This is a genomic window from Mycolicibacterium iranicum (assembly GCF_002101705.1).
GTDB lineage: Bacteria > Actinomycetota > Actinomycetes > Mycobacteriales > Mycobacteriaceae > Mycobacterium > Mycobacterium iranicum.
Map to the genome: position 1 here is coordinate 1 of NZ_LQPC01000007.1, position 50,588 is coordinate 50,588.

Sequence of the window (50,588 nt, forward strand, 5' to 3'; positions counted from 1 at the left end):
TGCGCCGAGCAACGCCGTCGGCCCCGGACCTCACGCCGCACCCATGATCGTGTCGTGAGAGGGCCGGTTAACCGATCGGCTCAACAAGGAGATCCGCCGCCGCACCGACGTCGTCGGCATCTTCCCCGACCGCAACGCCTTGATCCGCCTCGTCGGCGCTGTCCTGGCCGAACAGCACGACGAATGGGCCGAATCCCGGCGCTACCTGGGCCTGGACGTCCTGAGCAAATCACGGGTCGTCAACGACACCCCAACAGAACAGGAGGACGTGCCGGCGGCACTGACCGCCTGAACCAACACCATCGAAGAATCACATGACGACGTCGTACACCACGCCCTTGGACTTGACCCAGCACCAACGACGCAGGCGCTCTAACCGGGCGGGAGATGAGGGAATGGTGACGTCGAATAATCAAACTGAATCGCCGCAGAAGCAGGGGCGTCATCGCAAGAGTGAACGGTCCTCCTCACATTGGCTGCGGGCAGGCGTCGTGACCGCAGGAATGGGTGCAGCAATCGCCTTGGGTTCTGGCGTTGCGAACGCTTCGCCCGGCGACGAATCCGGCAAGAGCACGACGTCGAAAGCCACTCGAGGGCCGGTTGACTCACGGGCAGGTGATTCGAGTTCTGACGCGAGATCCTCAGCCGTTACCGAATCTCGAAGCACCGCAAAGGCTTCCACGTCGGACGATGAAACTGAATCGACCAAAGTTGCGACGGAGTCGCGGAAATCCGACGACGAAGCCGAAGCCGTTGCGGTCGATGAAGCCGAAGCCGCTGACGCTGACACAATCGCGGTAGACGTCGACGAGCCAGAACTCCTCGTCGCAGAGCTCGCCGAATCGTACGGCGATGACACAGAACCAGACGTACCTGCGCCGCCGGTCGAGGCGTTAGGACTGGCTCTTCGCAACCTGCAGGATCGAAGGGAAGTCACGGGTCCAGCGGAAACATCAACGCACGAGGTTCAAGCAGAGACGGTTGTGCCGCCAGCCGCCGACGTTGCTGTTACTGCGGTCGCCGCCGCCGACCCTCCGAACTGGTTCGAAACGGCAATCCATAACGCATGGAATGCAGCGAGGGCCGTAACCAGGACGGTCGCCAACACGGTCAGAAGCGTGGTCGATGGTGTCGTGCGCACCACCATGGCGGTCGTCAATGGCGTCACTCGGTTCCTCTGGGGCGACTACATCCCGAAGCAAAACCCCACGACCACTCCTGGCCACTGGGAGCGTCTCCAGACCGTCACTGGTGGATTCCTCAACGATGGCTTCCACATCGACAAAATACGGTCGGCTTATGACGGAGTTGAGCGACTAGTCGTCTATATCGGCGGGACCACACTAAGCCTTTTCAACCAGCCAATAATTGCGAACGGCCCCAGCTGGCTGGGTGTCCTTAGGTCCGAGCAGATGGACGCACTGAGATTGGCGACACGAGGCAATCCAAATATTGAGATCCTCATGTTTGGGTTCAGCCAGGGAGGCATGGACGCCCAGAACTTGGTGGCGAAAACAGATTTCAATATCAAGATGGTCGTCACGTTTGGCTCCCCTATCGTCCAATATCCGCCAGATCCGAATGACACATGGATGCTTCATCTTCAGGCGCAGAAAGATTCCATCGTGTACGACTGGAGTAAACCTAATTTGCTTCCAGAAGCTGTCAAAGCGGGAATCGTCTATCGCACGCCGACAAGGACAGGGGACAATGACTGGGCCCAGTGGAATCCAATCGGGGTAGTCCACAGCGACCCGGCCACTTATCGCGAAGTGGCTCAGAAGTTGGATTCTGAGTATCTGTCTGATTCCAATATGGACTATTGGGAAGGGCAGTACATCCGCTCCTACTAAAGGCATAGCCTTTTCCCTGTGAGCCGGATCGGAGCCCTCGCCCTGCGCGACGCCGTGCTCGACGAGGGGTCCTTCGTCAGCTGGGACGAACCGCCGCTGGCCGTCCCGACGTCCGCGGACTACCGCAGAGAGCTGGACGCCGCCGCGGCCGCCACCGGGTTCGACGAATCCGTCCTGACCGGCGAAGGAAGGGTGTTCGGCCGCCGCGTCGCGCTGGTGGCCTGCGAGTTCGACTTCCTCGCCGGCTCCATCGGCGTCGCAGCCGCCGAGCGCATCGTCGCCGCCGTGCACAGGGCCACCGCCGAGGGCTTGCCGCTGCTCGCCTCGCCGAGTTCCGGCGGCACCCGCATGCAGGAGGGCACCGTCGCGTTCCTGCAGATGGTCAAGATCGCGGCCGCCGTGGAGCTGCACAAAAAAGCCCACCTTCCCTACCTGGTCTATCTGCGGCACCCGACTACCGGCGGGGTGTTCGCGTCGTGGGGTTCGCTGGGCCACGTCACCGTGGCCGAGCCGGGGGCGCTCATCGGCTTCCTGGGGCCGCGCGTCTACGAGCATCTGTACGGCGAGCCGTTCCCGTCGGGCATCCAGACGGCCGAGAACCTGCAGCGCCACGGTGTCATCGACGCGGTGGTCCCCCTGGAGGTGCTGCGGGCCACCCTCGACCGGGCGCTGAAGGTCGTCGCCGATGTTCCGGCCGCGCCGCCGTCGCCACCTGCGATACCGGCGCCCGAGCCGCTACCCGACATCCCCGCGTGGGACTCCGTCGAGATCTCGCGTCGCCCCGACCGTCCCGGCGTGAGTTCGCTGCTGCGTTACGGCTCCACCGAACGGGTGCTGCTGTCGGGTACCGGACTGGGTGAGGACGCGACCACCCTGCTTGCGCTCGCGCGATTCGGCGGCCAACCCGCCGTGGTGCTGGGGCAGCAACGAGTGCCCGGCGGCCTCGTGGGCCCGGCGGCGCTGCGCGAGGCACGCCGCGGTATGGCGTTGGCGGCGAGCCTGCGGCTTCCACTGGTCCTGGTCATCGACACCGCAGGTCCTGCGCTTTCTGGCGAGGCTGAGGAGGGAGGGCTGGCGGGCGAGATCGCTCGCTGCCTGGCCGAGCTCGTCACCGTGGACACCCCGACCGTGTCGGTTCTTCTGGGCCAGGGCAGCGGCGGACCCGCGCTGGCCATGGTGCCCGCCGACCGCGTGCTCGCCGCATTGCACGGCTGGCTGGCACCCCTGCCACCGGAAGGTGCCAGCGCCATCGTCTTCCGTGACGTCGACCACGCTCCGGAACTGGCTGCCGCACAAGGAATCCGGTCGGTGGACCTGCTGCGCAACGGGATCGTCGACACCGTCGTGCCCGAGTACCCCGATGCCGCCGACGAGCCGGAGGCGTTCATCGAACGTCTGTCGGCGACCATCGCGGGCGAGCTGCACCGGCTACGGTCGACACCCGACGAGCAGCGGCTGGCTGCCCGCTTCGAGCGCTATCGTCGCATCGGCTTGACCTGAGCGGCGGTGCCTAGACCTCGATGGGCGGGCGCAGCCGGTCCATTGTGTACTGGCGGTTGCGCCTCGCGGCCCAGGCGCTGGCGGCCAGGGACGCCGCCAGCAGACCGGTGAGCACCGCGACCGCCGTCCACAGCCGTGAGTCGATGCCGCCCACCGTGAGCTCCCGAAGCCCGTTGACCGCGTAGGTCATCGGGTCGAACGGGTGGATCACCTGGAACGGTTTCGCCGTCGTCTCCACCGGATAGATGCCACCGGCCGACACCAGCTGCAACATCAGGAATGCCAGCGTCACAACGCGGCCGACGGGCACTCCGAACACCGCGTTGAACGCCTGGATGAGCGCCAGGAACGCCCCCGCGATGAGCACGAGGAAGCCTATGGTCGCCAGCGGGTACTTGGCCTGCAGGCCGACGCCGAAGTGCACGACGAGGTACATCACGACCACCTGACACACCGCGATCAGCAGCGCCGGCCAATAGGAGGCGAGCACTACCCGCAGCGCGCCAAGGCCGTTGACGATGGGCCGGGACTGCAACGGCTTGAGCAACATCCAGATGATCAGCGTGCCGATGAACAACGCGAGCGGCATGAAGAACGGAGCGAAGCCGGTGCCGAACGTCGCCGCGGGATTGTTGTTGACCAGCTCCGCGCCCACCGGCGCCGCCAGCGTCTGGGCCACCTCGGAGCGCTGTTGCGGCGTCCACGACGGGATCTGGTTTGCGCCTTGGCGGAGTTTGTCGGCCAACTCGTGCCCGCCGGCTCGCAGCCTGTCCGTGCCGTCCGCCAGTTGGCTTGCACCACCGGAGAGTTGGCGCCCACCGCCGGCCAGCTGTATCAGGCCGGCATTGAGCCGCTGCGCCCCGGAATTCAGTTGATCGACGCCGTCTCTGAGCTCGGCGACGTCTGAACGTAACCCGCCGTTGAACACACGGGTCAGGAACACGCGCAGCTTGCTGTGGGGATCGCCGAGCTCGTTCTCCAAGCGGGCGGCGCCCTCACGCAGGCGGAGCAGCCCGTCATCGGTAGCCGGGTCGATTCCCTGCGCACGCAGAAGGCGTTGCGCGCCGGCGAGCGCATGCCCGGCATCGCGCACCGCAGGGTCCGGGTTGGTTTGCAGAAATGTGACAGCCTGGTCGACGATCGCGGCGGCCTGGGTGCTGTTGACGTTCAGCGCTGCGATGCGCTCGGTGGTCGAGCGGACCGCGGCGGACAAGTGCTGCGCAGCGACCGCGACCTCGTCGGGGTTGAAACCGAGACCCCCCACGCGCTCGAGCATCTCCACCAGCGGACCTGTCGCGGCGTCGATTGCTCCCGCCAATTGCCTTGTGCCTGCTGCCAGTTCAGCAGACCCGGCCTGGGCGCTGTCAAGACCCGACGACAACGTAGCCGCCCCCTCGGAAAGCCGATCGGCTCCGTCGTCGGCGGTGTCCAAACCTGTTGCGAGCTGCTGCGCGCCATCGGCCGCCTGATCCAGCCCTGTGCCCGCATCGGTGAGGCCCGTCAGAACGGTGCCGATGGTCTGCTCTCCGACCTTGGCGTTGATCTGGTTGACGACTTCGCGGGAGGCGTTCTGCCCGATGATCGACGCCAGATAGTTGTTGGCGTCGTTGAAGGTGAACTCGATCTGCGCCTGCTCTGGATGCTCGCCCGACGGCGAAGCGATACGCTCACTGAAGTTCTGCGGCAACGTGATCGAGAAGTAGTAGTCACCGTCGCCGACCCCGGCGGCAGCCTCCTCGGCCGACATCTCGGTCAGGTTGAGTTGACCCGAACCGATGAGTGCCTGAGCGACCTCGTCTCCGGCGCGCAACTCCTGTCCTTGTGCCGACGCGCCACGATCCTCGTTGACCAACGCCACCGGCACCTTGTTCACCTCGGCGAACGGATTCCAGAACGCCCACAGGTACATCGCTCCGTACAGCAGCGGCATCAGGATGATGGTGATCAGCGCGATCCGCGGCAGGACACCGCGGGTGTACCGCTTGAGGTCGGTGCCCAATGACATTCCGGCGAGCGCCATCAGGCACCACCTTTCTGCTGACCCGACTGCCAGGCGCGGGACGTGTTCTCGACCGGAATCAGACGAACGGCGTGACCGTAGAGACTGTTCGCACTCGCGGTGACCACCGTCTGGTCCCGCCCCAGTTCGACCAGCCGCTCGACGAGTAGTTCCCGGCTGCTGTCGTGGGTGACCTGGTCGATGTCGCCGACGATCAGCAGCGGTGGCTTTCCGGTATTGGCCAAGGCGATGCGCAGCAGCACGCCGTCGAGTTCGCTGAGTTCCTCGACGTACTCCGACAGTGGCGGCAACGGCAGCTCTCCGAACACCGGCGCGCAGATCTTCGCCGCAGCGGCGTTGTCCGCGCGGCGAATCAGCTTGTACCAAGGCGCGTCCCAGCGCAGTTGCTCGGTGATCACGTCTTCGACGGTCACAGATTCGGAGACGCCGTCGAGGTCCTCGACGGCGGCGAGCGCGGCGCGCCCGAAGATGTCGGTCGCCCGGGTCTTCCCGAACACCGACAGACTTCCCGCTGCCGGCCGCATGCGCCCGGCGAGCGTCATCAGCAGGGCCGTACGCCCCGAACCGGGCGGGCACACCAGCACCGTGACCCCACCGGCGTCGATTTCGAGGTCGATGGGACCGTAGACGGGCCCCCACGGGCCACGCATCGCGATCGCCCGGGCCGCGATCGCCGGGTCGCGATCTGCCGAATCCGTCACCGGACAATCCCACCACACCGACCGGTGTGAATCTCGGTTTTGATCCCGTCTAGGCCAACGCCAGCGCGGCGAGCATCGCGCAGGAGGTCACCGCCAGAAGCGGGACGCGCATCATGTTGCGGCGGGTCCACTTCGCGGCCGCCACCTCGTCGACGTCGGCGGGGTCCTTGCGCTCGAACTCTGCGCCCTTGGGGATCAGGTCGAACAACGCCCACAACCGCATCGCGGCGTGGCTGACGAGGGCGACCAGCAGCGCGACGCCGACGCCGCTGTCACCCCAGGTGACGATCAGGGTGACGAGGAGCAGCACCTCGAAGATGACCGGGGCGGGCAGCCAGAATCGGACCCGTGAGATGCCTCCGTTCTGTGTCTGGATGATTCCGGGCCGCTTCGGCCAGAACGGATCGACGACGAGCACCTCGTAGATCGCCCCGCCCAGCGCTGTGCAAGCCGCAAGTGTCGTCGCGGCGATCAGGACGAGCGTCGGGGTACCCACGGCATCCGATTATCCAAGTGCCAGGATGTGTCATGGCCGCGATCCAGCCATTCACCATCGCCGTCCCCGACGACGTCCTCGATGACCTCGCGCAACGCTTGAAGCGGACCCGATGGCCCGACGCGGAGTGCGTCGACGACTGGAGTCAGGGCGTCCCGCTGGCTTACACCCGGGAACTCGCCGAGTACTGGGCCGACGGATACGACTGGCGCGCGCGGGAATCGGCCCTGAACCGCTTCGACCAGTTCACCACCGACATCGACGGTCTCGACATCCACTTCGTGCATCAACGCTCCGGCCGCGACGACGCGTTTCCGCTGATCATCACCCACGGCTGGCCCGGATCCATCGTCGAGTTCGGAAAGGTCATCGCACCGCTGTGCGACGCGGGCTTCGACGTGGTCTGCCCGTCGCTGCCCGGGTACGGCTTCTCGGGCAAGCCGACGGCCACCGGCTGGGGGGTCGAGCGCATCGCCCAGGCGTGGGATGCGCTGATGGGGCGTCTGGGCTATCAGCGCTACGGCGCGCAGGGCGGCGACTGGGGCGCGGCCGTCACCACCCAGATCGGGCGCGACGTCGGGGGCTGCGTGGCGATCCACACCAACATGCCGCTGGGCCGTCCGCCGAAAAACCTCGGCGATCCCAGCCCCGATGAGCTCGCGGCGCTCGAGCGTCTCGGCTACTACCGGCGATGGGATTCGGGGTATGCCAAGCAGCAGTCGACCCGCCCGCAGACCCTCGGCTACGGGTTGGTCGATTCGCCGGTGGCACAGATGGGTTGGATCGTCGAGAAATTCTGGTCGTGGATGGACTGCGACGGCCACCCAGAGAACGTGCTGACCAAGGACGAACTGCTCGACAACGTGATGCTCTACTGGGCCACCGCCAGCGGCGCGTCGTCGGCCAGGCTGTACTGGGAGAGCTTCGGCAGCTTCACCGGCGGTGAACCCGTCACGCTGCCCACCGGGGTGGCGTCCTTCCCGATGGAGATCCTGCGCTCACCCCGCCACTGGTGCGAAGCCAACTACAACATCACCCGGTGGACGACGATGCCGCGCGGCGGGCACTTCGCCGCGTTCGAGCAGCCCGAACTCTACGTCGCCGACGTCACAGAGTTCTTCTCCGACTTCCGTTGACTGCTTCGTAGCCGGTGACGGCGCCCCACAGTGATATTGAGAGGGATGTCAGCGGGGCGAACGTGCGCTCGCGCACACATGTCCCCGGCGTGTTGCCGGGCAGACACGCGCGCTCGCGGTGCGAGGGGGGGACGTCAGGCCAGCGACTGCACCCACGACCGGTGCAGCGCCGCGTAATGCCCACCGTCGCGCGCGGTCAGTTCGTCGGGTGGTCCGTCTTCCACGATGCGACCGTGCTCGAGCACCAGCACCCGATCGGCGATCTGCACGGTCGAAAGCCGGTGCGCGATCACCACAGCCGTCCGGTCGGCCAGCACCGTCTCCAGCGCACGCTGCACCAGCCGCTCGCTGGGGATGTCCAGTGACGACGTCGCCTCGTCCAGAATCAGCACCGCGGGGTCGGCCAGGAACGCCCGGGCGAACGCGACCAGCTGCCGCTGCCCTGCCGACAGACGTCCGCCCCTCTTGGCGACGTCGGTGTCGTAACCCTCCGGCAGTGCCTCGATGAAAGTGTGCGCACCAACGGCTTTCGCGGCTTCCAGCACTTGCTCGTCGGTGGCCTCGGGCCTGCCGAAGCGAATGTTGTCGGCGATCGTGCCGCCGAACATGAAGTTCTCCTGGGTCACCATCACGACGTGGCGGCGCAGGTCCGCCTGGGCGACGTCTCGCAGGTCGATCCCGTCGAGCGTCACCACACCTGAGATCGGGTCGTAGAACCGGGTGAGCAGTTTGGCGATGGTGGTCTTTCCGGCACCGGTCGTACCGACCAGCGCGACCGTCTGCCCCGCCGGGATCACCAGGTCCAATCCCGGCAGAACGGGACGGCCGGGCACATACTCGAATTCCACGTCGCGCAAGGCGATCTCCCCGCGGACGTCACCGAGGTCCGCGGGCTGCGCCGGATCGCTGATCGCGGGCTTCTCCGCCAGCACGCCCGCGAGCTTCTCCAGCGCCGACGCCGCGGACTGAAAGGTGTTGAAGAACTGCGAGATCTCCTGCATGGGCTCGAAGAACATCCGCAGATAGAGCAGGAACGCCGCGAGCGTGCCGATCGTCATCTCGCCGTGCAGCACGCGGTATCCGCCGTAGAGCAGCACCACGCCTGTGGTCAGGTTGCCGACCAGCTTCACGCCGGGCATGAAGATCGCGAGCAGCTTGAAGGTGCGTTCGTTGATCACCCGGTACCGGTCGGCGACCTCCTCGAAGATCTGCTGGTTGCGTGGTTCGCGCCGATAGGCCTGCACCGCCTTGATACCCGTCATCGTCTCGACGAACTGCACGATGACGAGCGCTGAGATCTCGCGAACATCACGGTAGGTCTTCGACGATTCGCGCCGGAACCACCAAACCAGCAGCACCAGAACAGGAAACGCGGCCAGACACATCAGGCCGAGCTTGACGTCGAGCACCACCAGCAGCACCGCCGTGCCCACCAGCGTCAGTACGGCGGTGATCAGGCTGTCGAAACCGGTCTCCAGCATGTCCTGGATCGCCTCGACGTCATTGGTGGACCTGCTCACCACCCGGCCGGAGGTGTAGCGGTCGTGAAAGGCAACGTCGAGTCGGCCGAAATGGCGGAAGACACGCCTGCGCAGTTCGAGGAGCACCTTCTGCCCGGTGCGGCCGGACCGTCGCAGGAAGTACATCCGGCTGACTGCCTGCACGACCACCACGCCGCAGAGCGTCGCGACGATCGTCAGCAGCGCCGTGGCGGGGCCACCCGCAAGCAACGGAGGTATCCCGTCATCGATCCCTTTCTGCACCAGGATCGGAACCGAAAGTCGCGCAGCATTTTCCACGACGACGACAACCGCGAGGGCGGCCACGACCCAGCGGTACGGCCGCAACAGCGAGAACAGCAGTGCCCGCGCCTCCCGCCGCCGCGGCACCGACTCGTCGATCGGCAGGTCGGCGCTCTCATCGAACTTGCCGCGCCAATCGGTGCTGTTCATCGCTGCTCTTTGTTCTTCGCGCAAGCGCTCATCGGCCCCTCCCCAGGACTTCGTGATCCAGCCGGTCGCGCTGTCCGTCGTGCTCGAGGCGCGTGCGCTCCTCGTGTTCCTCCCAATCGCATTCGCGTTCACGGCCGTCATCGAGCTCGTCATCGGCCGCCAGCAGATAGCGGTATTCGGGCACGTCCGCCAACAGCTCGGCGTGGGTGCCGACGTGGGTGATCGTGCCGTTCTGCAACAGCGCGACCCGGTCGGCCAGGAGCACAGTCGACGCGCGGTGGGCCACCACGACGCCGGTGACGGAGTGCAGCACTCGCCTCAGCGCCTCTTCCACCACCGCCTCGGTGTGTACGTCCAGCGCGGACAACGTGTCATCGAGCACCAGAATCTTCGGGTGCGCCAGGATCGCCCGCGCCAGCGAAAGCCGTTGCCGCTGACCGCCGGACAGACTCATCCCCTGCTCGCCGATCCGGGTGTCCAGACCGAAGGGCAGGTCGTACACGAACTGTGCGGCCGCCACCTCGACGGCCTGCCGCAGCTCTTCGTCGGTCGCGTCGGCGTTGCCGAGCCGCAAGTTCTCGGCGACCGACATCGAGAACAGGGTCGGATCCTCGAACGCGGTCGCCACGGCCTCGCGCAACGCCTGCAGGGACAGCTCGCGGATGTCCTGGGCGTCGATGCGGATCTCGCCTTCGGTGACGTCGTAGAGCCGGGAGAGCAGGCCCACGAGCACCGACTTGCCCGAGCCCGTGGCACCGACCAGCGCCAGCGTCTCCCCCGGCTCGACGGTCACCGTGACGTGCCGCAGGGCCCACTCGTCGGGTGGCGAGTCGGGAAATCTGAACCCGACGTTCACCAGCTCGAGCCGGCCACCGCGCGGCGTCTGCTCGCGCGGTCCGTCGGTGATCTCCTTGGGCGCGTCGAAGATCTCGGCGATGCGATTGGCGGCAGTGAACGATTCCTGGGTCATCGACAGCAGGAAGCCCAGCGACGCGATCGGCCACACCAGCGAGAGCATCATCGTGATGAACGCGACCAGCGTGCCCATCGTGACGTATCCCTGTCCGGCGGCGTAGGCGCCGAAACCGAGCACGACGATCAGCGTGAGGTTGGGGATGATCTCCAGCAGCGTCCAGAACTTCGCCGACACCGAGACCCGGCCGACCTGGGTGTCGTAGAGGTCGGTCAGCTGGTCGTCGAAGCGTTCGTAGACGTAGTCCTCACGGCCGAACGACTTCACGACGCGCAACCCGAGTGCGGCCTCTTCGACGTGGGTGGCGACGTGCCCGGCCTGGTCCTGGGCGAGCCGCGAGAGCCGCGTGTACTCCTGCTGGAAGTGCAGCACCGTCAACGTGATCGGCACGATCGAGACGAGTACGACGACGCCCAGCGGCCAGTACATCGCCAGCAGGATGATCGTGACCACGGTGATCTGCAGGACGTTGAGGATGAGAAACGTGAGCCCGAAAGACATGAAGCGACGAATCGTGCTCAGGTCGTTCATGATTCGCGACAGCAGCTGGCCGGATTGCCAGCGGCCGTGGAAGGACATCGGCAGGATCTGCAACCGCGCGTAGAGCTGCTTTCGGATATCTGCTTCCACGCCCATGGTCGCGCGGGCGACCAGCCAGCGGCGGATGAACCACAGCACCGCCTCGGTGATGCCGACCGCCAGCGCCGCGGACCCGACCAGCCACAGACCCTGCTGGTCCTGGTGGCGGACGGGTCCATCGATGACGGCCTTGGTCATCAGCGGAATCGAGATCGTCGCGACCAAACTGATCAGCGCGACCGTGATCATCACGATCCATCGGCCGCGGTACGGCAGCAGATAGGGCATCATCCGCCACAGGTCCGAACTGGGTCTGACCTTCTTCGGCGGCGACCCGATGGAGGGCGCCGCGCGCAGGGAGTCAGGTCGGAAGTCAGCCACTTAGAACATCTTCCCATTGTGGGCAAGTGGATAACGCGTTCTCCGACTCCGCACCGAACTGGGTGCGGTACAGCTCGGCGTAGCGCCCCTGTTCTGCGAGCAGCTGGGCATGGGTGCCGCGCTCCACGATGCGCCCGCCTTCCACGACCAGGATCACGTCGGCGGCTCGCACGGTCGACAACCGGTGGGCGATGACGATCGAGGTGCGGCCCGCCAGCGCTTCGGCCAGCGCCTGCTGTACCGCGGCTTCGGACTCCGAGTCCAGCGCGGCCGTCGCCTCGTCGAGGATCACCACCTGCGGCGAGGCCAGCAGGACACGGGCGATGGTCAGGCGCTGCCGCTGCCCGCCGGAGAGCCGGTATCCCCGTTCGCCGACGACGGTGTCCAGCCCGTCGGGCATGTCCGCGACGACATCGGCCAGCCGGGCGCGTTCCAGTGCCTCCCACAGGTCCCCGTCGGTGGCGTTCGGCGCGCCCAGCAACAGGTTGGACCGGATCGACTCGTGGAACAGGTGCCCGTCCTGAGTGACCATCCCGACGGTCTCCTTGAGCGACGCGAATGTCACGTCGCGCACGTCGGCGCCGTTGAGTCGGACGGCACCCGAATCGGCGTCGTAGAGCCGCGCCACCAGCGCCGCGATCGTGGACTTACCCGCTCCTGACGACCCGACGAGGGCCACCATCTGTCCGGCCTGGGCGGTGAACGAAACACCGTGCAGCACTTCGTCGCCGCCACGCTCATCGAGTTCGGCGACATCCTCCAGCGAGGCGAGCGAGACCTGGTCGGCCGACGGATAGGAGAAATGCACGTCGTCGAATTCGACGGTGACGGGGCCGCGCGGGACAGCGACGGCGCCTGGTCGCTGCCGGATCAGCGGAACCAGGTCGAGCACCTCGAAGACCCGCTCGAAACTGACCAGAGCACTGGCGATCTCGACCCGCGCATTGGCCAGCGCGGTAAGCGGCGCGTAGAGCCGGGTCAGCAGAAGCGCCAGAGACACCACGGCGCCGGCCTGCAGATGCCCGTCAATCGCGAGCACGCCTCCCAACCCGTACACCAGCGCCAGTGCCAGCGCCGACATCAGCGTCAGCGAGTTCATAAAGGTGGCCTGCAGCATCGACTTGCGGACGCCGATGTCGCGAACACGGCCGGCGCGCGTCTCGAACTCGCCAGATTCCGACCGCGGGTCGCCGAACAGCTTCACCAGCGTCGCGCCCGGGGCCGAAAACCGTTCCGTCATCTGGATGTTCATCGTCGCGTTGTGGTCGGCAGCCTCACGCGCGAGCGCGGCCATCGCCGCGCCGATCCGGCGGGCCGGGAACAGGAACACGGGCATCAACGCCAGGGACAGGACCGTGATCTGCCAGGAGATGCCGAGCATCACGATGATCGTCAGGGTCAGTGTGACGACATTGGACACGACCCCGGACAGCGTGTCGGAGAACGCCCGCTGGGCGCCGATCACGTCGGAGCCGAGACGGCTGACGAGCGCGCCGGTGCGGGTGCGGGTGAAGAAGGCGACGGGCATGCGCTGGACGTGGTCGAACACGGCGGTCCGCAGGTCGAGGATCAAGCCCTCCCCGATCGTCGACGAGAGCCACCGCGTCAGCAGGGACACCGCCGCTTCGGCGAGGGCGACCGCGGCGATGACCAACGCCAGCGCGACAACGGCGCGAACCGATCCGCCTCCGGTGATCTCGTCGACCACCCGGCCCGCCAGCAGCGGCGTCGCCACCGTGAGGATCGCGCCCAGGACGCTGACCGCAAGGAACACCGCGAGGCGGCGATGGTGGCGCTCCGAGAAGCGCCAGATTCTGCGCAGCAGGCGGCGGTCGGCCACGGAGCGCACCGTGCCGCCCCGCACCCGCAGCTGCCCGTACAGGGATTGCCTCGCCGCTGCTTCCAAACTCACGTAATCACCGTAGGACCTCAACATTCGTTGAGGTCAAACGATTCCTGGCTCGCGAGTCCGGCGTGTTGCTCGCCGCCGATCGGCGAAATCACAGCTCAGACGACGCCGACGTACCCGAGCACGGCCGCCATCGCGACCAGCCACAACGGATTGATCTTGGTGAACACGAACACCAGCGTGCACAGTGCGGTCAGCAGGTAGGACCGCCAATCGTGGTCGGCGGCTCGGCTCATCACCAGCGCCGTCGCCATGATGAGGCCGACCGCCATCGGCGCCAGGCCCCTCTCCACGGCGGCGTGCCACGGCGCGTCGTGTGCGCGGTGCCAGACGCGGGTGACGAAGAACGTCACGCCCGCCGCCGGCACCACCATGGCGACGATCGCGACCAATCCTCCGGCGATGGCCCCGGGAATGCCGCCGACTTCATGCCCCGCGCCGTAGCCGACCAATGTCACGATCAACACGCTGCTCGGGCCCGGCATGGTCTGCGAGATGGAGAAGATCTCGGCGAACTGCATGTTGGACAGCCAATGGTGATCGTTGACCGACCGCAGGTGCATTTCGGGAAGCACGACGTTGCCGCCCCCGATCGACATCAGCGACAAACCGCCGAACAGCAGAGCCAGCTGCAGATAGGTGTTCACGCCGTCACTGCGCGGTCTGCTCGGAGTCCGTCCGGGTTCCGCGGGGCCACGCCCACCACAGGCACAGTGGGACCAGGATCAGCAGCGTCACGAGCAGCGGCCAGCGCACGACGCCGTTGAGCAGGAACGCCGCCGCGAACAGCGCCACCGGGATCCAACCGGTCAGACACTGCCGCCCGGTCTTGACCACCATCGCAACCGTCAGCGCGACGGCCGCCGACGAGGCACCCTGCAGCGCACCGTGGACACCCGGCACCTCCTTGAAGGTGAAGTAAGCCCAGCCGGCGACAAGCGTCAGCGCCACAGGAACCACCATGAGTCCCAGCACCGCGGCGAGGGCACCGGTAGCGCCGCGCAGCTTGGCACCGACGAAGACCGCGATGTTGACCTGGTTGGCTCCGGGCAGGATCCGGCACATGGTCAGCGCCGACAGGAACTCCCTGTCGTCGAGCCACCGTTTCCGTTCGACGATGATCTCGCGCGACCACGCCGACAGGCCACCGCCGAAAGAGGCCAGCGCCACGTGGTTGAACGCCGTCGCGATCGACAGATGCGAGACGCGCGGCGCGGGTTCACTCATGGATGAGCTCAGGGTCGTACGGAAAGTCCGTCTCGTCGTGTTCCTGCGGCGCCAGCGGGTCGGGGGCGTAGTAGCGGCGCGAGGACTCCCAGTCCTGGGTGAACGTCTCGATGAGGCGGTCGACGATCACCGGGTCGTCGACGGTGACGCCGAGTTCGCGGCGCAGGTCGAAAGCGCTGCGGTCGATGTTCATCGAGCCCACCAGCGCACGCTCACGATCGACCATGACGAGCTTGGCGTGTGCGCGCAGATTCTTCTGCTTGTGCACCTTGATGCCGAAGTAGTTCAGCGTCCGCAGGGACGAGAACGTGTCGAGCACATCGCTGTCGCTGATGCCGTGCCGCCCACCGCAGAGGACCTTGACCTTCACGCCGCGATCCGCCGCCGCCACGATGCGGTCGAGAATCACGGCGTCGACGAACTTCGGATGCTGGATGTCGAGGTGCGTCCTGGCAGTGTCGATGAACTGCGCCATCACGACGCGCGAGTTCGAATTGCTCCACAGGAGTCCCGAGTTGTCGGCCGGCACCCAGTTCCCGTGCGCCCAGTCGGCCTCGAAGACCTCGATGATCTGAGCGACCTGACTCGGGTCGGTGGTCACCACACCGAAATCCCGGGTGCGGGTGAAATATTTCGTGCAGAGATTGAAGGTCGCGATCATGGCCGCGCCGGTGTCGACGACCATCGACTTTTCGTGCGTCACATAGAACGCGGGGTTGGTCCATGCGACCGACACTCCGGCGTCTTCGAGCCGGGCGAACGTGTCGTCGTTGGCGCGTTCGCCGCCCGACTTTGCGGCGTTCAGCATGACCTTGACGTCGACGCCGGCCCGGCTGCGCTCGATCACCGCATCGATGAGCGACTCTTCGGTGAACGTGAACTGTTTGATTCGCAGGCTGTCCCGCGCCGAGGCGATGAAATCCAGCACGGGACCGATACCGTCGTCGGGCTCGACGATCAGGTGCGGCTCCACTCGCCGGACGCTAGCAGCCCCAGGTCACCCGGTCACCTGTCGTCGCGGTGCGTTTCCTCGGCCTCCTGCGCCCCCACGTTCCAGCAAACGTCGACAACAAAAAAGCGCATTCGTCAATTAGCGCGCCGGAATCCTCGGGCACCGCCTCCCACTGAGGTGCGGGTTCATCGTGCAAGATTGCGTGCATGGACAGTGGTCTGGGCTCACCCCGGGTGCTCGTGGTCGACGACGATCCCGACGTCCTCGCCTCGCTCGAACGCGGCCTGAGACTGTCCGGATTCGAAGTCTTCACCGCCGTCGACGGCGCCGAAGCTCTGCGCAGCGCCACCGAGACGCGACCCGACGCCATCGTCCTCGACATCAACATGCCCGTCCTGGACGGGGTGTCGGTGGTGACGGCGCTGCGAGCGATGGACAACGACGTGCCCGTCTGCGTCCTGTCGGCGCGCTCGTCGGTCGACGACCGGGTGTCTGGCCTGGAAGCCGGCGCCGACGACTATCTCGTCAAGCCGTTCGTGCTGGCCGAACTCGTCGCGCGGGTGAAGGCCCTTCTGCGCCGACGTGGTTCGACGGCGACGTTCTCGTCGGAGACCATCACCGTCGGTCCGCTGGAAGTCGACATCCCCGGCAGGCGCGCCCGGGTCGACGGCGTCGACGTGGACCTGACCAAGCGTGAGTTCGACCTGCTGGCCGTGCTGGCCGAGCACAAGACCGCGGTGCTTTCCCGGGCTCAGCTGCTCGAATTGGTGTGGGGGTACGACTTCGCCGCCGACACCAACGTCGTCGACGTCTTCATCGGCTATCTGCGGCGCAAGCTCGAGGCCAACGGCGCCCCCCGGCTGCTTCACACGGTTCGCGGCGTGGGGTTTGTTCTCAGGCAGCAGTAGAGGACAGCCGTCTTGATCGCGCTGTCCCGGATCTTCCGCAGAACTCCGTCGCTTCGGCAGCGGGTGGCGTTCACCAGCGCCATCGCGGGCGCGATCATCGTCGTCGTCGCCGGCACCGTGGTGTGGTTCGGCATCACCGACGCCTGGAACGAACGTCTGGATCGACGACTCGACGAGGCGGCGGGGTTCGTGATCCCGTTCCTGCCGCGCGGGCTCGACGAGATTCCGCCGTCCCCCAACGACCAGGACGTGGTGATCACCGTGCGCCGCGCAGACGGCCAGGTGGCGTCGAATTCGAATGTGGTTCTGCCCGAACTGGAACCGGGTTACGCCGACACCCAGGTCGACGGTGTGCGCTACCGCGTCCGCACGGTGGCGCTGTCCAACCCTCAGCCGATGTCTGTGGCCGTCGGCGCCACCTACGACGCGACGATCGCCGACATCAACAATCTGCACCGGCGCGTCCTCATCATCTGCGCGCTGGCGATCGGGGCGGCGACGGTCGGCGGCTGGGTGCTGGCCGCGTTCGCGGTCCGTCCGTTCAAGAAACTCGCGCAGCAGACCAGGGCGATCGATGCCGGTGACGAGGATCCCGACATCGACGTCCGCGGAGCCACCGAGGCCGTCGAGATCGCCGACGCCATCAAGGGACTCGTCGAGCGGGTGTGGGAGGAGCAGGACCGCACCAAGGCGGCACTGGCATCGGCCCGCGACTTCGCGTCGGTGTCCGCGCACGAACTGCGTACCCCGCTGACCGCCATGCGCACCAACCTGGAGGTGCTCGCCACGCTGGACATGCCCGAGGAGAGCCGCGCCGAGATCGTCAACGATGTGATTCGCACACAGTCGCGGATCGAGGCGACCCTCGGTGCGCTGGAGCGTCTCGCCCAGGGCGAGCTGTCCACCGAGGACGACCATGTGCCGGTGGACATCACCGAACTACTCGACCGGGCCGCGCACGACGCGATGCGCGTCTACCCCGAGCTCGACGTATCGCTGGTGCCCGCACCGACGGTGATCATCGTCGGTCTGCCCGCCGGACTGCGCCTGGCCGTCGACAACGCGATCGCCAACGCCGTCAAGCACGGCGGCGCGTCGCGGGTGCAGTTGTCGGCGGTCAGCTCCCGCGATGGTGTCGAGATCGCGATCGACGACGACGGCGTCGGGGTTCCCGAAGAGGAACGAAAGGTTGTGTTCGACCGGTTCTCGCGGGGCTCGACGGCGTCACATTCAGGGTCCGGCCTCGGGCTCGCGCTCGTCGCCCAGCAGGCCGAATTGCACGGCGGAACTGCGTCTTTGGAGTCCAGCCCGTTAGGCGGAGCGCGCCTACTACTGCGCCTGCCCGGCCCGCGCTGAGCTTCGCCGAAACTGCATTCCGCGCGCGTGAATCGGCGTTTGCGCCGCGTGGAATGCAGTTTCGCGGTCTAGCGGGTGGCGAGCAGATCGATGACGAAGATGAGCGTCTTGCCCGACAGGCGGTGTCCGCCGCCGGCGGGACCGTAGGCCTGCTCGGGCGGGATCGTCAGCTTGCGCCTGCCGCCGACCTTCATGCCGGGGATTCCGTCCTGCCAGCCCTGGATCAGGCCGCGCAGCGGGAACTCGATCGATTCACCGCGATTCCACGAGCTGTCGAACTCCTCGCCGGTGTCGTACTCGACGCCGACGTAGTGCACCTCGACGTTGGCGCCGGGCACGGCCTCCGCGCCGTCGCCGACCACGATGTCGTCGATCACCAACTCGGTCGGAGCTGGGCCGTCGGGGAACTCGATCTCGGGTTTGGTAGCCATCCGCCCACCCTAGACGCGGCCATCACCGGCACGGCACTGCACACTGGTAGTCGTGGCTACAGATGACGACATTTTGCAGACAGTCAACGACCTCGTCGCCGAGGAGCGCGATCTGCGCGACAAGCTGCAGCATCGCGAGATCGAGGAATCCGAGGAACATCAGCGGCTGAAGGCACTCGAGGTGCAGCTCGACCAATGCTGGGATCTGCTGCGGCAGCGCCGCGCTCTGCGGGCCAGCGGCGGCGATCCGGACAGCGCGTCGGTGCGGCCCGAGGGCGAGGTCGAGGGCTACCTCGGCTGAGCATCTGGACACTGACGGGGGTGCTGCCCTGCGGGCATGCTGGGGCCCCAGAGTCCTTCTGGCACAACGACTAGGTGATCACCTGGGAGGGAGCGGCGGCAACGGCGCCGGGCCCGGCGGAAGGTTGACCCCGGGAGGCGGGGCGGTACCGGGCAGCGGCTGACCGAGTTGCTCCTGCGGTCGCTGACCAAGCATTCCGCCCTCCAACTGACCGGCGCGGTACATGTCGATCCACCGCCCGAACCACTCACGACGGCTCACGTCGGCGTTCTCCGACCCGGGCGCCACGTCGAAGATGACGCCCTCGCCAGGCGCCGACGGGACGAGATACTGCGGGATTCCGTAGGCGTTGTTGAAGATGTTCAGGTTCGGGGGCGCACCCGGGCCGACGCCGGGCGCAGAAGGAACTTCGTTCTGTCCAAGCACCGTGGCCGGATCCAATCCGGTAATCGACGGGATTCCGAAGGAGCCCGCGGCCGGTTGTCCTGTCTGCCCCAACACCGCGAGTCCATTCGGTCCCAGCGGTCCGAGCAACGGCAGCGACGGCCCCGCGGGGGGTGCGGGAATCGGGGCGGGGGGAGGCGTAAGCGGTTGTGCGGCAACGGTTCCGGAGGTGGCGAACGCAGCGGCGGCGAGCACCGACCCTATCGATACGGAAGAATGGCGCATCACGCCTCAGACCGCCTTCGTCACGCCGTAATAGGCAACGATATCGTCGTTGTCGGTGCTCGAACTCGTCATCGTCGCGTACGACCGGATGAACGATTGCCCGAGACACCCGTCGATCTTGACGTGAATGTCCTTCAGCGTGACCCGCACCGGGGCCTTCTTGAAGGACTTCTTGTTGACCGTGACGGTTTGGACGGTTCCCGGCCGCGGATGGAACTCCAGCACCCCCGTGACCGGGAACGAAATGCCGTCGATGAGCGGACTCACAAGTGTCGACCCTGTGGTCGAAGCACCCACACTTCCAATCAGCCGCATCTGTTTGAGTTCGATGCCACACCCGATCTGGTACCCGACCTCCAAAGTGCCCCCGGTCAATTCGGTGCTGCCGTCGCCGGTGACGTCACCACCGAACGTTCCCCCGACGAGATACTCGCGCGACGAGACAGCGGTGGTCAGCGGCGCGACGGGAAGCTGAGTCTCCTCCCCCGCCATCACCGACAACGTCCAGCCGTCCGGCGTGACGACGACGCTGGGCGGCGACGAGGCCACGATTCCGTTGTCGAGAGGCGGCGGCGTCACGCCGGGCGGCGGTGCACCGGCGGGCACAGCAGGCGGCGGCAACACCGGTCCGGGCGGCGCGGGCTGCGCCGAGGCTTGGTGCGGTGCAGCTAAGGCGAAGAGACACAGTCCGGCCAATGCCGCGAGGCGGGTCAACATCGGTCCGGCGGTACCTCTCGTCTTAGGGTGCTTGGTAGAAGCGGCGTCAGACAACCTTGGTGACACCGAGGTAGGTGATGACGTCGTCGGCGTTGTCCGACGAACTGGTCAAGGTCGCATACGACCGGATGAACGACTGGCCTGCACACTGGTCCGTCTTGATCCGGACCCCGTCGATCGACACGCGGGTCGACTTGCCTTTGAACGTCTTCTTGTTGATCGGCACCGTCGTGACGGTGCCCGGCGACAGATACACCTTGCCCTGCAGGGTCACCGACAAGGCGAGCGTCGGGTCGTCCCCGAACGGCAGCGCGGGCGTGAAGCCGCCGCCCGGGTTGACTTCCTGTTCGTCGGAGATGATGCCGCAACCGATCTGCGCGCCGACCTCCAACGTCCCACCGGTCAACGTCGTGGTTCCGTCACCGGTGATCGTCCCGGTGTAGGTGCCGCCGAACAGGTACTCCCGAGAGGACACGGCCGTCGTCAGCGGCGCAACCGCCTGCTGGGATTCGTTGCTCCCCACCACCTCGATGCGCCACCCGTCCGGCGTCTCGAGGACACCGGGGGGACCCGACAGCACCGCGGCGTCGGGCGGGGGTGGCGACGGAAGGGGTACCGCAGGCGGCTGTGCCACAGCCAGCGGCGTCGCGGCCGCGGGAAGCGCCACGAGGGCGAGCGCCAAAGCGACGAAGCGGTTCTTCATGAAGGTGCAGGTACCTCTCTCGGCCGTCCCTCGACGTCCGTAACCAGGTGATCGCGAGCAGTATCAAGCAGATTGTTTGCCGACCAATGAATGCTCCCCAAACTTTCATTCCGCCGGCTGACTCCGGTCCGTTCCCCGCGATTCCGGTGCAGGTAATGGGCTACCTTACGTTGCATGTCCCGCGAGCACAGCCGAGACGAGTCGATTCACAGGTCGTCGGCGTTCGCGCGTTCCGCCGGGCGCGCAAGTGCGACTGTGGCTTGCGCCCTCGGGGTTGTCGTTGCGTTCGGCCCGGCGGTCGCGTTTGCTCAGCCCGTTGACGGCACAGCCTTCGATCCCTTCGCCACGGCGGCGGGGCAGACGCCGGCGCTGCCGTCGGACCATGCGGATCCAGCCGCCGTTGCCGCGTGCCAGCAGTTCGCCGCGGTGCTACAGGGCACTTCGCTGTACTACGGGCAGTTCGCCGACGCGCTCGAAACCTATGAGGATCCCGACTACTCCACCCCGTCGATCAGCAGTGCCAATGTGCTGGGACGCACGGCGCTTCGGCAGGGCGCCGGTCTGACACTCAGCGCGGCCAATACACCGGGCCTCGCGCCCGACATCGCGGGCCCTATGCGGTCGTGGTCGCTGGGTGCCACCAAACTCCTGCTGAAGATGGGCCTGCGGACCTCTGGTGAAACTCTGAACCTCTCCGTGGCGGACCTCAACGCGGACGCCACGGCGGTCCAGACCGCTTGTGCCGCAGCCGGAACCCATGCGTGAACCTTTTCTCGACGCCGTCATAGTCGGGGGCGGGCACAACGGCCTCGTCGCAGCCGCGTACCTGGCGCGCGCGGGCCGGCGAGTTCGACTCCTCGAGCGTCTCGAACACGTCGGCGGCGCGGCGGTTTCGGCGCACCCTTTCGACGGGGTCGACGCCCGACTGTCGCGATACTCGTATCTGGTCAGCCTTCTACCGCGGCGGATCGTCGACGACCTGGGAGCACGGGTACGGCTGGTACCGCGCCGCTTCTCCTCTTACACCCCCGACCCGACCTGCGGCGGCCGGACAGGTCTGTTGATCGGGCCGGAGTCGACCTTCGGCGCGATCGGTGCTGCCGCTGACCAACGCGGCTTCGAGGACTTCTACCGCCGTAGTGCCCTGGTGACCTCCCGACTGTGGCCGACATTGGTCGAACCCCTGCGTTCTCGCTCGGAGCTTCGCGCCGCGGTGATCGCCGACGGCGGTATCGACACCGCACGGGCGTGGCAGGCGATGATTGAGCACCCCATCGCTGAAGCGATCACCACGGCGGTGACCGACGACCTCGTGCGTGGCGTCATGGCGACCGATGCGCTGATAGGCACGTTCGCCGCACTCGACGACGAATCCCTGCTTCAGAATCGATGTTTCCTCTACCACCTGATCGGCGGAGGCACCGGGGCGTGGGACGTGCCGATCGGCGGCATGGGGGCGGTCAGCGGCGCACTGGCCGCCGCCGCAACCGGATTCGGCGCCGAAATCGTTACCGGCGCTGATGTTTACGCGATCCATCCCGACGGCGAGGTGCACTACCGTCACGGCGACACCGACCACAAGGTGGCCGCAGAGCATGTGCTCGCCAACGTCACACCTGCGGTCCTGGCACATCTGCTCGGAGAAACCGAGCCCGAGACCGCACCAGGCGCCCAGGTCAAGGTCAACCTGATGCTTCGGCGTCTGCCACGGCTTCGCGACCAAACCATCACACCGGAGCAGGCTTTCGGCGGAACCTTCCATATCAACGAGAGCTACCGCCAGCTCGACGCCGCCTACACCCGGGCTGCGTCCGGCTCGGTACCCAATCCCCTGCCGTGTGAGATCTACTGCCACACCCTGGCCGATCCCACGATCCTGTCGGAATCGCTTCGCGCCGCCGGCGCGCACACATTGACCGTTTTCGGCCTGCACACTCCACACAGCCTGGCGACGTCGGACACACCCGATCGCTTCCGCGACACCCTGACCTCCGCGGCGCTGACATCGCTGAACTCCGTTCTCGCCGAACCGATTCAGGACGTCCTGTGGCAGGACGCCGCCGGCCGTCTCTGCATCGAGACCAAGACGACCTCAGACCTCGAGGGTGCGCTCGGGATGACGAACGGCAACATCTTCCACGGCGCCCTGGCATGGCCTTTCGCCGAAGACGACGAGCCACTCGACACTCCGGCCCGTCGCTGGGGTGTGGCCACAGACCACGACCGAATCTTGTTGTGCGGTTCGGGTTCGCGGCGGGGCGGGGCGGTCTCCGGGATCGGCGGGCACAACGCGGCGATGGCTGTGCTGGGGGTGTGAGTTCCGTTGCGGGAACGACGCTCAGGAGCGGTTGAGCTTGTCCAGCAGCGCCCGCAGCATCGTGAGGTCGTCGCCGGACAGCGCGGCCAGCGCTTCCGGAGCCGGGTCGTGCACGGTGTCGATCGCGGCGACGGCATCGCGGCCGGCGTCGGTCAGCGACACCACCTTGCACCGGCGGTTCGTCGGATCGACCTGCCGCACCACCAGGCCGCGATCCTCCAGATCGTTGACCGCGACGGTGGCGGCCGGTGCGTCCACGGTGGCGGCGTCGGCGATCTGCTTGACGGTCATCGGACGTCTACTCAGACGCATGAGGATGCGAATTCTGCTGAACGGCAATCCCGTTCGATCCACGACGGCCTTCTTCCACCCGTCGCGGTTATCGTGGACGAACGCAGCCAAGTCGGCCCAGACCTCGTCGGCGCGCGCGTCACGGGACATGGGCAGCCAATTTCGGGGTGCCGGCCACCAGCGGGGCGAGTCGTTCGGCTGATCGCATCGCCGTGGGTGAGGTCGAGTAGAAGCCGAGAATGACGATCGCCACACCCAGGGCTGCACACACGAACCACAGCGGACGTGCGGCCGTCGCGAATTCCGCCCCCGCGGGACCCATCGCCCCGCCGGCGATCGAACCGCACAGAGCCACGCCGATACTCACGCCGACCTGCCGACTGGTCGACGTGACCGCCGACGCGGCTCCGGCGCGGTCGAGAGGCATTCCACTCACGGCGGCGTTGGTGACGGGCGCGTTGACCATCGCAAAGCCGATCCCGAACACCGCGAAGACGATCAGCAGCTCCCACACCGGGGTGGTGTCGGTGAGGAGGGTCAGCATCGTCGCCGCCAGGGCGATCAGCACACCGGAGCTCACCATCGACGGCCGTGCGCCGAACCGTCCCACCAGCCGTCCCGACAGCGGCGAGAAGACCAGGGCGCCAAGGGCAATCGGTAGGTAGATCAGGCCCGTGTGCATCGCGGAGAAACCGCGCTCGACCTGGAGGTACAGCGACATCATGAACAGGAAGGCACTCCACGCGGCGAAGGCACTGACGGCGGTCACCGTTGCCGTGGCAAACGGGATACTGCGGAAGAAGCGAAGGTCCACGAACGGGTCCACACGGCGGGACTCGTAACGCAGGAACAGGGCGAAGGCCAGCACCGCGGCCGTCCCGAAACCAACGACACGGGCGTCGGTCCAGCCCAGCACGGGACCTTCGATGAGCGCGTAGACGACGCCGAACAGGAACAGCACAGCCAGCGCCTGCCCGACCGGATCGATGGAGCGCATCGTCGACGACCTGGACTCCGGCACGAAGACCTGGGTGAGCACGATGGCCAGCGCACAGATCGGCAGGTTGATCCAGAACACCGCCCGCCACCCGATGGATTCGATGAGCAGCCCACCGACGATGGGGCCGAGTGACATCGAGATGCCGACAACGCCGCCCCAGACGCCGAGCGCCCTGGCACGCTCTACCTTGCCGGTGAAGATCTGCGAAATAATGGACAATGCAACGGGATTGAGCATCGAGCCGCCGATACCCTGCAGCAGCCGCGCCCCGATCAATACGTCGATGGTCGGAGCGAGGCTGCACGCCAACGACCCTAGGGCGAAGACGGCGAGCCCTATGTGGAACACCCGCCTGCGTCCGAACCGGTCACCGGTGGCGCCCGAGAGCATGAGCAGTGAGGCCAGCACCAAGGTGTAGATGTCGACCACCCACTGCAGTTGCGCCGGGGTCGCCGACAGGTCGTCCCGGATCGAGGGGAGGGCGACGTTGACGATGGTCGCGTCCATCGAGACGATGAGCAGGCTCAGGCAGCAGGAGGCCAGGATGATGGCCTTGCGCCTGGGCGTCATCTCGGTGGTTGAGTTCACCTGACTATTGTGAAACTACAACTGTTGCGAGGGCAAGTGACACTGGTGTGACGTTCGTCAGAGACGAGCGTGCGCGAAGTGACGGAATTCGCGGCGCGTCGCCGTGCAGACGCGCGCGCTCGCGGTGCCGACGGGTGCGCTCGCGGTGCCGAGGGGTGCGCTCGCGGTGCCGGAGCTACTGGCTGGTGCCGGAGCTACCGGCCGTCGATCTCCGTGTAGTCGCGCTCGGTGTAGCCGGTGTAGATCTGGCGAGGCCGCCCGATCTTGTTCGGCTCGCCGTGCATCTCGCGCCAGTGCGCGATCCACCCGGGCAGCCGGCCGAGCGCGAACAGCACCGTGAACATCCGGGTCGGGAAGCCCATCGCCCGGTAGATCACGCCGGTGTAGTAGTCCACGTTCGGATAGAGCTTGCGCTCGACGAAGAAGTCGTCGGTCAGCGCGATCTCCTCAAGCTCCTTGGCGATGTCGAGCAGGGGATCCTTGATGCCGATCTTGCCGAGGATCTTGTCGGCCTGCTCCTTGACGATGCGCGCCCGCGGATCGTAGTTCTTGTAGACCCGGTGTCCGAAGCCCATGAGCTTGACGCCGTCCTCGCGGTTCTTGACCTTCTTGACGAACGTCGCGACGTCGTCGTCGCCCTTCTCGATCTTGGTCAACATCTCCAGCACCGCCTGGTTGGCGCCGCCGTGCAGCGGGCCCCACAGCGCGTTGATGCCACCGGAGATCGAGGTGAACAGGTTGGCCTGCGAGCTGCCGACGAGGCGCACCGTCGACGTCGAGCAGTTCTGTTCGTGGTCGGCGTGCAGGATGAACAGCATGTCCAGCGCCCGCACGATCTCAGGGTCGACCTCGTAGGGCTCGGCCGGGAAGCCGAACGTCATCCTCAGGAAATTCTCGACCAGGGTCAGCGAGTTGTCCGGATACAGGAACGGCTGCCCCTCGGACTTCTTGTACGCGTACGCAGCGATGGTCGGCAGCTTGGCCAGCAAGCGGATCGTCGACAATTCCACCTGCTGCGGATTGAACGGGTCGAGCGAATCCTGGTAGTAGGCGCTGAGCGCATTGACCGTGCTCGACAGCACCGGCATCGGGTGCGCGTCGCGAGGGAAGCCGTCGAAGAACCGCTTGAGGTCCTCGTGCAGCAGCGTGTGCCGCTGGATCTGGGTGGTGAACTTCTCCAACTGCTCGGCGGTGGGCAGCTCACCGTAGATCAGCAAGTAACTGACCTCGATGAAGGTCGACTTCTCGGCCAGCTGCTCGATCGGGTAGCCGCGGTACCGCAGGATGCCGGCATCGCCGTCGATGTAGGTGATGGCGCTCTTCGTCGAGGCCGTGTTGACGAAACCGCCATCGAAGGTCGTGTAACCGGTCTTGGCCAGCAACGACCCCAGAGCGATGCCGTCCGAGCCCTCGGTGGCTTGGACGATGTCAAGGTCAAGCTCGCCGCCTGGGTACTTCAGCGTGGCGTGCTGCCCGGCTTCGGCGTTATCGGCCACTGGGTTCCCTTCGGGTTCGTCGCGGGTCACGGTGTCTGGCTACAAACAGAGTCTGCCTACAAAAGGTAGTCCCATTCCCGCAGCGACGCCCGCGGGGGGCGGGTACAGCGTCAGACGGGCTGGCCAAGACCGGCAATCTCGCCCGCGAACTCGGCGAAAGTGTCCTCGAACGCGGTGATGACGTCGTTGACGTCGATGCCCGACACGCTTCGGTCGGCGAGGTCGCTCATCGCGGTGATCAGCACCGCGCCCCATACCGCCGACATCAGCTTGACCCTGCGGTCACCGACCTGAGCGCCCATTCGGTCGGCGATGATGGCGTCGACCTTGCTGGCCCGGTATTCGACCGCCGCCTGCCGCAACGTCGCCGACGACATGACGATGCGCAGGATCTGCAGTAAGCGCTCCGAGGTCAGGGCACCCGCGGACGCAAGCCTGGTGTTGCGGGCCATCGCGATGAACGCTCGGCGCAGCGCTTCGAGATTGCTGAGATCGCGGGGCTGGCACATCAGCTCGGATGCGGCACTGTCGAGCACCTCGTCGATGAGCGCCATCGCGATGGCGTCCTTGGTCGCGAAGTAGCGGCTGAACGTCCGGGGCGACACCTCGGCGATGGCGGCGATCTGGTCGACGGTGGTGGCATCGAATCCCTGACGGTCGCAGAGCCCGACCGCAGCATCGATCAGAGTGGCGCGGGTGCGTCGCTTCTTGCGTTCGCGCAAACCGAGGACCGGCTCCCCCCTGAAATCAGCCACGCCTCGAATGCTAACGCCTCAGCACGCGCTCCGAGGGCGAAAATGGCACGTCGAGACAACTGTCGGCACTGGCGAATTGGCAGAAATGGCTCCCAATTCGGCGCCCATTTCGTGCGTCTCCGGTAAACGCAAGCAACCGACCGGCTAGGGCTGAAGGCGCTCGACGGTGCCGTTCCGCAGCCGAATCCTGTTGTGTAGCCGGTTCTCCCGGCCCTGCCAGAACTCGACCACCTCGGGCGCGATCAGATAGCCACCCCAGTGCGGCGGAACCGGCACGGCCTCGACCCCGGCGAACCGTTCGGTGACCTCGGCGAGCTGGCGCAGCAACGCGGCCCGCGAGGTGATCGGCTTGCTCTGCTGGGACGCCCACGCCCCCAACTGCGAGCCGCGCGGACGGTGTTTCCAGTAGTCGGCTGTCGCTTCCGGCGCCACCTTGGACACGGCACCGCGCACATGAACCTGGCGCCCGAGCGGAAACCACGCGAACGTCGCCGAAGCGTAAGGACGAGCCGCCAACTGCTCACCTTTGTCGGATTCGTAATTGGTGTAGAACGAGATCCCCGACTCGTCGACGCTCTTGCAGAGCACGGTTCGGGTGACCGGTCTGCCCTCTGCGTCGACGGTGCCGACCACCATCGCGTTCGGCTCCGCGACACCCGCATGGAGGGCCTCGGCCATCCACTGGTTGAGCAGCGTCACCCAGCCGACGTCCAGCCAATCAGCGTCAAGATCACTGCTGCCGTCCTTCTCCGCCGAGCCGTACTCCACACGCATCCGCGCGAGGTGATCAGAAGTGCCCACGCGCCAAACGCTACGCCCAGGGTGGGTGCGACAATCGGCGCATGACGACTGCGGTGCCGAAGGATTTCGCCCCAGGGCTGGCAGGGGTTGTGGCGTTCGAGACCGAGATCGCCGAACCGGACAAGGACGGCGGCGCACTGCGCTATCGCGGCGTCGACATCGAAGATCTGGTCGCGCACGGCATCACCTTCGGCGACGTGTGGGGCCTGTTGGTGGACGGGCGGTTCGGCCGCGGCCTACCTCCCGCTGAACCCTTTCCCCTGCCCATCCACAGCGGTGACGTCCGCGTCGACGTCCAGGCCGGCCTGGCGATGCTGGCGCCGATCTGGGGTTACCCGCCGCTGCTGGACATCGACGACGAGACCGCCCGCGACCAGCTGGCCCGCGCCTCGGTGATGGCCCTGTCCTACGTCGCCCAATCCGCACGCGGGATCTATCAGCCGGCCGTGCCTCAGCGCACCGTCGACGAATGCGACACCGTCACCGCCCGCTTCATGACCCGCTGGCAGGGCGAGCCGGACCCGCGCCACATCGAGGCGATCGATGCCTACTGGGTCAGCGCCGCCGAGCACGGCATGAATGCGTCGACCTTCACCGCCCGTGTGATCGCCTCGACCGGCGCCGACGTCGCCGCGGCGCTGTCGGGAGCGATCGGTGCGATGAGCGGGCCGCTTCACGGTGGTGCGCCGGCACGCGTCATCCCGATGATCGAAGAGGCCGAGCAGACCGGCGACGCGCGCGCCGTGGTCAAGGGAATCCTGGACCGCAACGAGAAATTGATGGGCTTCGGGCATCGCGTCTACCGGGCCGAGGACCCGCGCGCACGTGTGCTTCGCGCGACCGCCAAACGTCTGCAAGCACCCCGCTACGAAGTGGCCGCGGCACTGGAGCAGGCCGCGCTGGCCGAACTACGCGAGCGCAGACCCGACCGCGCGATCGAGACCAACGTCGAGTTCTGGGCGGCCGTCATCCTCGATTTCGCGAAGGTGCCGCCGAAGATGATGCCCGCCATGTTCACCTGCGGCCGCACCGCCGGATGGTGTGCGCACATTCTGGAGCAGAAGCGGCTCGGCAAGCTCGTCCGGCCGTCGGCGATCTACGTCGGCCCGGAGCCCCGCAGCCCGGAGTCGGTCGACGGCTGGGACCTGTTGAGCCGGAAATAGACCGGAAATGACCGCCTCCCGCACCGTATTCCTCTCTGCCGCAGAGAGTTTCGCCGATCTGGTGCGGCGCATCCCGACCACGGCGTGGGAGGGGCCGGGCCTCGGCGCATGGAGTGTGCGCGACCTCGTCGGGCACACCTCACGCTCACTGATCACCGTCAGCACGTACCTCAAGGCCCCGGCGCAGCGCGAGACCGTCACCACCGCCGCCGACTACTACGCCGCCATTCGCGAGATATCGGCGGGTATGGGTGAGGACGCCATCGTCGAACGCGGCCGTCAGGCCGGACGCGACCTCGGGGCCGATCCCGCGTCCGCGGTCGACGCTCTGGTGACGAAAGTGCGCGCCGACCTTGCCGACGTCGATGACCCGCTGATCGAGGTGATCGGCGGCCTCGGAATGCGGTTGAACACGTATCTGCCGACGCGAACCTTCGAGATGGCGGTGCATGGCGTCGACATCGCGCACGCAGTCGGAATCGACTACACCCCACCGGCCGACGTTCTCGCCGATGCCGCGGCGCTGGCCGCACGGATAGCCGTCGCGCTCGGACAGGGCACACCGGTGCTGCTGGCGCTGACCGGGCGCCAGAACCTGCCGCCCGGCTTCTCGGTCGTCTAACCCCTCCCCTACATCACCCAGCCGGGTTGAGAGGCTCCAGCGAACCGGTGGCTGCGTTGACTGGTTCGACGTCGATGCGCTCCACCAATATCGGCTTGCAGCCTGATCCTGTGTGGATCGACGGTGCACGTCGGCGGGGCAGTCGCGTGACGGCCTGTCGGAGAAGCGCGATGCCGCGCACCCGCCTTCCCACGACCGTCTGCGGAAGTGGAATGTTCGAAGCCATCGGCACCGGCGGCCGGAGTTTCTCACTCGGGCGCAGCACGGCGGGCACTGTCATGAGAAGTGTCTGAAGGTCGAGGCCCAACGACCAGTTCTCAACATAGAAGTTGTCCCACTCGGCGCGGTCGGCGATGGAGGTCTGGCCCCGCAGACCGTGTACCTGGGCCCAGCCGGTCATGCCCGCCTTCACCCGGTGCCGTTCTCCGTAACGTCGGATCTGGCTGTTGAAGATTTCAACGAATTCCGGGCGCTCGGGTCGAGGCCCGACCAAGCTCATCTCGCCCTTGATGACATTCAGCAGCTGCGGCAGTTCATCGAGAGAAGTGGTTCGCAGCAGCTTGCCGATCCAAGTACGGCGGTCGATACCCTCCACGCCGCCGGGGGCCACGCCGTCGCCCAGGACGAAACCGGAATCAGAATCGCTGGGAGGGCGCATCGAGCGAAACTTCAAGCAGTCGAACACAATTCCATCGCGGCCGATCCTTGGTTGACGAAAGAACACCGATCCCGGCGAGGAAGCTTTGACGGCCACCATGAGAAAGACGAAGAGAGGGGAAATGGCCGTCAGGATGGCGGCGGCGAGCAAACGATCGAGGATGTGCTTGGCCTCGAACTGCCAACTGGTGGGGCTGATGTTCGACAGCGTCATCACCGGCATACCGCCCACGCAGTCCATTCGCGCGCGCAGGCCCACCGTGTCGAACATCCTCGGAACGACCCAGACCGTGAGACCGGCCAACCGTGCGGCCCTGATGGCAGGAATCAGATCTTCGTCGCGCGCTTGCGAGAACGCCACCACGACGGCCTCGGCCCGGGTGTTCTGGATCGCCTCGGCCATGGTGGCGGGCGTACCTACCGCCGGAATGGGCCAATCGTGGCCGCCCGCGCCGGTCCACGGCGAATCACTGTCGACCAGGCCGACCGGCAGAATTCCGAACTGCGGGTTGTCGAGGAATCTCTTGGCCAGGTGATACGCGATTGCGCCATTGCCGAGGATGAGCGTGGGCGATTGCAGGTGGGAGTGCCGCCGCAGAGACCGCGTGACCAGAATCGCGGCGATTCGGCCGGCGGGGAGGAAGAACGCGGTGGTGAGCCACACCTTGGTGATGGTGTCGCTCAGGTCGCCCGGAACTCCGGTCAGCACCATTCCGGCGAGCAACAACATCGCCGCGAGGGCCGCCGTCGTCTGAACCGCCATGAATTCGCCGACGAGGGTGTTGTGCAGTTTGCGACGGTACGTCGACCGAGCGGCGAAGATGACCAATACCATCGGCGCGTAGCACGCCATCATCCATATCGGCGGCATGGGGAAACCGCGCTCGTGTGCCCAGAACAAGCCCACGACGGACGCAGCGCACGCCGATGCCAGATCCGCCGAGAATTTGATCAGCAGGCCCAGCGATCCCCTGGCCACCGAACGCGGGGCGACCGCATCGCGAACAGCCGTAGCCAGCGACGTCGTTGGCCATTCGTTGCCAGCGCTGCGCACTGCCATCTAATTCCGCCTCTACCGCTTCGTCGATGATGGGAAACCGCTGGTCAACAGTTGGGTCGACCGAAGAATTTAACGTCGTTTTCAATTAGTCGGCAGCGTTTACCCATCGTCGCCACAGCTAAAACATCGCGGCCGGCGGAACCCCAGCGGACCGTCCAATTCACACCGGACCTGCACCCGTCCGCCGCACCGCGATGAGTTTCCGGCCCACAGTGGGTCAGAACCGACGTCACACCCCTACCTCGTAAGGAACTGCGATGGCGATCGACAACACCCCCATGCTCGTCCCCCACCTCGTCGTGGACGACGCCGCGGCAGCGCTCGACTTCTACGCCAAGGCGTTCGGCGCCGAGGAGATGGTTCGCCTGCCTGGACCCGATGGAAAACTCATGCACGCCTGCATGACCATCAACGGCGCCATGGTGTTCCTCAACGATGACTTCCCCGAGTACAACGACGGCAAATCGAGCACCCCGACCGCGCTGGGCGGGGCGTCGGTGACCATCCACCTGCACGGCCCGGATGTCGAGGGACGGTTCCAACGCGCACTCGACGCCGGAGCGACCGTGGTGAATCCGCTCGAGGACCAGTTCTGGGGCGACCGCTACGGCGTCGTTCGGGACCCGTTCGGCCACCAGTGGTCGCTGGCCGAGACGGTCAAAGAGGTCGACATGGAACAGGTGCTCGCCGAGATGGGAAGCCAGGGGTAGCCGCGCGGTCGAACGTGGGCCCTATGTACGCCGATCGTCGAATTTGTGTGCAGGAGGCCCACGCTCGGTCGCTACGGCACGTAGCTCTGCAGCAGTGACACGGGCAACCCGTTCGCGAACGTAATGCCGCTGAGCGCAGCGATGCTCGCCGGCTTGGGGATCCGTTCGAGTTCGGGCGTGCTCGGGTCGCTGCCGTACAGCCCGAACTGCAGGTCGTAGCCGCCCGCCCACTCGAGGTTGTCGACGAATGACCAGTAGGTGTAGCCGCGGATGTCGGCGCCGTGCGCGACCAGGTCCTGCACCACCGCGACATGGTTCACGATGTAGGACGGCCGCTTCGAGTCGTCATCATCGGCGATGCCGTTCTCGGTGATCCACAACGGTTTTCCGTAGGACGCGGCGAGCTCGAGGACCTCGCGGAGGCCGCCGGGATCGGTCGGCTGGTTGAAGTCGCTGCAGGTGGGCTCGTCGGCCGAGCACCGGACCGGGAAACCGCGCAGGAACGGAAAACCCGGCAGCGGTGCGACACCGAAACCGAACATGGGCTGCGACCCGTAGTACTGCACGCCGAGGAAATCGACCTTGTCCGCGAAGTCGGGATGAACCTCGTCGGCGGTCTTGATCCCGTCGAAGTTGACGTCCACCCATCCGTCGACCACGGCGTTCGGGAACCACCCGTTGTAGTAGTGATTCCACGCGTCGGCGGCCTGCACGTCGAGCTCGTTGACCGGGTTGGCGGGCCGCGCCGGAATCATGTTGAGGGTCACGCCGACGAACGCCGCCGGCCCGTTCTCGCCGGCGGTGGTGGTGTCCCACGTGCGGATGGCATCAAATGCGGCGACGTGTCCGATCGCCTGGTTCACCAAGAAGGTCGACGCCAGATCGGGTCGGATGACGCCCGGTGGCCAGTTCGGCACCACCCACGGGATCGCCAGAAACTCGGTCAGCACCGGCGAGAACGGCTCGTTGAGCGTCGCCCAGTTGTCCACCTGGTCGCCGTACTTCCACGCCAGGTATGCCGCGTACTTTTCGAACTCGCCGGCGGTGCCGTCCGATAACCAACCGGCCTTGGGCGCGGGTAGCCCCAACTGGATCAGTGGCCGCGAGGCGATCGGATCGTGCACCCACACCGGAAGCGTGAAGTGGTTGATCGTGACGAACGGGTCGAGTCCATGCCGACGCAGAGCGGCGAAGACGGCCCGATAGTGGGCTACCTCGTCCTGGTCGGCCAACGCGTCGAGGGCCTGCAGGTCGGCCTCACTGAGCGCCCCGCCCTCATCGGAGATATCGACCTCGGCGGTGGAGTTCGGAAAGATCCGGCTCCATTCGATGGACATCCGGAAGGTGTCCATCCCGAGCTCGTCGCGGGCCAGCACAGCGTCGTCCTCGTAGGAGACGTAGGCACCCGGCCCGTCTTCGGGGACCCCTTTGACCAAACCGAGAAGCCGGTTGAGCGGGTCGTGCACCCAGCGGTACCAGTCCGACCGGGTATCGACCGGCGCTCCGGGTCCGCCCTCGGCCTGGAAGCCGGAATGGGCCACACCCCAACGGAAATCGTCCGGCAGCGACAGATCGACGCCTGCCACCGGAGTGATGTTGACCGTGATGGTCTTGCTGATTCCATGCCCGCCACCCGGATTGAGAAAGCTGCCGATGATGGGGACGAATCGCAGCAAACCCAGCAGCCCGTGCACGTGCAGGCCGTCCTGCTCGTCACTGACCGCGACGGTGAAGGTATCTGTGCCACCGACCGCGGCCATCGCGTTCATCGGCCGGTAGACGAAGTTGCCGGCCGCGTCAACAACGACGGTGCCGCCGTTGTGCGGCCTGCCGATCACTGTGTAGGTCAGCACGTCCCCGTCGGGGTCCTCGACGCCGACGTTTCCCGTGACGACGACATCGCCGTCGACTGTGAGGCTCTGCGTCTGCGGCAGCGGATTCTCCACGTCCGTCGGCGACCCGTTGAACAGTTCCCGCCGCACCCACGCCAGCAGACCCCACAGGGAAGGATCGGTGGGCGGCTTCGGAGCACCGGCGGCGAACGGCTGCAGGAACGACCGGACGACGCTGCCCGCCAGGTCGACGACGTAGGTCACCGCCGAACGCAGGTCGAACGCGGTCGGATAGGGCCGCCAAGAGGGGACCTGCGGCGGCGCGACCGATGTCGCCGCCGTGGCGCGCGCCGGTGCCGAGCTGGGAGCCTCAGACTGTGCCTTGCGGGTGACGACGTGGTCGGGCTCTTCAGGTTCGACGGAGGCCTCGATGTCCGGCTCGGCGGACTCGTCGTCCTGGGTGACGGCCGCTTCGTCGTCAGCCGAGGGCACCTCGTCGGGTTCCGATTCGGATTCGTCGTCCTCGATCACGTCGTCCGGTTCGTCGACCTCGTCCGGCTCGTCGACCGCGTCCGGCTCGTCGACCACGAGTTCGGGCTGCGCTTCGGGTTCGAGCTCAGCCTCCTCGGCGGGCGCGTTCTCACCGCTCGCCTCATTCGGGCCGTCGGCCTTCGACGACGTCTCGGCAGTATCGGCTTTGGTCGCGGCGGCGGAATCCTCCGTCGCCCAGGCGACCCCGGACCCGGTGAACACCGCGGCACCTACCCCCAGCGCCACGGCGAGACCCCCGACGCGTCCTACGAAGCTCCCACAGCTCATGACCTTCTGCATACGCCCGTCGCGCGGCCGGGATCGGAAGTTTGGCCAAACTTGGCCAGATAGCGAATTGCCGGTGTGTTCATAGCGGCGTGGCTTTCCCCGATGGCGATAATGCCGGAATGCGCCCCGACCGCGGGCACCAGATGCGAGGTGTGATCTGTGCTCTGGCTACTCCAGATGCCTGCGCCGATCCTCGGCGTCCTCTGGGTCGCGCTCTTCGTCGGCCTGTCTGTGGGCGGCCTTGTCCTCTTCCGCAAGGTGGTGTCACACAAAAGGTTTGAAGGCTCTAATGCGGTGTCCGGCTCGGTGTTCCAACTTGCCGGTGTGCTCTACGCCGTTCTCGTCGCCTTCCTGGTCGTCGTCGTGTGGGAGCAGTTCGGCGACGCAGAGGATGCCAGCGGGCTGGAGGCGGCCGCGATCGGCGACCTGCTGCGGGACTCGGAGGCGCTGCCGGTCGAGTCGCGGGACCTGATTCAGCAGAGTCTGATTGCCTACACCAGAAACGTCATCGACGTGGAATTCCCGCGCATGCGGGAGGGAGAGCGGATCGAGGATCAAAGCGACGAGCTGTACGCCGTCTGGGAAAGCTACAAGATGGTCCAGCCCGAGACCCGCAACGAGATCGCGTTCTTCGATCATGCGATCGGGCGGCTCAACGACCTGAGCGCCGACCGCAAGCTTCGAGTGTCGACGGCGGACGCATCGGTGCCCACTCCCCTGTGGATCCTGCTACTCGGCGGCGGTGGCGTGGTCATGGGCTTCACGTTCCTGTTCGGAACCCGCGATCTGTTCGTGCACGCTCTCGCAGTTGGCCTGACGTCGGCGCTGCTGGCGTTCGTGATGTATCTGATCTTTCTCCTCGAGCACCCCTACGTCGGCGAGTTGTCCGTGCAGCCCACCCCGTACGTCGACGTGCTCGAAGTGTGGGATCAGTAGCGTCAGCGGCGCAGGCCGGCCAGCAGCCGCTGGTGAAGCGGCGGTGCGGGAGCAGTCGCCGCCGCGGCGCACATCTCGGTGACCGACGTGAACTTGTCACGCGGGCGCAACCCGCCGCCGCGTGCTACCTCGGCGTCGTCGATCGCCTTCCATCCCGCCGCATCGATGACGGCAGGCTGCCGGCCCCGGACGAACCGTTCGAGAGCGGAGGATTTGTGCCTGGGCTCGGTCAGCAGACCGTTGTTGTAGTCGGCAACCAGGTTGTGTACCGTTTCGGCGGCGCACGATTTGTTGGTACCGATGAAGCCGGTCGGCCCACGCTTGATCCACCCGGCGACATAGCTTCCGGGGGTGTCCGCCACCCTCCCGCCCTCGTTGGGCACGACCGCCGCGGCGTCGTCGAACGGGAGGCCCCGAATGGGCTTGCCGCGGTAGCCGATCGAGGTCAGAACGAGCCCTGATGACATCTGGACGCGGTCGTCGGTTCCGGTGACCGTGAATTCCACCCCGGCGGCCGTGGTATCGCCGAGAATCCGCGCCGGCGTCAGACCGTAGGCGAGCCGGATACGGGGCCGGGTGATCGGCGTGCTCGCGTCCCCGAGCTTCGACAGGATCTCCAGCTTGTTGCGGGTGAGGGCGTCGGTCTCCTCGGCGAGGTCGGCAAGCACCCGCTGATGGTCTGTGGGATCGAGGACGACCTCGCAGGCTGCCGTCAGTCCGATCAGTTCAGGCAGAGTGAACGCCGACGCGGCCGGCCCGCGCCGAGCGGCGATCACCACTTCCTGCACGCGCGACGTGCGCAGCGCGTCGAGGGCCTGGTCGGCGATGTCGGTGCGCGCCAGGACATCCGGGTCGGTCGTCAGAATGCGGGCGACATCGAGTGCGACGTTGCCGTTGCCGATGATGACGACACGTTCGCCGGAGAGATCGACGGGCAGATCGGTGAAGTCGGGGTGGCCGTTGTACCACGCGACGAACTCGGTCGCGGTGCCCGTACCGGGCAGTTCGATTCCGTCGACCTCGAGGCGACGATCGGTGGGCGCACCCACCGCATAGATCACCGCGTGGTGATGGGCGAGCAGTTCGTCGTGCGTGAGATCAGAACCCACGTCGACGTTCAGATAAAACGTGAAGCCTGGTCGCGCAGCGATCTTGTCGAAGAGTGCGGTGACCCTCTTGGTGGTCTGATGATCCGGCGCGACACCCGCGCGCACCAAACCGTATGGGGTGGGCAGTTTTTCGAAGACGTTCACGCGCACGCCCTGCTGGGTCAACAGTTCGTCGGCGGCATACATGGCCGCCGGGCCCGATCCGACGATCGCGACAGTCAATGGACCGCCGCGCTGGGCATGCACGACCGGGGCCTCCAGGACTGGCGCCAGCTTCGACGTCGGCGGCAACTTGCCTTCGCGCTTCGGGTAGAACGCGGCGTTGAGCTCGACGAAGGGCAGCTGCTCGGGTGTCAGCTTCGAGTCGGGTGCAATGGCTCCGACCGGGCACGCCGACACGCAGGCGCCGCAGTCGACGCACGCGACCGGGTCGATGTAGAGCATCTCGGCAGTCGCGAAACCGGGCTCATCCGGGGACGGGTGGATGCAGTTGACGGGGCATGCGTAGACACATGACCCGTCGCTGCAACACGACTGGGTGACAACGTGTGGCACGGGGTCTCCTACGCGGCGCTGACCACGTGCTGGCGGGCCGGTTCGCTGCGGTAGCGGCTGGGCTTGCCGTCGATCTTGCAGATCCGCCACATGAGCTTGGCGAGCGGATTCATCAAACCGGTCTCGTGGCAGAGCATGCGTACGTCGCCGAACATGTCGCGGAGGAACTGCCGAGCGTCGGGGGTGCCGAAGAAGACTTCCTTCTTCACCGAGCGCGGGATGTCGAATTCCTTCCAGAACGCCTTCGGCGGGACCACGATCGCCTGACACAGCACACGCATGACGATCGGCACATGCAGCGACAGCCACAACCGCTTGGCGCGACTCATGGGGGGCACACGCTTGCGCAGGTACTCGTGCGCAAACGAGATGTGCCGGGCCTCTTCGGCCACGTGAATGGCCATCACGCGCTCCATGATCGGATGCAGTGCTTTACCTTCGCGCAACACGTTCTTCTGGGTGTGGTCGATGGGTTCCTCGCCGGCGAGGACCCCGAAGAAGAACAAGACCGGCATGGGGCCCGCCGCGAGCGGGATGAACTGCGACAGCCACTTCAGCATGCGGGGCATGCCGGGCACGTCGGCGCCGATCCGATTCACCATCTCCTGAAACATCAGGGTGTGGTTGCACTCCTCGACGGACTCGTGCAGGCAGTATCGGTACTCCGGGGAACCGTTGGGCACCCAGAATGCGTAGTTCATCAGGCCGCGGATGAGGATCGACTCGAAGTGCAGCCCGACCTTGGCGACATTGGCCTGGCGCCACATTCCGATCTCGATCTGACGTTCCCTGGACTGGGCCTGGTACCAGGGGTGCTTACCCAGCGGGTCTGTGCCGGGAAGGATCCAGCGCTCATCGTCGGGCGTCACCGCAAATTCGGCCGAGTCCCAGTCGATGTCGGTGTAGGGATTGAAGTTCCTGCGCACCGACCCTTCGGAAAGTGTGGTCAGCGTGTCGACGTACTGGGCGTCGTCGAGGACATCCATGTTCTTGCGCCAGCGCCGGATGACGCGCGTCTTCGCTTCTTTGACAGCCATTCGAAGCCTCCCGTGAGGTTTACATACATTGGCCAGTTGTCCAGTAACAGTACCCACGGTCCCAGGAATTAACCAGGGCGAATTCCGAGTTGTGGGTCAGCAGGGTTATTCACGTCACATGTGATCCACGCCACTTCAGCGACGGCGCCGGGCCCTCGCCCGACACCCCCCATCTGCGGAACTACGCTGAAGCCATGGCCGAGAAGCTGACCATCCCCTCTGACCTCAAGCCCGCCGACGGACGATTCGGCTGCGGGCCGTCCAAGGTCCGGCCCGAACAACTGCAGGCATTGACCGCGGCTGGCGACCTGTTCGGCACATCGCACCGCCAGGCGCCGGTGAAGAACCTCGTCGGGCGGGTGCGCGACGGACTGCGGCAGCTGTTCTCCCTGCCCGACGGGTACGAGGTCGTCCTCGGCAACGGCGGCTCGACCGCCTTCTGGGACGCCGCCGCGTTCGGCCTGATCGACAAGCGATCGCTGCACCTGACCTACGGCGAGTTCAGCGCGAAATTCGCCTCGGCGGTGGCGAAGAACCCGTTCGTCGGCGACCCGATCGTCATCAAGGCCGACCCCGGGAGCGCACCGAAGCCGCAGTCCGATCCGTCGGTGGACCTGATCGCGTGGGCGCACAACGAGACGTCGACGGGCGTCGCGGTGCCGGTTGTGCGCCCCGAGGGATCCGGCGATGCGCTCATCGCCATCGATGCCACCTCGGCCGCGGGCGGGCTGCCCGTCGACATCACCGAGGTCGACGCCTACTACTTCGCACCGCAGAAGAATTTCGCCGGAGACGGCGGACTGTGGATCGCGATCCTGTCACCCGCCGCCCTGACGCGCGTCGAGGCGATTGCCGCCGCCGGCCGGTGGGTGCCGGAGTTCCTGTCCCTGCCGATCGCGATCGAGAACAGCGTCAAGAACCAGACGTACAACACCCCGGCGATCGCCACGCTGATCCTGCTGGCCGAGCAGCTCGACTGGCTCAACGGCAACGGCGGCCTGGACTGGGCGGTCAAGCGCACCGCCGATTCGTCGCAGCGCCTCTACTCGTGGGCCGAAGCGGCGTCGTTCGCCACCCCGTTCGTCGGCGACCCGCAGCTACGCTCGCAGGTCGTCGGCACCGTCGACTTCTCCGACGACGTCGACGCCGCGGCGGTCGCGTCGATTCTGCGCGCGAACGGCATCGTCGACACCGAGCCCTACCGCAAGCTGGGCCGCAACCAGCTGCGCGTCGGCATGTTCCCCGCGGTGGACCCCGAGGACGTGAGCGCGCTGACGGAGTGCGTCGATTTTGTGGTGCAACGGCTCTGAGGGCCTGCCGCGTGTCACTCCGGTTACGGACTGATAACGCAGTAGGGTGACCTGATTATCGGGCATGGCGTCAGCCCGGAGGAGGTCGTATGAGGGAGCTCAGGGTCGTCGGACTGGACATCGACGGCAAACGCATCATCTGCGAAACCGGCGACTCCGGCGAGAAGTTCGCCCTCCGGTCAGACGACCGGCTCAAGGCCGCCGTCCGCGGTGACAGGGCCGGATCCAACCAAACCGCGATCGATGTCGAGGTCCCAAACATGCTGCGCCCGAGAGAGATTCAGTCAAAGATTCGCGCCGGCGCCTCAGTCGAGCAGGTCGCGTCGGCCGCGGGCGTCGACATCGGGCGCGTCGAACGCTTCGCCCATCCCGTATTGCTGGAGCGGGCCCGTGCCGCCGAGCTGGCGACTGCGGCTCACCCGGTGCTGGCCGACGGCCCGTCGGTGCTCACCCTGCTGGAGACCGTGACCTCGGCACTGATCGCGCGTGGCCTCGACCCCGAGGGCACCAACTGGGACGCATGGCGCAACGAGGATGGCCGCTGGACGGTTCAGCTCGCCTGGAAGGCCGGCTTGTCGGACAACGCCGCGCACTTCCGTTATGCGCCCGGGGCACACGGCGGCACCGTCACCGCCTTCGACGAGGCCGCGGCGGAACTGATCGACCCGAACTACTCGCGGCCACCGCTGCGGCCGTTGGCTCCTGTCGCGCAACTGGCACTCGAAGAGCCCGAGCCCGCACCGACGCCCGAGCCGGAACCTGTCGCCGAGACGCCTAAACCTGCACCAGCGCCCGCGGCGCCGAAGTCGCGCAAGGGCCGTCCCGCCGTGCCGGCGTGGGAGGATGTGCTGCTGGGCGTGCGCTCCAGCGGCCAACGCTGACCTTCGCCCTCTGAGGCTCCGAACTGCTGAGTCACACGGTGCCCGTGCCGGCCAGTGCCAGCAGCGCAACCCAGGCCGCAGCCACCCCGACGCCCGACCCCAGCACGAACCACCGCCATACCGGCACTTTGCGCCACCCCCACACCGTCGGCGCGAGTCCGCCGACGGCCACGAGATTGAGCCCCGCGGCGAGCAGCGGATGCACCCGGATGAGCCCGATGGTGAGCACGATGATGGCAGCTGCGATGACCGCGGCGACGAACGCCGCCACCGTGAGGCCGGTGGCCCAGGGCGTCTCGTCGTTCACCCGCGGAGCCTATCCCGCTCGTAGAACGCCAGCGCTGCAGCGGTGGCGACGTTGAGAGAGTCGGTGCCGCGCGACATCGGGATCCGCACCCGCACGTCGCTTGACCGCATGGTGTGCTCTTTCAGACCCGGCCCCTCGGCACCGACCAGGATGGCCACCCGGTGATCCGACAGCTGCGCCATCGCCTCGGCGAGCGTCTGGGCCGCAGGATCAGGAGTCATCGCCAGGATATGAAAGCCGCTGTCCTTCAACAGTTTCAAATCTTGCGGCCACTCCTGCGCTCTGGCGAACGGAACGAGCAGCGCGTGGCCCATCGACACCCGCACGGCGCGGCGGTACAGCGGATCGGCACAGCCGCTGCCGAACACCACAGCGTCGACGCCGAGCCCGGCAGCGTTGCGGAACACCGACCCCAGGTTTTCGTGGTCGTTCACGCCCTCCAATACCGCCACGGTGCGAGCACGGTGAAGGACCTCCGAAACTGAAAGATCGGGCGCGCGCGATGCAGATGCCAGCACACCCCGGTTCAGGTGGAACCCCACGGCCTCGGCCATGACCTCGGCACTCACCCGGTAGAACGGCGCCGCCAGCCCGCGGAGGTCATCACCGAGCTCGGCCAGGCGTCGGTCGGTGCCCAGGAGGGCGCGCGGCGCGAACCTCGACGCGATCATGCGCTGCACCACCAGCACACCTTCGGCGATGACCAAACCCTTACCGCTCGGCAGGTCAGGCCTGCGGTCCACGCTGTTCAGATCGCGGAAGTCGTCGAGCCGAGGGTCGGCCGGATCGTCCACGTCGATGACGTCGACATCGCCCGCGAAGCCGTTGCCCATCACGCGAATTCGGAGCGATCGGCGACGTGCACAGCGCTAGACACTACCCACGACCCCGTCGCGGTCGTTTAAGTTGGCAGGCAATGGACTCTGATGCAACGAACACCGAACCACAGCCGCCCCCGCTGCCCGCGGCGCTGCTCGCGCCGGTTCCGGTCATCGTGGCGATCACGTGTGCCTGGGTGATTGCCGCAGTGTTGGCCTTCACCGTGCCCGCGCTGCACGACTGGCGGCCCATCTCCGTCGCGGGGCTCGGCGTCGGCGTTCTTGGCACATCGATCTTTCTGTGGCAACGTCACTCCGCGCGCCGCGGAGACCGCGGCGCCCAACGCGGACTGACTTAGGGAGAAGCCATGGCAGCGCCGATTTTGCAGGCCGAAGTCGACATCAACGCCCCCGTGTCGAAAGTCTGGGAACTGGTGTCCGATTTGAGCAAAATGCCGCAGTGGAGCCCGCAGTGCCGGCTGATGAAGCCGGTCGGGCAGCTCCGTCAGGGCGCACGCACCGTGAATTTCAACCGCCGCGGTCTGCTCGTCTGGCCGACGACGTGCCGCATCACCGAACTCGTTCCCGAGAAAAAGTTGGCGTTCCGCGTCAACGAGAACCACACCGTCTGGAGCTACGAACTGGAGCCGACGGAGGCCGGCACTCGCCTCGTCGAGACGCGGCGCGCCGAGAACGGCACCACCGCGGTGTCGAACTTTCTCGTCGGAAAGTTCATGGGCGGTGTGCCGGGCTTCGAGGAAGAGCTCATCGCAGGCATGAACATGTCGCTGAGGCGGATCAAGGCCGCTGCCGAGAACTAGTTGTCCGCGCGCTCGACCAGATCGAGAACTCCGTCGTCGTACGGATCGAACAACGGAGAGCCTGCGCCCGGCGCCGCCGGAGTGTCCGAATGTGCGCCGCAACCGAACTCGGCGTCGACGACATGCCCGTCGGCGGCGTACTCGTTGGCGCACACCCCGAACATCACGCCGAGCGAACCGCCGAGCGGCACGTAATAGCCGCAGTCACGGCACATCCGCCGGGTGGCCCGCGCCATCGCAGAACCGGGACCGTAGTCACCGTCGTGCCAGCGCTGTGCGGCGTCGTTGCGTCCCCACAAGCTCAGCACCTGACGGCGGCCGAGTCCGACCTCGACGGCAACCTCGTCGATCTGCGGATCGCCGGTCGCCATGAATCCGGGCACCAGGCGGGGATCATCCTGCGGCGGGGCGAGTAGGTCACCTGGACTGAGGTCCCCGGGGCGCACCCGCTCGTCCCACGGAATCCACTTCGGCGCCAGCAGCGCCGTCGGACCGGGAACGAGGACGACCTCGCTGATGGTGGCGTGCGCGGCGCCTGGGCAGGCGGCAACGACCACGGCCCACTGCCAGCCCTTGTAACCGGGCATGTCGGCCAGAAAACGGTGGGTGGCAGCAGTCGGATCCTCAAAACCCGCACCGAGATATTCGCCGACGCTGTCCTCGCCGCTGAATTCGACGATCGCCGCACGGGCTGCGTCCACGGCGCCCAGCAACACAGCTTCCAGGTCGGGTGCGGGGGCGACGGACTCCGCCTCAGGCGTCGCCTCGTCAGGCGTTACACCCGCCGCCGCGTCGTTCTGATCAGGTTCGGTCATGCTGTCCATCGCCTCCAATCTTGCCTGAACCACGGAAGGGCTAGCCACACCGGTCACCTGCACGGCCGCAGTCGGGCCCATGGGGGAGAATCGAGCCGTGACCGGACCGCGGCGTGACCCCCGGGACCCTGACGGTCAGCAGGGTGGACGCTACTACCCGCCACGCCCACCTGCGGGAGAACACCCGGGGATGGCCAACTACCCGAGCGACCCGACGATGCGCCCCGGCAATCGCCGCCCGGGACGGCCGTACTCGCCGAACGACACCGGCAACCGCTGGTTGCCTCCGCTCGACGACAACGTACGTCGGAGCCACTCCTTCGACTCGCCCCCGAGCCGCGAGCCGGGCGGCGAGAAGGTGACGGTGACGCGCGCCGCCGCGCAGCGCAGCCGTGAGATGGGGTCGAAGGTCTACGGCATGGTGCACCGTGCCGCCACCGCCGACGGTGCCGACAAGTCGGGGCTGACGGCGCTGACGTGGCCTGTGGTCGCGAACTTCGCCGTGGACGCCGCCATGGCGGTGGCGCTGGCCAACACGTTGTTCTTCGCGGCGGCTTCCGGCGAGAGCAAGGGCAAGGTCGCGCTGTACCTGCTCATCACCATCGCGCCGTTCGCGGTCATCGCGCCGCTGATCGGGCCGGCGCTGGACCGGTTGCAACACGGCAGGCGCGTCGCCCTGGCCGCGTCGTTCGCGTTCCGCACGGTGCTCGCCCTCGTGCTCATCGCCAACTTCGACAGCGCCACCGGCAGCTTCCCGTCGTGGGTGCTGTATCCGTGCGCGCTCGGAATGATGGTGCTGTCCAAGTCTTTCTCGGTGCTCCGCAGCGCCGTCACGCCACGAGTGTTACCGCCGACGATCGACCTGGTGCGCGTGAACTCGCGTTTGACCACGTTCGGATTGCTGGGCGGAACCATGATCGGCGGAGGTATCGCAGCAGCTGCCGAGTACGGCTTCCAGCTGTTCCAGATGCCGGGGGCGCTGTATGTCGTGGTGGCCGTGACCGTGGCGGGCGCCGTTCTCGCGATGCGCATCCCGAAGTGGGTCGAGGTCACCGAGGGCGAGGTGCCCGCCACACTGAGCTACCACGGCCAGAGCGACGAGCTGCGCCGCGAACCGCACCGCGGCAACGACAAGGCGAGGCAGCCGTTGGGCCGCAACATCATCACGTCACTGTGGGGCAACTGCACGGTCAAGGTGATGGTGGGATTCCTGTTCCTGTACCCGGCGTTCGTCGCGAAGGCTCACGACGCCAGCGGCTGGGAACAGCTTCGGATCCTCGGAATCATCGGTGCCGCCGCGGCCGTCGGCAACTTCGGGGGCAACATGATCGCGGCCCGCCTCAAACTCGGCCACCCGGCGCGGCTGGTGGTGCGGTGCGCGCTGGCGGTCACGGTCATGGCGCTGGCCGCGGCGTTGACGGGCAATCTGATGGTGGCCGCAGCTGCCACGCTGGTGACCTCGGGCGCCGCCGCGATCGCCAAGGCATCGCTGGATGCGTCCCTACAGGACGACCTCCCCGAAGAGTCGCGGGCCTCGGCCTTCGGCCGCTCCGAGTCGCTGCTGCAGCTGGCGTGGGTCGCCGGCGGGGCCACCGGGGTGCTCATCTACACCGAGCTGTACGCGGGCTTCACCACGATCACCGCCATTCTGATCCTCGGGCTGGCCCAGACGGTTCTGAGCTATCGTGGCGAGTCGCTGGTACCGGGGCTCGGTGGAAACCGTCCCGTGCTGGCCGAACAGGAAGGCGTACGGACGGATGCGACGGTGACCCGCGAGTGAAACGTGTTGTCGCTGTTCTGGTGACGGTGGCGCTGCTCTCGATGGTCGGTGCGGGTGTACTGGTGTGGCGGCTGACCCGCGACCGATCACCTGAGCTGCCCGAGATCTCGGCGTTCTCTCACGGCCACCTCACCAGGGTCGGGCCGTACCGGTTCTGCCAGGTCTTCAACCCGACCGACTGCGTCGTCCCGGCGTCTCAGGGCGAGCTGCCGGTGACCGGGCGACACCCCGTGCAGTTGTCGATTCCCGAGAGCATCGCGCGAGCGCCGTGGGTGCTGTTGCGGGCCTACGAGGACGAAGACCTCATCGAGGAATTCCGCCCGGGCACCAGGCTGGCGGTGACGATCCCCACCGTCGACGCGCAGCGCGGTCGGCTCACCGGCATCGCGGTGCAGCTGCCGACGCTGGTGCGCGATGAGGCGGGCAACGAGTTCCCCGTGCCCCATGCAGAATGGTCGGTCCGCACGGTGTGGGACGAATCCGAGGAGTACCCGGAATCTTCAGCCGGCTGAGTGGGCGTCGGGCACGCGCTCGCCCTCGGGCGTCGGCCCGGGCGGCGTTCCGTCTCCGAAAGGTCTTCCGCCCAGCGCTTCTCGGCCATGGGGCGTCATCCAGTTCCGCAGGTCAGGGCCTTTCGGTACGACACCGGTGGGGTTGATGTCGGAATGCACGACGTAGTAGTGCTGCTTGATCTGCACGAAATCGGTGGTGTCGCCGAAGCCGGGCGTCTGAAACAGATCGCGCGCATAAGCCCAGAGCACGGGCATCTCGGAGAGCTTGCTGCGGTTGCACTTGAAGTGGCCGTGATAGACCGGGTCGAACCGCGCCAGCGTCGTGAACAATCGCACGTCGGCCTCGGTGATGGTGTCCCCTACGAGATATCGCTGGTTCTCCAGTCGATCCGTCAGCCAGTCCAGGGCGGTGAAGAGCCGGTCGTAGGCCTTTTCGTAGGCGCCTTGCGAGCCTGCGAAGCCGCAGCGGTAGACCCCGTTGTTGACCTCGGTGTAAATGCGCTGCGCGACCTCGTCGATCTCGTCGCGTAGCGGTTCGGGATAGAGCTGCGGCGCGCCGTCACGTTGGTAGGCGGTCCACTCCAGGGAGAAGTCGAGCGTGATCTGAGGGAAGTCATTGGTGACCACCTCGCCCGTGGGGATGTCGACGATCGCGGGAACCGTCACTCCCTTCTCGTAGTCAGGGATGCGCTTGTTGTACGCGTCGCGCAGGAAGTGGATGCCAAGCACGGGATCGACGCCGTCGGGATCGAGGTCGAAGGTCCAGCTGCGCTCGTCGTGAGTGGGACCGCAAAAGCCAATGGAGAGAACGTCTTCCAGCCCGAGGAGGCGCCTGACGATGATGGTGCGGTTGGCCCACGGACACGCCCTGGCCACCACCAGGCGATAGCGACCCGGCTCGACGGGGTAGCCGTCACGGCCGTCAGCGGTGATGCGGGTGTTGATGTAGTTGGTGTCCCGGTTGAACTCTCCGCCGGAGGTCTCGCTCGCCACGTAGCTCATGGGTCTGTTGATACCCCGCCGAATCTGAACATATAGCCGAGTTTTTGCGCTCAGACTCGGCGCTCGACGCTGCCGCGTACGAAAACTACGCGTCGAGTTCGCGGGCGACGGCCTTGACCACCTCGGATACTCGGCGTGCGACCTTGCGATCGGGGTACTTGCCCTTGCGCAACTCGGGCTGCACCGCGCCTTCCAACAGCGTGATCATGTCCTCGACCATGCCGTGCAGTTCGTCAGGGGTGTGCTTGTGCTCGACGGTCGCCGCTTCCCTGCGATTGCGGCTGACGCTCGGCGGCGGGTCGATCAGCTTCACCTGCAGCGCCTGGGGTCCCCGCCGGCCGGCGGCCACGCCGAACTCGACGCGCTGCCCCGCCTTGAGACCTTCGACACCCGCAGGCAACGCCGAGGACCGCACGTAGACGTCTTCGCCCTCCTCCTGAGAGAGGAACCCGAAGCCCTTCTCGGCGTCGTACCACTTCACCCGCCCGGTCGGCACTGGTCTCACCTGCTGTCTGTCTGTCTTACGTCGGCGTACATAAAGTAAGCGCCCCCGCCGGGACGCGTCCTGGGAGATCCTACTCGGACGGCGCTACGCCCAGCATCCCCTTATGTCGGTAGGCTGCAGGTCACCGCTGGAGGAAGAAAATGCGACTGATCCTGAACGTCATCTGGCTGATCTTCGGCGGCCTCTGGTTGGCGCTCGGCTATGTTCTGGCAGCCCTGATCTGCTTCGTCCTGATCATCACGATCCCGTTCGGATTCGCGTCGCTGCGCATCGCGGCGTACGCGCTGTGGCCGTTCGGCCGCACCATCGTCGAAAAGCCCGGGCCGCGCCCCGGCGCGCTCGTCGGCAATGTGATCTGGGTGATCGTCGCGGGCGTGTGGTTGGCGATCGGACACATCACCACGGCCATCGCGATGGCGATCACCATCATCGGCATCCCGTTGGCGCTCGCGAACCTCAAACTGATCCCTGTGTCGCTAATGCCCCTCGGTAAAGAAATCGTCCCGGTGGGCGAGGCCCACGGTCGCGTCGTCGGAACCGTGCCGTGACTGTGGCCCTCGGCGTGCCGTCAGTTCGGCGACCGCCGACTCCCGCACCTGCGGAGGGTCCGCTGATCGACACGTTCGGCCGCGTGGCGACGGACCTGCGGGTGTCGCTGACCGACCTGTGCAATCTCCGCTGCACCTATTGCATGCCCGCCGAAGGACTCGACTGGCTGCCGCGCGACGAGAAGCTGAGTTCCGACGAGCTCATCCGTCTGCTGCGCATCGCGGTCACCCGGCTGGGCATCACGAGCGTGCGTTTCACCGGAGGCGAACCGCTGGTAGTTCCTCATCTCGAGGACGTCATCGCAGCGACGTCGGCCCTGACGCCGCGTCCCGAGATCACATTGACGACCAACGGCATCGGCCTCGCCGGAAAGGCGGCCGGCCTCAAGCGCGCGGGATTGGATCGCATCAACGTCTCGCTCGACACCGTCGACCCTGCCCGGTTCGCCGCCATCACCCGGCGCGACCGCATCGACGACGTCCTCGCCGGTCTCCGTGCAGCCAAGGACGCCGGCCTCAAGCCGGTGAAGGTCAACGCGGTGCTGGATCCGGTCTCCGGGCTGGAGGACGCGGTCGCGTTGCTGAGGTTCTGCCTGGACCACGGCTACCAATTGCGCATCATCGAGCAGATGCCACTCGACGCCGGCCACTCCTGGCAGCGGGACCGCGCGCTGAGCGCCGACGACATCCTCGGTGCTCTGCAACGCCACTTCACGCTGTCGCCCGACCCCACGCCGCGCGGTTCCGCGCCCGCAGAGCTGTGGCGGGTCCACGACGGCGCCCGCGTCGCCGGTCTGGTCGGGATCATCGCGTCCGTGTCGCACGCGTTCTGCGCCACCTGCGACCGCAGCAGGCTCACCGCCGACGGGCAGATCCGTAACTGCCTGTTCGCGCGCGAGGAGACCGACCTGCGCGGGCTCCTGCGGTCCGGCGCCGACGATCAGGCTCTCGAGGCCGCCTGGCGTGGTGCGATGTGGGCCAAGGCTGCGGGGCACGGCATCAACGATCCCGACTTCGTCCAACCCGATCGTCCGATGAGCGCCATCGGGGGCTGATCGATGGCTGCTGACATTCGAGTGCGCATCACGGTGCGCTTCTTCGCCGCGGCGCGGGCGGCGGCAGGTGTGGAGTCCGAGACGGTCGACCTGCCTGCGGGTGCGACCGTCGACGACCTCGTGCGCGCATTGAAGGCGCGTGGTGAGGCTCTGGCCTCGGTGCTGGCCCGGTGTTCATATTTGCGTGACGGATTTGCGGTGAGGGATTCGACCGTTGAGCTCGGCGACGCGCAGACAATCGATGTTTTGCCCCCGTTCGCGGGCGGGTAGTCACGCTGTCGACTCAACCTATTCCGTGATTTACATCACATCACGGAATGGTCACGGGATGGCTACGACGAGGTTGAGGCGCTGGGCACCTGCAGGAACAACAGTCCCTCCTGGCCTTTTAGAGATTTTTTAGTATTTGCCGCCGCCGTAGACACGTCCGAGAGCAAAAGGTGACGGCACCCAAACGAGCCGTTACGGTTTTGAACCAGGCCAATCGATCCCCACATTCCGATCGGCCCGCCGCACCGCCAATCGCGCCGAGCTCCATCCATTGGTGTGCGGGGACAACGAGACATACCTGGATGGAGGCGGGGGACCCACTGGTCCACCGAAATTGGGAGACCTGGAACCGATTCGGTTCCTTGGGGTGAAGCCGTCGTCGTTACGACGAGGACGGCCGGGCAACCTCTCCAGCCCGAACCCGACAGCTGACCTCGCGGGCGCTTTCAGAGAGGAACCACGCGCACCTATGAGTGGACGGCACCGTAAGCCCGCTTCATCTGCCAAGAACGTCGCCAAGATTGCGTTCACCGGCGCAGTCATCGGAGGCGGAAGCCTCGCCCTTGCCGGCCAGGCCGGCGCAGCCACCGACAATGAGTGGGACCAGGTAGCCAGCTGCGAATCAGGCGGCAACTGGGCAATCAACACCGGCAACGGCTATCACGGCGGACTGCAGTTCTCACCCAGCACGTGGTCGGGCCATGGTGGCGGCGAATTCGCACCTGCCGCCTACCTCGCCACGAAGGAAGAGCAGATCGCGGTCGCCGAACGCGTCTTGGCGTCGCAGGGCAAGGGGGCCTGGCCGTCGTGCGGCGGGCCGCTCTCCGCCGCAACGCCGCGCAACGTCGTCGACGAGCCTCCTGCCCCTGCGCCGTTCGATCCGCTCGGCCTCAACGCCCTGCTTCCGCCGCCTCCCCCGGCTCCCTTCGCGCCTCCGCCGCCCCCGCCTGCTCCCGCGCCGTTCGACGCGATGGCCGCCCCCGCACCGCTGCCGCCGGCACCGCTGCCTCCACCGCCGGCGCCTGCCCCGCCGGCCCCGGTCGACATGCTCGCTGCCCCGGCCCCGCTGCCGCCTGCTCCCGAGGCGCCGCCTCCGGCTCCGGCCGACATGCTCTCGGCCCCGGCACCCGCACCGCTGCCGCCGTCCATTGGCCCGCTCAAGCTTCCGCCGCAGCCGCCCGCGCCCGCGCCGTTCGACGCGATGTCGGCGCCCGCACCTGTCGATCCGATGCCACCCGCGCCGGCGGTGGATGTCGCCAACGTCGCACCTCTGGACGCACCCCTCGGGGCGCCCGTCCCTGCCGAGGCCCCCACCGCGATCATCGCGGCCGCCAACTGGGATGCCGCCCCCGCTCCTGCGCCCGGCGGACCCGAAGTGTGGTCGCTCGGCGTCGACGCTCCGTTGCAGCCCGCTCCGGTCGTGCCGCCCGCTCCCCCGGCCCCCGCGCCGGC

General features: G+C 66.7%; 49 protein-coding genes, 1 pseudogene and 1 riboswitch. Of the genes and pseudogenes, 23 read left to right on the plus strand and 27 right to left on the minus strand.

Annotated elements, in window-relative coordinates:
* Positions 1 to 73: 73 nt before the first annotated feature.
* From AWC12_RS01380 to AWC12_RS01390, 3 genes and pseudogenes are all read left to right on the plus strand, one after another.
* A pseudogene (locus AWC12_RS01380) lies at positions 74 to 292 on the plus strand (transposase); the annotation flags it as partial.
* Positions 293 to 395: 103 nt separating this feature from the next.
* A complete protein-coding gene (locus AWC12_RS30790; protein ID WP_133057292.1) occupies positions 396 to 1,853 on the plus strand; it encodes a hypothetical protein in 1,458 nt (485 codons plus the stop codon).
* Positions 1,854 to 1,871: 18 nt separating this feature from the next.
* Positions 1,872 to 3,353, plus strand: coding sequence for an acetyl-coenzyme A carboxylase carboxyl transferase subunits beta/alpha (locus tag AWC12_RS01390; protein ID WP_085171828.1), 1,482 nt, complete (start codon positions 1,872 to 1,874; stop codon positions 3,351 to 3,353).
* 10 nt (positions 3,354 to 3,363) lie between these two features.
* Here AWC12_RS01390 and AWC12_RS01395 read toward each other — a convergent pair whose 3' ends face one another.
* The 3 genes from AWC12_RS01395 to AWC12_RS01405 all read right to left on the minus strand — a co-directional run bounded on the left by AWC12_RS01395 (position 3,364) and on the right by AWC12_RS01405 (position 6,570).
* Positions 3,364 to 5,373, minus strand: coding sequence for a YhgE/Pip domain-containing protein (locus AWC12_RS01395; RefSeq protein ID WP_085171830.1), 2,010 nt, complete (start codon positions 5,371 to 5,373; stop codon positions 3,364 to 3,366).
* Positions 5,373 to 6,023 (minus strand): ATP-binding cassette domain-containing protein, encoded by a 651-nt coding sequence (locus tag AWC12_RS01400; protein WP_420087672.1) that lies wholly within the window; start codon positions 6,021 to 6,023, stop codon positions 5,373 to 5,375. Before AWC12_RS01400 ends, AWC12_RS01395 begins: the two co-directional genes overlap by 1 nt.
* Before the next feature lie 100 nt (positions 6,024 to 6,123).
* A complete protein-coding gene (locus AWC12_RS01405) occupies positions 6,124 to 6,570 on the minus strand; it encodes a hypothetical protein (protein WP_085171834.1) in 447 nt (148 codons plus the stop codon).
* 32 nt (positions 6,571 to 6,602) lie between these two features.
* On the opposite strand from AWC12_RS01405, the gene AWC12_RS01410 reads away from it, so the two are divergent.
* Positions 6,603 to 7,706, plus strand: a complete 1,104-nt coding sequence (locus AWC12_RS01410; RefSeq protein WP_085171837.1) for an epoxide hydrolase family protein — start codon at positions 6,603 to 6,605, stop codon at positions 7,704 to 7,706.
* Between the two features lie 134 nt (positions 7,707 to 7,840).
* Here AWC12_RS01410 and AWC12_RS01415 read toward each other — a convergent pair whose 3' ends face one another.
* The 6 genes from AWC12_RS01415 to AWC12_RS01440 all read right to left on the minus strand — a co-directional run bounded on the left by AWC12_RS01415 (position 7,841) and on the right by AWC12_RS01440 (position 15,700).
* Positions 7,841 to 9,658, minus strand: a complete 1,818-nt coding sequence (locus AWC12_RS01415; RefSeq protein WP_085171839.1) for an ABC transporter ATP-binding protein — start codon at positions 9,656 to 9,658, stop codon at positions 7,841 to 7,843.
* 28 nt (positions 9,659 to 9,686) lie between these two features.
* The gene (locus AWC12_RS01420; RefSeq protein WP_085171841.1) at positions 9,687 to 11,591 is read right to left on the minus strand and encodes an ABC transporter ATP-binding protein; all 1,905 of its coding nucleotides are present in this window, start codon (positions 11,589 to 11,591) and stop codon (positions 9,687 to 9,689) included.
* Complete coding sequence (locus tag AWC12_RS01425; protein ID WP_085171880.1) at positions 11,584 to 13,503, minus strand: ABC transporter ATP-binding protein; 1,920 nt, start codon at positions 13,501 to 13,503, stop codon at positions 11,584 to 11,586. Before AWC12_RS01425 ends, AWC12_RS01420 begins: the two co-directional genes overlap by 8 nt.
* A 95-nt stretch (positions 13,504 to 13,598) precedes the next feature.
* Complete coding sequence (locus AWC12_RS01430) at positions 13,599 to 14,147, minus strand: chromate transporter (RefSeq protein ID WP_024445713.1); 549 nt, start codon at positions 14,145 to 14,147, stop codon at positions 13,599 to 13,601.
* A gap of 4 nt (positions 14,148 to 14,151) precedes the next feature.
* Positions 14,152 to 14,727: a chromate transporter gene (locus AWC12_RS01435; protein ID WP_110808539.1), complete on the minus strand. Its 576-nt coding sequence runs from the start codon at positions 14,725 to 14,727 to the stop codon at positions 14,152 to 14,154.
* Positions 14,720 to 15,700 (minus strand): phospholipase D-like domain-containing protein, encoded by a 981-nt coding sequence (locus AWC12_RS01440; RefSeq protein WP_085171843.1) that lies wholly within the window; start codon positions 15,698 to 15,700, stop codon positions 14,720 to 14,722. The genes AWC12_RS01435 and AWC12_RS01440 overlap by 8 nt, the downstream gene beginning before the upstream one ends.
* Positions 15,701 to 15,876: 176 nt before the next feature.
* Between AWC12_RS01440 and prrA the strand changes: the two genes are divergently transcribed.
* Together prrA and AWC12_RS01450 are read left to right on the plus strand one after the other, a co-directional pair.
* Positions 15,877 to 16,587, plus strand: a complete 711-nt coding sequence (prrA, locus tag AWC12_RS01445) for a two-component system response regulator PrrA (RefSeq protein ID WP_024445716.1) — start codon at positions 15,877 to 15,879, stop codon at positions 16,585 to 16,587.
* Between the two features lie 12 nt (positions 16,588 to 16,599).
* The gene (locus tag AWC12_RS01450) at positions 16,600 to 17,943 is read left to right on the plus strand and encodes a sensor histidine kinase (RefSeq protein ID WP_085171846.1); all 1,344 of its coding nucleotides are present in this window, start codon (positions 16,600 to 16,602) and stop codon (positions 17,941 to 17,943) included.
* A 68-nt stretch (positions 17,944 to 18,011) separates the two neighbouring features.
* On the opposite strand, the gene AWC12_RS01455 is transcribed toward AWC12_RS01450, so the two are convergent.
* Positions 18,012 to 18,374, minus strand: coding sequence for an FKBP-type peptidyl-prolyl cis-trans isomerase (locus AWC12_RS01455; RefSeq protein WP_024445718.1), 363 nt, complete (start codon positions 18,372 to 18,374; stop codon positions 18,012 to 18,014).
* Positions 18,375 to 18,426: 52 nt separating this feature from the next.
* Here AWC12_RS01455 and AWC12_RS01460 point away from each other — a divergent pair, with 52 nt between their 5' ends.
* On the plus strand, positions 18,427 to 18,675 hold the full coding sequence (locus AWC12_RS01460) for a DUF2630 family protein (RefSeq protein ID WP_085171848.1): 249 nt from the start codon (positions 18,427 to 18,429) through the stop codon (positions 18,673 to 18,675).
* A 78-nt stretch (positions 18,676 to 18,753) separates the two neighbouring features.
* Here the strand turns inward: AWC12_RS01460 and AWC12_RS01465 are convergent, their stop codons facing one another.
* The 3 genes from AWC12_RS01465 to AWC12_RS01475 are packed head-to-tail and all read right to left on the minus strand — an operon-like array spanning position 18,754 to position 20,764.
* Positions 18,754 to 19,344: a hypothetical protein gene (locus AWC12_RS01465; RefSeq protein WP_234813796.1), complete on the minus strand. Its 591-nt coding sequence runs from the start codon at positions 19,342 to 19,344 to the stop codon at positions 18,754 to 18,756.
* A 6-nt stretch (positions 19,345 to 19,350) separates the two neighbouring features.
* Positions 19,351 to 20,061 carry an MspA family porin gene (locus tag AWC12_RS01470; RefSeq protein ID WP_085171850.1) on the minus strand — a complete coding sequence of 237 codons (711 nt, stop codon included), beginning with the start codon at positions 20,059 to 20,061 and terminating at the stop codon, positions 19,351 to 19,353.
* 46 nt (positions 20,062 to 20,107) lie between these two features.
* Positions 20,108 to 20,764 carry an MspA family porin gene (locus AWC12_RS01475; RefSeq protein WP_085171852.1) on the minus strand — a complete coding sequence of 219 codons (657 nt, stop codon included), beginning with the start codon at positions 20,762 to 20,764 and terminating at the stop codon, positions 20,108 to 20,110.
* A gap of 174 nt (positions 20,765 to 20,938) precedes the next feature.
* Between AWC12_RS01475 and AWC12_RS01480 the strand changes: the two genes are divergently transcribed.
* Positions 20,939 to 21,529, plus strand: a complete 591-nt coding sequence (locus AWC12_RS01480) for an Rv2240c family protein (protein WP_024445723.1) — start codon at positions 20,939 to 20,941, stop codon at positions 21,527 to 21,529.
* Entirely contained in the window at positions 21,522 to 23,081 is a 1,560-nt protein-coding gene (locus AWC12_RS01485) for a phytoene desaturase family protein (RefSeq protein WP_085171881.1), read from the plus strand. Before AWC12_RS01480 ends, AWC12_RS01485 begins: the two co-directional genes overlap by 8 nt.
* Positions 23,082 to 23,102: 21 nt before the next feature.
* On the opposite strand, the gene AWC12_RS01490 is transcribed toward AWC12_RS01485, so the two are convergent.
* The 5 genes from AWC12_RS01490 to pdxH form a co-directional block, all read right to left on the minus strand.
* Complete coding sequence (locus AWC12_RS01490) at positions 23,103 to 23,522, minus strand: MarR family winged helix-turn-helix transcriptional regulator (protein WP_024445724.1); 420 nt, start codon at positions 23,520 to 23,522, stop codon at positions 23,103 to 23,105.
* Complete coding sequence (locus tag AWC12_RS01495; RefSeq protein ID WP_085171883.1) at positions 23,512 to 24,942, minus strand: MFS transporter; 1,431 nt, start codon at positions 24,940 to 24,942, stop codon at positions 23,512 to 23,514. The genes AWC12_RS01490 and AWC12_RS01495 overlap by 11 nt, the downstream gene beginning before the upstream one ends.
* 212 nt (positions 24,943 to 25,154) lie before the next feature.
* Positions 25,155 to 26,456 (minus strand): citrate synthase, encoded by a 1,302-nt coding sequence (locus tag AWC12_RS01500; protein WP_024445726.1) that lies wholly within the window; start codon positions 26,454 to 26,456, stop codon positions 25,155 to 25,157.
* A gap of 110 nt (positions 26,457 to 26,566) precedes the next feature.
* Positions 26,567 to 27,211, minus strand: a complete 645-nt coding sequence (locus AWC12_RS01505) for a TetR family transcriptional regulator (RefSeq protein WP_024445727.1) — start codon at positions 27,209 to 27,211, stop codon at positions 26,567 to 26,569.
* Between the two features lie 144 nt (positions 27,212 to 27,355).
* Positions 27,356 to 28,012 (minus strand): pyridoxamine 5'-phosphate oxidase, encoded by a 657-nt coding sequence (gene pdxH, locus AWC12_RS01510; RefSeq protein WP_272937869.1) that lies wholly within the window; start codon positions 28,010 to 28,012, stop codon positions 27,356 to 27,358.
* Between the two features lie 41 nt (positions 28,013 to 28,053).
* Here pdxH and AWC12_RS01515 point away from each other — a divergent pair, with 41 nt between their 5' ends.
* Together AWC12_RS01515 and AWC12_RS01520 are read left to right on the plus strand one after the other, a co-directional pair.
* Positions 28,054 to 29,175, plus strand: coding sequence for a citrate synthase 2 (locus AWC12_RS01515; RefSeq protein ID WP_085171856.1), 1,122 nt, complete (start codon positions 28,054 to 28,056; stop codon positions 29,173 to 29,175).
* Positions 29,176 to 29,182: 7 nt separating this feature from the next.
* Complete coding sequence (locus AWC12_RS01520; protein ID WP_024445730.1) at positions 29,183 to 29,797, plus strand: maleylpyruvate isomerase N-terminal domain-containing protein; 615 nt, start codon at positions 29,183 to 29,185, stop codon at positions 29,795 to 29,797.
* A gap of 13 nt (positions 29,798 to 29,810) precedes the next feature.
* Here the strand turns inward: AWC12_RS01520 and AWC12_RS01525 are convergent, their stop codons facing one another.
* A complete protein-coding gene (locus AWC12_RS01525) occupies positions 29,811 to 31,514 on the minus strand; it encodes a sugar transferase (protein WP_085171858.1) in 1,704 nt (567 codons plus the stop codon).
* A 257-nt stretch (positions 31,515 to 31,771) separates the two neighbouring features.
* On the opposite strand from AWC12_RS01525, the gene AWC12_RS01530 reads away from it, so the two are divergent.
* Complete coding sequence (locus tag AWC12_RS01530; RefSeq protein ID WP_024445732.1) at positions 31,772 to 32,224, plus strand: VOC family protein; 453 nt, start codon at positions 31,772 to 31,774, stop codon at positions 32,222 to 32,224.
* 71 nt (positions 32,225 to 32,295) lie between these two features.
* Here the strand turns inward: AWC12_RS01530 and AWC12_RS01535 are convergent, their stop codons facing one another.
* A complete protein-coding gene (locus AWC12_RS01535; RefSeq protein ID WP_234813795.1) occupies positions 32,296 to 34,833 on the minus strand; it encodes a family 1 glycosylhydrolase in 2,538 nt (845 codons plus the stop codon).
* 201 nt (positions 34,834 to 35,034) lie between these two features.
* Between AWC12_RS01535 and AWC12_RS01540 the strand changes: the two genes are divergently transcribed.
* Positions 35,035 to 35,811: a bestrophin-like domain gene (locus tag AWC12_RS01540; RefSeq protein ID WP_024445733.1), complete on the plus strand. Its 777-nt coding sequence runs from the start codon at positions 35,035 to 35,037 to the stop codon at positions 35,809 to 35,811.
* A 2-nt stretch (positions 35,812 to 35,813) separates the two neighbouring features.
* Here the strand turns inward: AWC12_RS01540 and AWC12_RS01545 are convergent, their stop codons facing one another.
* Both AWC12_RS01545 and AWC12_RS01550 read right to left on the minus strand, forming a co-directional pair.
* Positions 35,814 to 37,475 carry an FAD-dependent oxidoreductase gene (locus AWC12_RS01545; RefSeq protein WP_085171860.1) on the minus strand — a complete coding sequence of 554 codons (1,662 nt, stop codon included), beginning with the start codon at positions 37,473 to 37,475 and terminating at the stop codon, positions 35,814 to 35,816.
* 8 nt (positions 37,476 to 37,483) lie between these two features.
* On the minus strand, positions 37,484 to 38,512 hold the full coding sequence (locus AWC12_RS01550) for an AurF N-oxygenase family protein (RefSeq protein ID WP_024445735.1): 1,029 nt from the start codon (positions 38,510 to 38,512) through the stop codon (positions 37,484 to 37,486).
* A 194-nt stretch (positions 38,513 to 38,706) separates the two neighbouring features.
* On the opposite strand from AWC12_RS01550, the gene serC reads away from it, so the two are divergent.
* Both serC and sepH read left to right on the plus strand, forming a co-directional pair.
* On the plus strand, positions 38,707 to 39,822 hold the full coding sequence (serC, locus tag AWC12_RS01555; RefSeq protein ID WP_085171861.1) for a phosphoserine transaminase: 1,116 nt from the start codon (positions 38,707 to 38,709) through the stop codon (positions 39,820 to 39,822).
* A gap of 89 nt (positions 39,823 to 39,911) precedes the next feature.
* Positions 39,912 to 40,703, plus strand: a complete 792-nt coding sequence (gene sepH, locus AWC12_RS01560) for a septation protein SepH (protein WP_085171863.1) — start codon at positions 39,912 to 39,914, stop codon at positions 40,701 to 40,703.
* Between the two features lie 31 nt (positions 40,704 to 40,734).
* Here the strand turns inward: sepH and AWC12_RS01565 are convergent, their stop codons facing one another.
* Positions 40,735 to 41,010, minus strand: a complete 276-nt coding sequence (locus tag AWC12_RS01565) for a DUF2537 domain-containing protein (protein ID WP_085171865.1) — start codon at positions 41,008 to 41,010, stop codon at positions 40,735 to 40,737.
* Positions 41,007 to 41,843, minus strand: coding sequence for a TrmH family RNA methyltransferase (locus AWC12_RS01570; RefSeq protein ID WP_085171867.1), 837 nt, complete (start codon positions 41,841 to 41,843; stop codon positions 41,007 to 41,009). The genes AWC12_RS01565 and AWC12_RS01570 overlap by 4 nt, the downstream gene beginning before the upstream one ends.
* An 83-nt stretch (positions 41,844 to 41,926) precedes the next feature.
* On the opposite strand from AWC12_RS01570, the gene AWC12_RS01575 reads away from it, so the two are divergent.
* Entirely contained in the window at positions 41,927 to 42,187 is a 261-nt protein-coding gene (locus tag AWC12_RS01575) for a DUF2530 domain-containing protein (protein ID WP_085171869.1), read from the plus strand.
* 9 nt (positions 42,188 to 42,196) lie between these two features.
* Positions 42,197 to 42,649 carry an SRPBCC family protein gene (locus AWC12_RS01580; protein ID WP_085171871.1) on the plus strand — a complete coding sequence of 151 codons (453 nt, stop codon included), beginning with the start codon at positions 42,197 to 42,199 and terminating at the stop codon, positions 42,647 to 42,649.
* Here AWC12_RS01580 and AWC12_RS01585 read toward each other — a convergent pair.
* Positions 42,646 to 43,464 (minus strand): DUF3027 domain-containing protein, encoded by an 819-nt coding sequence (locus AWC12_RS01585; RefSeq protein ID WP_085171886.1) that lies wholly within the window; start codon positions 43,462 to 43,464, stop codon positions 42,646 to 42,648. The genes AWC12_RS01580 and AWC12_RS01585 overlap by 4 nt on opposite strands.
* Before the next feature lie 79 nt (positions 43,465 to 43,543).
* On the opposite strand from AWC12_RS01585, the gene AWC12_RS01590 reads away from it, so the two are divergent.
* Both AWC12_RS01590 and AWC12_RS01595 read left to right on the plus strand, forming a co-directional pair.
* Positions 43,544 to 45,244 carry an MFS transporter gene (locus tag AWC12_RS01590; RefSeq protein WP_420087671.1) on the plus strand — a complete coding sequence of 567 codons (1,701 nt, stop codon included), beginning with the start codon at positions 43,544 to 43,546 and terminating at the stop codon, positions 45,242 to 45,244.
* The gene (locus AWC12_RS01595) at positions 45,241 to 45,756 is read left to right on the plus strand and encodes a DUF2771 domain-containing protein (protein ID WP_024445744.1); all 516 of its coding nucleotides are present in this window, start codon (positions 45,241 to 45,243) and stop codon (positions 45,754 to 45,756) included. Before AWC12_RS01590 ends, AWC12_RS01595 begins: the two co-directional genes overlap by 4 nt.
* Here AWC12_RS01595 and AWC12_RS01600 read toward each other — a convergent pair.
* Both AWC12_RS01600 and AWC12_RS01605 read right to left on the minus strand, forming a co-directional pair.
* Positions 45,745 to 46,758: a glutathione S-transferase family protein gene (locus tag AWC12_RS01600; protein WP_085171874.1), complete on the minus strand. Its 1,014-nt coding sequence runs from the start codon at positions 46,756 to 46,758 to the stop codon at positions 45,745 to 45,747. The genes AWC12_RS01595 and AWC12_RS01600 overlap by 12 nt on opposite strands.
* Positions 46,759 to 46,843: 85 nt before the next feature.
* A complete protein-coding gene (locus AWC12_RS01605; protein ID WP_024445746.1) occupies positions 46,844 to 47,254 on the minus strand; it encodes a cold-shock protein in 411 nt (136 codons plus the stop codon).
* Between the two features lie 149 nt (positions 47,255 to 47,403).
* Here AWC12_RS01605 and AWC12_RS01610 point away from each other — a divergent pair, with 149 nt between their 5' ends.
* The 4 genes from AWC12_RS01610 to AWC12_RS31455 all read left to right on the plus strand — a co-directional run.
* A complete protein-coding gene (locus AWC12_RS01610; protein WP_024445747.1) occupies positions 47,404 to 47,811 on the plus strand; it encodes a YccF domain-containing protein in 408 nt (135 codons plus the stop codon).
* Entirely contained in the window at positions 47,808 to 48,866 is a 1,059-nt protein-coding gene (gene moaA / locus AWC12_RS01615; RefSeq protein WP_085171875.1) for a GTP 3',8-cyclase MoaA, read from the plus strand. The genes AWC12_RS01610 and moaA overlap by 4 nt, the downstream gene beginning before the upstream one ends.
* Before the next feature lie 3 nt (positions 48,867 to 48,869).
* A complete protein-coding gene (locus AWC12_RS01620) occupies positions 48,870 to 49,136 on the plus strand; it encodes a MoaD/ThiS family protein (protein ID WP_085171877.1) in 267 nt (88 codons plus the stop codon).
* A gap of 285 nt (positions 49,137 to 49,421) precedes the next feature.
* Positions 49,422 to 49,595, plus strand: a riboswitch (cyclic di-AMP (ydaO/yuaA leader).
* Positions 49,596 to 49,605: 10 nt separating this feature from the next.
* Positions 49,606 to 50,588 (plus strand): transglycosylase family protein (locus tag AWC12_RS31455; RefSeq protein ID WP_085171878.1); only part of this gene is annotated, 983 nt, incomplete at its 3' end.

Coding starts and splice junctions, on each gene's coding strand:
- AWC12_RS30790 (WP_133057292.1), top strand. CDS start 396: ATGGTGACGTCGAATAATCAAACTGAATCGCCGCAGAAGCAGGGGCGT.
- AWC12_RS01395 (WP_085171830.1), bottom strand. CDS start 5,373: ATGGCGCTCGCCGGAATGTCATTGGGCACCGACCTCAAGCGGTACACC.
- AWC12_RS01400 (WP_420087672.1), bottom strand. CDS start 6,023: ATGCGTGGCCCGTGGGGGCCCGTCTACGGTCCCATCGACCTCGAAATC.
- AWC12_RS01410 (WP_085171837.1), top strand. CDS start 6,603: ATGGCCGCGATCCAGCCATTCACCATCGCCGTCCCCGACGACGTCCTC.
- AWC12_RS01415 (WP_085171839.1), bottom strand. CDS start 9,658: ATGAACAGCACCGATTGGCGCGGCAAGTTCGATGAGAGCGCCGACCTG.
- AWC12_RS01435 (WP_110808539.1), bottom strand. CDS start 14,727: ATGAGTGAACCCGCGCCGCGCGTCTCGCATCTGTCGATCGCGACGGCG.
- AWC12_RS01455 (WP_024445718.1), bottom strand. CDS start 18,374: ATGGCTACCAAACCCGAGATCGAGTTCCCCGACGGCCCAGCTCCGACC.
- AWC12_RS01465 (WP_234813796.1), bottom strand. CDS start 19,344: ATGCGCCATTCTTCCGTATCGATAGGGTCGGTGCTCGCCGCCGCTGCG.
- AWC12_RS01470 (WP_085171850.1), bottom strand. CDS start 20,061: ATGTTGACCCGCCTCGCGGCATTGGCCGGACTGTGTCTCTTCGCCTTA.
- AWC12_RS01475 (WP_085171852.1), bottom strand. CDS start 20,764: ATGAAGAACCGCTTCGTCGCTTTGGCGCTCGCCCTCGTGGCGCTTCCC.
- AWC12_RS01480 (WP_024445723.1), top strand. CDS start 20,939: ATGTCCCGCGAGCACAGCCGAGACGAGTCGATTCACAGGTCGTCGGCG.
- AWC12_RS01485 (WP_085171881.1), top strand. CDS start 21,522: ATGCGTGAACCTTTTCTCGACGCCGTCATAGTCGGGGGCGGGCACAAC.
- AWC12_RS01490 (WP_024445724.1), bottom strand. CDS start 23,522: ATGTCCCGTGACGCGCGCGCCGACGAGGTCTGGGCCGACTTGGCTGCG.
- AWC12_RS01495 (WP_085171883.1), bottom strand. CDS start 24,942: ATGACGCCCAGGCGCAAGGCCATCATCCTGGCCTCCTGCTGCCTGAGC.
- AWC12_RS01515 (WP_085171856.1), top strand. CDS start 28,054: ATGACGACTGCGGTGCCGAAGGATTTCGCCCCAGGGCTGGCAGGGGTT.
- AWC12_RS01520 (WP_024445730.1), top strand. CDS start 29,183: ATGACCGCCTCCCGCACCGTATTCCTCTCTGCCGCAGAGAGTTTCGCC.
- AWC12_RS01525 (WP_085171858.1), bottom strand. CDS start 31,514: ATGGCAGTGCGCAGCGCTGGCAACGAATGGCCAACGACGTCGCTGGCT.
- AWC12_RS01530 (WP_024445732.1), top strand. CDS start 31,772: ATGGCGATCGACAACACCCCCATGCTCGTCCCCCACCTCGTCGTGGAC.
- AWC12_RS01550 (WP_024445735.1), bottom strand. CDS start 38,512: ATGGCTGTCAAAGAAGCGAAGACGCGCGTCATCCGGCGCTGGCGCAAG.
- serC (WP_085171861.1), top strand. CDS start 38,707: ATGGCCGAGAAGCTGACCATCCCCTCTGACCTCAAGCCCGCCGACGGA.
- sepH (WP_085171863.1), top strand. CDS start 39,912: ATGAGGGAGCTCAGGGTCGTCGGACTGGACATCGACGGCAAACGCATC.
- AWC12_RS01570 (WP_085171867.1), bottom strand. CDS start 41,843: ATGGGCAACGGCTTCGCGGGCGATGTCGACGTCATCGACGTGGACGAT.
- AWC12_RS01575 (WP_085171869.1), top strand. CDS start 41,927: ATGGACTCTGATGCAACGAACACCGAACCACAGCCGCCCCCGCTGCCC.
- AWC12_RS01580 (WP_085171871.1), top strand. CDS start 42,197: ATGGCAGCGCCGATTTTGCAGGCCGAAGTCGACATCAACGCCCCCGTG.
- AWC12_RS01585 (WP_085171886.1), bottom strand. CDS start 43,464: ATGACCGAACCTGATCAGAACGACGCGGCGGCGGGTGTAACGCCTGAC.
- AWC12_RS01590 (WP_420087671.1), top strand. CDS start 43,544: ATGGGGGAGAATCGAGCCGTGACCGGACCGCGGCGTGACCCCCGGGAC.
- AWC12_RS01600 (WP_085171874.1), bottom strand. CDS start 46,758: ATGAGCTACGTGGCGAGCGAGACCTCCGGCGGAGAGTTCAACCGGGAC.
- AWC12_RS01610 (WP_024445747.1), top strand. CDS start 47,404: ATGCGACTGATCCTGAACGTCATCTGGCTGATCTTCGGCGGCCTCTGG.
- AWC12_RS01620 (WP_085171877.1), top strand. CDS start 48,870: ATGGCTGCTGACATTCGAGTGCGCATCACGGTGCGCTTCTTCGCCGCG.